Annotated in this window: 48 protein-coding genes and 1 riboswitch (2 of these 49 only partly in view); of the genes, 33 read left to right on the top strand and 15 right to left on the bottom strand. The window is 58.0% G+C overall.

Annotation, left to right across the window (positions count from 1 at the left end; all coding sequences use genetic code 11):
• The 4 genes from PZA18_RS02680 to PZA18_RS02665 all read right to left on the bottom strand — a co-directional run.
• Positions 1 to 442 carry the 5' end (the start) of a M12 family metallopeptidase gene (locus tag PZA18_RS02680; RefSeq protein ID WP_284099241.1) on the bottom strand. 1,514 nt of this gene lie to the left of the window's left edge, so the window shows 442 of its 1,956 coding nt (coding positions 1–442); it begins with the start codon at positions 440 to 442; its stop codon lies off the left edge, out of view.
• A gap of 31 nt (positions 443 to 473) precedes the next feature.
• On the bottom strand, positions 474 to 2,333 hold the full coding sequence (locus PZA18_RS02675) for a M4 family metallopeptidase (RefSeq protein ID WP_284099240.1): 1,860 nt from the start codon (positions 2,331 to 2,333) through the stop codon (positions 474 to 476).
• Positions 2,334 to 2,672: 339 nt separating this feature from the next.
• Positions 2,673 to 3,209: a TIGR00645 family protein gene (locus PZA18_RS02670; RefSeq protein WP_284099239.1), complete on the bottom strand. Its 537-nt coding sequence runs from the start codon at positions 3,207 to 3,209 to the stop codon at positions 2,673 to 2,675.
• A 478-nt stretch (positions 3,210 to 3,687) separates the two neighbouring features.
• Entirely contained in the window at positions 3,688 to 4,017 is a 330-nt protein-coding gene (locus PZA18_RS02665) for an FKBP-type peptidyl-prolyl cis-trans isomerase (protein ID WP_284099238.1), read from the bottom strand.
• Between the two features lie 261 nt (positions 4,018 to 4,278).
• Between PZA18_RS02665 and corA the strand changes: the two genes are divergently transcribed.
• The 3 genes from corA (at position 4,279) to PZA18_RS02650 (ending at position 6,596) form a co-directional block, all read left to right on the top strand.
• A complete protein-coding gene (gene corA, locus PZA18_RS02660) occupies positions 4,279 to 5,250 on the top strand; it encodes a magnesium/cobalt transporter CorA (protein ID WP_284099237.1) in 972 nt (323 codons plus the stop codon).
• 80 nt (positions 5,251 to 5,330) lie between these two features.
• Entirely contained in the window at positions 5,331 to 5,963 is a 633-nt protein-coding gene (locus PZA18_RS02655) for a lipase family protein (protein ID WP_284099236.1), read from the top strand.
• 33 nt (positions 5,964 to 5,996) lie between these two features.
• Entirely contained in the window at positions 5,997 to 6,596 is a 600-nt protein-coding gene (locus PZA18_RS02650; RefSeq protein ID WP_284099235.1) for an ankyrin repeat domain-containing protein, read from the top strand.
• Between the two features lie 76 nt (positions 6,597 to 6,672).
• Here the strand turns inward: PZA18_RS02650 and metF are convergent, their stop codons facing one another.
• The 4 genes from metF to metK form a co-directional block, all read right to left on the bottom strand.
• Positions 6,673 to 7,503 (bottom strand): methylenetetrahydrofolate reductase [NAD(P)H], encoded by an 831-nt coding sequence (gene metF, locus PZA18_RS02645; RefSeq protein ID WP_284099234.1) that lies wholly within the window; start codon positions 7,501 to 7,503, stop codon positions 6,673 to 6,675.
• 141 nt (positions 7,504 to 7,644) lie between these two features.
• Complete coding sequence (locus tag PZA18_RS02640) at positions 7,645 to 9,615, bottom strand: PhoX family protein (protein WP_284099233.1); 1,971 nt, start codon at positions 9,613 to 9,615, stop codon at positions 7,645 to 7,647.
• A gap of 178 nt (positions 9,616 to 9,793) precedes the next feature.
• Positions 9,794 to 11,203: an adenosylhomocysteinase gene (ahcY, locus tag PZA18_RS02635; RefSeq protein WP_284099232.1), complete on the bottom strand. Its 1,410-nt coding sequence runs from the start codon at positions 11,201 to 11,203 to the stop codon at positions 9,794 to 9,796.
• A gap of 101 nt (positions 11,204 to 11,304) precedes the next feature.
• Positions 11,305 to 11,371, bottom strand: a riboswitch (S-adenosyl-L-homocysteine riboswitch).
• A 151-nt stretch (positions 11,372 to 11,522) separates the two neighbouring features.
• On the bottom strand, positions 11,523 to 12,692 hold the full coding sequence (metK, locus tag PZA18_RS02630) for a methionine adenosyltransferase (RefSeq protein ID WP_284099231.1): 1,170 nt from the start codon (positions 12,690 to 12,692) through the stop codon (positions 11,523 to 11,525).
• A gap of 91 nt (positions 12,693 to 12,783) precedes the next feature.
• On the opposite strand from metK, the gene PZA18_RS02625 reads away from it, so the two are divergent.
• Both PZA18_RS02625 and PZA18_RS02620 read left to right on the top strand, forming a co-directional pair.
• Positions 12,784 to 13,671, top strand: a complete 888-nt coding sequence (locus PZA18_RS02625) for a lysophospholipid acyltransferase family protein (RefSeq protein ID WP_284099230.1) — start codon at positions 12,784 to 12,786, stop codon at positions 13,669 to 13,671.
• A gap of 11 nt (positions 13,672 to 13,682) precedes the next feature.
• On the top strand, positions 13,683 to 14,543 hold the full coding sequence (locus tag PZA18_RS02620; protein WP_284099229.1) for an LpxL/LpxP family acyltransferase: 861 nt from the start codon (positions 13,683 to 13,685) through the stop codon (positions 14,541 to 14,543).
• Between the two features lie 114 nt (positions 14,544 to 14,657).
• Here PZA18_RS02620 and PZA18_RS02615 read toward each other — a convergent pair whose 3' ends face one another.
• A complete protein-coding gene (locus PZA18_RS02615) occupies positions 14,658 to 15,011 on the bottom strand; it encodes a hypothetical protein (RefSeq protein WP_284099228.1) in 354 nt (117 codons plus the stop codon).
• Positions 15,012 to 15,061: 50 nt separating this feature from the next.
• Between PZA18_RS02615 and PZA18_RS02610 the strand changes: the two genes are divergently transcribed.
• The 3 genes from PZA18_RS02610 (at position 15,062) to PZA18_RS02600 (ending at position 18,727) form a co-directional block, all read left to right on the top strand.
• Entirely contained in the window at positions 15,062 to 16,183 is a 1,122-nt protein-coding gene (locus PZA18_RS02610; RefSeq protein WP_284099227.1) for an ABC transporter substrate-binding protein, read from the top strand.
• Between the two features lie 193 nt (positions 16,184 to 16,376).
• Positions 16,377 to 17,486: a patatin-like phospholipase family protein gene (locus PZA18_RS02605; protein ID WP_284099226.1), complete on the top strand. Its 1,110-nt coding sequence runs from the start codon at positions 16,377 to 16,379 to the stop codon at positions 17,484 to 17,486.
• Between the two features lie 38 nt (positions 17,487 to 17,524).
• Positions 17,525 to 18,727 carry a hypothetical protein gene (locus PZA18_RS02600; RefSeq protein ID WP_284099225.1) on the top strand — a complete coding sequence of 401 codons (1,203 nt, stop codon included), beginning with the start codon at positions 17,525 to 17,527 and terminating at the stop codon, positions 18,725 to 18,727.
• Between the two features lie 113 nt (positions 18,728 to 18,840).
• Here PZA18_RS02600 and PZA18_RS02595 read toward each other — a convergent pair whose 3' ends face one another.
• Positions 18,841 to 19,818 carry a GGDEF domain-containing protein gene (locus PZA18_RS02595; protein ID WP_284099224.1) on the bottom strand — a complete coding sequence of 326 codons (978 nt, stop codon included), beginning with the start codon at positions 19,816 to 19,818 and terminating at the stop codon, positions 18,841 to 18,843.
• 158 nt (positions 19,819 to 19,976) lie between these two features.
• Here PZA18_RS02595 and PZA18_RS02590 point away from each other — a divergent pair, with 158 nt between their 5' ends.
• The 17 genes from PZA18_RS02590 to PZA18_RS02510 all read left to right on the top strand — a co-directional run bounded on the left by PZA18_RS02590 (position 19,977) and on the right by PZA18_RS02510 (position 41,262).
• Positions 19,977 to 20,708 carry a substrate-binding periplasmic protein gene (locus tag PZA18_RS02590; RefSeq protein WP_284099223.1) on the top strand — a complete coding sequence of 244 codons (732 nt, stop codon included), beginning with the start codon at positions 19,977 to 19,979 and terminating at the stop codon, positions 20,706 to 20,708.
• Between the two features lie 96 nt (positions 20,709 to 20,804).
• The gene (locus tag PZA18_RS02585; RefSeq protein WP_284099222.1) at positions 20,805 to 21,536 is read left to right on the top strand and encodes a substrate-binding periplasmic protein; all 732 of its coding nucleotides are present in this window, start codon (positions 20,805 to 20,807) and stop codon (positions 21,534 to 21,536) included.
• 607 nt (positions 21,537 to 22,143) lie between these two features.
• On the top strand, positions 22,144 to 24,468 hold the full coding sequence (locus tag PZA18_RS02580) for a hypothetical protein (protein ID WP_284099221.1): 2,325 nt from the start codon (positions 22,144 to 22,146) through the stop codon (positions 24,466 to 24,468).
• Between the two features lie 23 nt (positions 24,469 to 24,491).
• The gene (locus PZA18_RS02575; RefSeq protein ID WP_284099220.1) at positions 24,492 to 25,646 is read left to right on the top strand and encodes a dihydrolipoamide acetyltransferase family protein; all 1,155 of its coding nucleotides are present in this window, start codon (positions 24,492 to 24,494) and stop codon (positions 25,644 to 25,646) included.
• 8 nt (positions 25,647 to 25,654) lie between these two features.
• Positions 25,655 to 27,037, top strand: a complete 1,383-nt coding sequence (lpdA, locus tag PZA18_RS02570) for a dihydrolipoyl dehydrogenase (RefSeq protein WP_284099219.1) — start codon at positions 25,655 to 25,657, stop codon at positions 27,035 to 27,037.
• A gap of 56 nt (positions 27,038 to 27,093) precedes the next feature.
• On the top strand, positions 27,094 to 28,287 hold the full coding sequence (locus tag PZA18_RS02565; protein ID WP_284099218.1) for a methionine gamma-lyase: 1,194 nt from the start codon (positions 27,094 to 27,096) through the stop codon (positions 28,285 to 28,287).
• Positions 28,288 to 28,800: 513 nt separating this feature from the next.
• Complete coding sequence (locus tag PZA18_RS02560) at positions 28,801 to 29,745, top strand: NAD-dependent epimerase/dehydratase family protein (protein WP_284099217.1); 945 nt, start codon at positions 28,801 to 28,803, stop codon at positions 29,743 to 29,745.
• 46 nt (positions 29,746 to 29,791) lie between these two features.
• On the top strand, positions 29,792 to 32,095 hold the full coding sequence (locus tag PZA18_RS02555; protein WP_284099216.1) for a hypothetical protein: 2,304 nt from the start codon (positions 29,792 to 29,794) through the stop codon (positions 32,093 to 32,095).
• 65 nt (positions 32,096 to 32,160) lie between these two features.
• On the top strand, positions 32,161 to 33,216 hold the full coding sequence (locus PZA18_RS02550; RefSeq protein WP_284099215.1) for a hypothetical protein: 1,056 nt from the start codon (positions 32,161 to 32,163) through the stop codon (positions 33,214 to 33,216).
• A 145-nt stretch (positions 33,217 to 33,361) separates the two neighbouring features.
• Entirely contained in the window at positions 33,362 to 34,660 is a 1,299-nt protein-coding gene (locus PZA18_RS02545; RefSeq protein WP_284099214.1) for an NAD(P)/FAD-dependent oxidoreductase, read from the top strand.
• A complete protein-coding gene (locus tag PZA18_RS02540) occupies positions 34,647 to 35,084 on the top strand; it encodes a GtrA family protein (RefSeq protein ID WP_284099213.1) in 438 nt (145 codons plus the stop codon). The genes PZA18_RS02545 and PZA18_RS02540 overlap by 14 nt, the downstream gene beginning before the upstream one ends.
• Positions 35,085 to 35,121: 37 nt before the next feature.
• Positions 35,122 to 36,006, top strand: a complete 885-nt coding sequence (locus PZA18_RS02535; RefSeq protein ID WP_284099212.1) for a decaprenyl-phosphate phosphoribosyltransferase — start codon at positions 35,122 to 35,124, stop codon at positions 36,004 to 36,006.
• A complete protein-coding gene (locus PZA18_RS02530) occupies positions 35,991 to 37,607 on the top strand; it encodes a hypothetical protein (RefSeq protein ID WP_284099211.1) in 1,617 nt (538 codons plus the stop codon). Before PZA18_RS02535 ends, PZA18_RS02530 begins: the two co-directional genes overlap by 16 nt.
• Positions 37,604 to 38,575 carry a lysylphosphatidylglycerol synthase transmembrane domain-containing protein gene (locus PZA18_RS02525; protein ID WP_284099210.1) on the top strand — a complete coding sequence of 324 codons (972 nt, stop codon included), beginning with the start codon at positions 37,604 to 37,606 and terminating at the stop codon, positions 38,573 to 38,575. Before PZA18_RS02530 ends, PZA18_RS02525 begins: the two co-directional genes overlap by 4 nt.
• Positions 38,572 to 39,870, top strand: coding sequence for an FAD-binding oxidoreductase (locus PZA18_RS02520; protein WP_284099209.1), 1,299 nt, complete (start codon positions 38,572 to 38,574; stop codon positions 39,868 to 39,870). The genes PZA18_RS02525 and PZA18_RS02520 overlap by 4 nt, the downstream gene beginning before the upstream one ends.
• Before the next feature lie 58 nt (positions 39,871 to 39,928).
• Positions 39,929 to 40,672 (top strand): SDR family oxidoreductase, encoded by a 744-nt coding sequence (locus PZA18_RS02515; RefSeq protein ID WP_284099208.1) that lies wholly within the window; start codon positions 39,929 to 39,931, stop codon positions 40,670 to 40,672.
• Positions 40,669 to 41,262 (top strand): HAD family hydrolase, encoded by a 594-nt coding sequence (locus PZA18_RS02510; RefSeq protein WP_284099207.1) that lies wholly within the window; start codon positions 40,669 to 40,671, stop codon positions 41,260 to 41,262. Before PZA18_RS02515 ends, PZA18_RS02510 begins: the two co-directional genes overlap by 4 nt.
• A gap of 48 nt (positions 41,263 to 41,310) precedes the next feature.
• On the opposite strand, the gene PZA18_RS02505 is transcribed toward PZA18_RS02510, so the two are convergent.
• A complete protein-coding gene (locus tag PZA18_RS02505) occupies positions 41,311 to 41,961 on the bottom strand; it encodes a TetR family transcriptional regulator (protein ID WP_284099206.1) in 651 nt (216 codons plus the stop codon).
• A 491-nt stretch (positions 41,962 to 42,452) separates the two neighbouring features.
• Between PZA18_RS02505 and PZA18_RS02500 the strand changes: the two genes are divergently transcribed.
• From PZA18_RS02500 to PZA18_RS02490, 3 genes are read left to right on the top strand one after another with little or no spacing between them, the layout of a single operon-like run.
• Entirely contained in the window at positions 42,453 to 43,691 is a 1,239-nt protein-coding gene (locus tag PZA18_RS02500) for an efflux RND transporter periplasmic adaptor subunit (RefSeq protein WP_284099205.1), read from the top strand.
• A gap of 12 nt (positions 43,692 to 43,703) precedes the next feature.
• Positions 43,704 to 46,877, top strand: coding sequence for an efflux RND transporter permease subunit (locus PZA18_RS02495; protein ID WP_284099204.1), 3,174 nt, complete (start codon positions 43,704 to 43,706; stop codon positions 46,875 to 46,877).
• On the top strand, positions 46,870 to 48,285 hold the full coding sequence (locus PZA18_RS02490; protein ID WP_284099203.1) for an efflux transporter outer membrane subunit: 1,416 nt from the start codon (positions 46,870 to 46,872) through the stop codon (positions 48,283 to 48,285). The genes PZA18_RS02495 and PZA18_RS02490 overlap by 8 nt, the downstream gene beginning before the upstream one ends.
• A 31-nt stretch (positions 48,286 to 48,316) precedes the next feature.
• Here the strand turns inward: PZA18_RS02490 and PZA18_RS02485 are convergent, their stop codons facing one another.
• On the bottom strand, positions 48,317 to 48,643 hold the full coding sequence (locus PZA18_RS02485) for an MGMT family protein (RefSeq protein WP_284099202.1): 327 nt from the start codon (positions 48,641 to 48,643) through the stop codon (positions 48,317 to 48,319).
• A gap of 153 nt (positions 48,644 to 48,796) precedes the next feature.
• Here PZA18_RS02485 and PZA18_RS02480 point away from each other — a divergent pair, with 153 nt between their 5' ends.
• Entirely contained in the window at positions 48,797 to 50,017 is a 1,221-nt protein-coding gene (locus tag PZA18_RS02480; RefSeq protein WP_284099201.1) for an MFS transporter, read from the top strand.
• 179 nt (positions 50,018 to 50,196) lie between these two features.
• Here the strand turns inward: PZA18_RS02480 and PZA18_RS02475 are convergent, their stop codons facing one another.
• The 3 genes from PZA18_RS02475 to ilvD all read right to left on the bottom strand — a co-directional run bounded on the left by PZA18_RS02475 (position 50,197) and on the right by ilvD (position 54,558).
• Positions 50,197 to 50,913, bottom strand: coding sequence for a substrate-binding periplasmic protein (locus tag PZA18_RS02475; RefSeq protein ID WP_284099200.1), 717 nt, complete (start codon positions 50,911 to 50,913; stop codon positions 50,197 to 50,199).
• 110 nt (positions 50,914 to 51,023) lie between these two features.
• Complete coding sequence (locus PZA18_RS02470) at positions 51,024 to 52,535, bottom strand: hypothetical protein (RefSeq protein WP_284099199.1); 1,512 nt, start codon at positions 52,533 to 52,535, stop codon at positions 51,024 to 51,026.
• A gap of 169 nt (positions 52,536 to 52,704) precedes the next feature.
• Entirely contained in the window at positions 52,705 to 54,558 is a 1,854-nt protein-coding gene (gene ilvD, locus PZA18_RS02465) for a dihydroxy-acid dehydratase (RefSeq protein ID WP_284099198.1), read from the bottom strand.
• A gap of 290 nt (positions 54,559 to 54,848) precedes the next feature.
• Here ilvD and PZA18_RS02460 point away from each other — a divergent pair, with 290 nt between their 5' ends.
• The 4 genes from PZA18_RS02460 to PZA18_RS02445 form a co-directional block, all read left to right on the top strand.
• Entirely contained in the window at positions 54,849 to 55,319 is a 471-nt protein-coding gene (locus PZA18_RS02460; protein ID WP_284099197.1) for a YybH family protein, read from the top strand.
• A 99-nt stretch (positions 55,320 to 55,418) separates the two neighbouring features.
• Positions 55,419 to 56,279, top strand: coding sequence for a prolipoprotein diacylglyceryl transferase (lgt, locus tag PZA18_RS02455; RefSeq protein ID WP_284099196.1), 861 nt, complete (start codon positions 55,419 to 55,421; stop codon positions 56,277 to 56,279).
• A gap of 103 nt (positions 56,280 to 56,382) precedes the next feature.
• The gene (locus tag PZA18_RS02450; protein WP_284099195.1) at positions 56,383 to 57,363 is read left to right on the top strand and encodes a D-2-hydroxyacid dehydrogenase family protein; all 981 of its coding nucleotides are present in this window, start codon (positions 56,383 to 56,385) and stop codon (positions 57,361 to 57,363) included.
• A 115-nt stretch (positions 57,364 to 57,478) separates the two neighbouring features.
• Positions 57,479 to 57,671, top strand: partial view of a 3',5'-cyclic-nucleotide phosphodiesterase gene (locus PZA18_RS02445; protein ID WP_284099194.1) — the beginning only. 572 nt of this gene lie beyond the right edge of the window; 193 of the gene's 765 nt are visible here — the first part of the coding sequence; it begins with the start codon at positions 57,479 to 57,481; its stop codon lies beyond the right edge, outside the window.

The following is a 57,671-nucleotide window of genomic DNA, read 5'->3' as shown; positions in this document are numbered from 1 at the left end:
CAAAGCGGATCGCGGTCTTGCTGCTGATCAGCTTCATGCCGGCCTGAATCGCATCGCGCTTGCGCTGGGTCAGGTTCGGATCGTAGGTGTAGTAAACCGTGTTGTTAGGCCAGCGGCTGGCAGACTTCATATGGTTATCGCTAGGCACTTTGATCGACTGACTGACTGTTGCCTCGGTCCAGTCACCAATCAGTGGCACCTTGACGGCACCCGCCTTCTGGATGTCCGCATGCTTGCCCAGTGCAATGTCACCCAGCATGGCGTAGCCATTCACAACGGTGTAAGTAATGCTGTCGTTGCTACCCAGCACCTTGATAGTTGCGGTTTCAACCTTGCGATCCTGCTTCAGTTCAGGATTGCCGATGGTGTCGGATGCAAAAGCGGTTGTACTCAGAAGTGCGGCGCTAACCGCAACGGCGAGGATTGCGTAATTTCTTTTCATGGTTGCAATTTCCACAAATCGGTTCGAAGGGTTAGCGTGCAACAGCAATCAGCGACAAGCCGCTTACCGCAGACTCGGACGCATGTACCAGTACGTAGTAACGACCAGCCCTTGGATTCTTGATCAAAGCGTATTCGGTGTTGTTCGGGCCGTGCGAGCGGGCATCGCCACCAGTGTTCGGAGTAGGTTGTGGCTCTGCACCGAACTTGATGTAAACGTCTGCGTCACCGGTACCTGCGCCAGTACGAACTGACAGGAAACTTGCGTTAGCCGGGACGTCGATGGTGTACATCTGCTTGCCATCGGCAGCGAGGCTCAGGTTGGTCAGGGCGACACCGCTCTTCAGTTCCTTCGCATTGCCACCTGGTTCTGGCTTCGGAGGAATCGGCTTGCCATCACAGCTCACACCCACCTTGCTGAAGGCGGCTGTAACGTCATCGGCTTTGTAGCCTTTGTCGGTTGCGGCTTGAACAACTCCACAGGCGCCCTGGTTGAAGGTGCTTTGTGGCTTCCAGTACATCTTGTTGGCGATCAGGAAAACTTCGAATGCCTTGCGGGCGCTCCAGCCTGAAGTGGTGGCGAGCAGGGCAAATGCCTTGTTGTAAACACCGCTGGAGTGGTGAACATCCAGTCGAGAGTTGTATTTGCTGGCGTGACCGATGGAGGCGCCGTCTTTTTCCGGGTCCATCATGTAACGCATGGCACGGTTACCCTTCATGATCTCGTTACCGATCAGGTAGGTGGCCTTGCCGAACATATATTCTTCCGCGGCCTGGGCGGCCATGTCTGAGAACGCTTCGTTCATACCACCAGACATGCCTTCATAAATCAGACCGGAATTCTGCTCAGTGAAGCCATGGCTGACTTCGTGTGCCATAACGCCGAGTGATACCAGCGGGTACATCATCGAACCACCGTCACCGAAGGTCATGCGTTGGCCGTCCCAGAAAGCATTCTGGTAGTTGTTGCCGTAGTGAACGCGAACGGTCAGCTTCTGCTGGATGGGGCGCGTGCCGTACCATTCCTTGTACATATTGAAAATCACGTTGCCGAAGTAATGGCCGTCGTTAACGGGCGAATAGGCTCCGTTGATTGGACGTTGCGTGTTTTCCGGAGTACCGGAAGAAGGGCAGTTGGCGATGCGGAAAGGGCGGGTGCTGCCTGATGTGGTGTTGCCCATATCAATCGTCGTGACATTTTCGGTGTCATACGAACAATCTTGAGCAATGTTCAGAGCCTTGAAGTCTTTACCGTAGTAGTACTTGCCTAGCTTCTCGTTACCGCCAGGGCCGGTTGCATCACGGTGGGCCAAGCCATCCCAGCTCTTGATTACGTTGCCGGTGTTGGCGTCGAACAGGAAGGTTGGGCTGGTTGGGTTGTTGCCTTGCAGGTGCATCGAAGCCAGGTAAACCAGCTCTGCCTTGCCCTGATCATTCAGGCGGACGAGCAATTCAATGTGCTCGTGTTCGGCATTGGCAACGGCGTGGCCCTGTTGCGAAGCATTGATACGCATCAGGCGATGGATGTCATCTTTGCTCATGCGGGGCTTGGCGTTAGGGATGTCGGCGGCAATGCCTTCAACCAGTGTGCCATGATCGAATGCCGGGGCATCAGACAATGCGCCATTTGTCCCGGTGCGACCTACGGGGGCGGACTCGTTCCAGACTTTAACGCCTTGGAAGTACTGTTGATATTTCACCTTGGTGCTGCCATCGGCGGTGACCACAGATGCTGAAGTCGGCCGCAGTTCGGCGCTGCTCATCACGGCATCGCGCTGAAATCCAGGCTGGCTCAGATCAATTCGTGTTGCGGCCATGCTATCAACCGCACCGGCTACTGCGAGGGTCAGGGCCGCTAGGCGCAAGACCCGGTTTTTCTGCTCGACGTTCATGCTGCTCCCTTTTTTGGAAAATGCCATTGGCGTTGGCAACAGTGTGTACTTAACCATTTTGCATATGACAATGCAATACCGTGATGATAAAAAAATTAAAATAATCTTCAGACAGGCTTCACGGTGAGCTTGTCAAGATCCGTTTCATGCTTCGGCAAGGCCGGGAAAGTTCTTTGAAAACAGAAGGCTGTAGACGCTGACTCGAATTAGAGTTCAGGCTCGAAGCAACGACAAGGGAATGGAGCGTATCACGCGGGCAAATGCTTTTGGCATTGACATGCGTAAATAATTTTGAATGTCTGACAGAGGGAGGCCCAACCCAGGTTGGGCCTGATGGGCTTAGTGCTTGGATTTATTCGAGACAATCCGATCAACCCAGGCCATGGCAATGGCGGAGATCAGAAAAACCACATGGATGATGACTTGCCACTGTAAATTATTATAGTCAACCGTTGACGATGCATTGCTGGTAGCCGATCCCATGCTGATAAAGCTTCTCAGTAGATGCACTGAAGAAATTCCGATCAATGCCATGCTGAGTTTGACCTTGAGCACACCCGCATCGACGTGTGACAGCCAGTCGGGGCGATCTGGGTGATTGCTGATCAACTCAAGGCGGGAGACAAAGGTCTCATAGCCGCCGATGATGACCATGATGAGTAGATTGGAAACCATGACTACATCCACCAAGCCCAATACCGTTAGCATTGTCTTGATTTCATTGGCTTGTGAGGCGTCGTGCACAAGGTGCCAAAGTTCAATGAAGAACTGGTAAACGTACACGCCCTGTGCGGCAATCAGGCCGATATATAGCGGTGCCTGCAGCCATCGGCTCCAGAAAATGAACGACTCCATGCTATCGACAAATCGTTTCATGCACTCTCCTGTGTCTGATATGTGGTTTGGACTTTTGATGGTTTGGCATGACTGGTCGTGATGTGCAGGCATGCGCAATGATGCCGATATAACCGGCATTTGGTTGGCAAGTTGCCGGCGTGGCAGAGGGTATCTGAATGCTGTGTCAATTTTCATCATCACCCGGCAGGCGGGCAAGCAGATGCCGAAAATTTTGAAGGAGTGGTTAATAAAGTGTGCAGAAAATCTGCGGATTAACCTAATTTACAATCGTGTTGTTGTGGCAGATTTGCTGGCTTCGGCCATATTGGCGAGCAGACCACCGGCATGTGTGCTGTCAGAGAGGGGGTGTCCGCTCTGCCGTTGCACGGGTGCGGCTAGAAGCAGGATCTCAGCCGGATGACAGAGGCGGTAGCTCTCGGGACTTGCCCGTGAGTACCGCCCCCGAAGCTGGTCGATGCCTGCAATGGCCGTTGACCGGGTAACGGTGAGCCGGCGCTTAGTAGACGCCTAGCAGTTCCACTTCAAAGACCAACACGGCATTCGGTGGAATGACGCCCCCTGCACCACGAGCACCGTAGCCCATTTGTGGCGGAATGGTCAGTTTGCGTGTGCCACCGATGCGCATTCCGGCCACGCCCTCATCCCAGCCTTTGATGACATGGCCGGCGCCGAGCGGAAACTCGAACGGAATGCCGCGATCCTTGCTCGAATCAAACTTCGTGCCATCAGTCAGCCAGCCAGTGTAGTGCACCTTCACTGTCTGGCCTTTGGTGGCCTCGGCCCCTTCACCAACAGTCAGATCTTCAATCAACAGGGTATCAGTCATTGCGAACTCCTAGAGTAAGGCCGCGATGATACGGCACCTCACGGTGACCTTGCTATGCCTGTCCAGGTTTTAGGCGGGCGCCTTGCCTGCAAGGTTTGGTTGTCGCCTGCCCATCACCTGCTCTGCATGAGGTTGCCAACTTTTGATCAGTTCCAGGGCTTGTACTGGCTATATCTAATTTAAGCAGCACCTGTACTTGGTGGTGGCATGTCGTTGAGCTCATGGATGGGCGCTGTTGGGAATACATGGAGGTCATGATTCATGCTGATTAATTGCGCGGCTTATCAAGATGGAAAAAAGCTTGCTGATATTCCGGTGGCGGACATCAGCGAGCATGTGTGTTTGCCTGACCGGTTTGTCTGGGTGGCGATAAAAGACCCGACGCCTGAAGAAATCGACGTTATGCAGGAAGAATTCAGTTTGCACGATCTGGCGATAGAGGATGCGCGGCATGGTCACCAACGACCGAAGCTGGAAGAGTACGGGCAGACCTTGTTTTGCGTAGTGCATGTCCTCGAAATGGATAGCCGGGGTGAAATCCAGGTCGGTGAGGTCGATATCTTCGTGGGTCGCAATTTTGTGCTGTCGATGCGCAGTCGCTCGGACATCGGCTTTTTGAATGTGCGGGAGCGGTGCGAGAACGAACCACACTTGTTGCGACATGGTGCCGGTTTTGTTCTGTACGCACTGATTGATGCGGTGGTTGATCGCTATTTCGACATCGTTCATCGCTTGGAAGGCGAGTTGGAAGCACTGGAGGAGCAGATTTTTGTCGATCGCAGTTCACAGCGCCGCAATATTGAGCAGTTGTACGCCCTCAAACGCAAATTGGTGGCCGTCCAGCATGCGGCGGTCCCGCTGCTTGAGGCGATTTCCCATATGTACGGCGGCAGGGTGCCCGGCGTGTGTGCCGGGATGCAGGAATATTTTCGCGATGTTTACGACCACCTGGAGCGCATCGTGAAGATCGTCGAAACGGTACGCGACATGCTGGCGACAGCGATTCAGGTCAATCTGGCACTCATCTCACTCGATGAATCAGCCGTCAGCAAAAAATTTGCCGGATATGGCGCGCTGTTTGCGGTGCCAACCATGATCGCCGGCATTTATGGCATGAATTTCGAACACATGCCCGAGTTGAAATCGCTCTACGGTTATCCGGTGGCGTTGGGGGCAATGGTGGTGCTGGATCTCTTCCTGCTATGGCGATTTACCAAGGCGGGCTGGCTATAACGCTATAACAGATTTCGGGCTGTGCAAATTTACCAAAGGTGGGTGGGATAGCTTTCTCATCACTCGTTACCAAGCAAGCAATGGCCATCAAAGTAGGCCAATCAGACAAAGGGCAGGTTCAATGGAATCGACACGCACCACACAAAGCTATGGTTCGCACCAACCGGATGACTTCTGCGCTGGAAGTCAGCGTCAGCAAAGGCCCTGACGGCAAGGTTTATGTTGCGTTCAAAGGCACTGATGGCAAGCGGCCTGGCACCTGTGCAGCGGACGCGTTGGGGGCGTTTGGTGTCGCAGATAGCTCATTCCGCATGGCGCGAGATCTGGTCAAAGAGATGGTAGCCATGCATGGCGCTGACAATGTGCATGTGGTGGGCCATTCATTGGGCGGTACGCTGGCCCAGTTTGCCGGGATCAAGGCCGGTGTGCCGGTGACTTGCTTCAACTCCATGGGTTTGCCAGGGCACCTGTGCGATAAGTTGATCGACTTGCGGGAGCTGGGGTCTGGCCAGAGCAAACTCAAGCAAGCGCATGTTGAGCATATCAACTCGGAAGGAGATGCTCTTAGCCAGAAACTCCAGACGCGCTATTTGCCGTTTGGCCTGACTCAGGTGGGAGAGCGCTACAAAGTGGAGGGCGCTAGTGGCCATAGCATCAACGCCAAGAACGGCTTGCTTTCCGAGCTGAATAAGCTAGCACCCGATCAAGCCTGAAACTAAACCGGAGTCACATGGGGAAACTGGTCTATGAACGAATTGCAGAGTCAACCTGTGCAGGAAGAGCATCCGCTCAGTCCGTTTTTCTCGGATGAGCCCAGTCGTCTTTTTGCCAGCCTGGTTTGGCAGCGACAGACGGAGCAGGCGCAAGATCTGGTTCAGCGAGGCATACCTTTGAACAAGGTGGACCCTTCAGGTTTTTGCTTTTTGACGTTCTTCATGCACCTGAGGGACATCGAATCGTTCCAGCGCCTGCTTGATTGGGGGGCTAGCCCGGATCTGACTTCGGTGGAGATGGCGGGGATGACGCCTTTGATGTTGTCGGTTGGTATCCCCGAGCCGGAGTTTCTGGAGGCTTGCATTGCTGCCAGGGGGGATGTGAATCGCCTGAATGAAGACGGTGACAGCGCATTGATTCTCGCGGCTGCTGGCGGTAATGAAACGGCTGTGCGGCTATTGCTGGCACATGGTGCGAACGTCAACCAGCAAGGTGCGATGAAAACGACGGCGCTGCATGAGGCTGCCAAGGAAGGTTATCGGTCTATCGTTGATCTGTTGCAAGCGGCGGGCGCAAACGCCGATCTGAAGGATGAGTACGACGAGACGGCGCGCCAGTTACTTGCAGCGTGATCTGCCTGCGACTCGCTGGATCATTCAACAAACAAAACGCCTGGAGCAATCCAGGCGTTTTGTTTTGGGGGAGTGCTTACAAGCCCAGTCTTTGCCAAATGGTGCTGACAGCTCCGGCGCCGTTGAGGGTGTAGAAATGCAAACCCGGTGCGCCGGATGTGAGCAGGCGGTCACACAGGTCGGTCACGACGTCCAGCCCGAGCGACTTGATTGAGGCGGTGTCATCGCCATAGCTCTGCATTTTCAGGCGCAGCCAGCGCGGCACTTCGGCACCACAGCTATCGGAAAACCGGCAGAGCTGAGTAAAGTTATTGATCGGCATGATCCCCGGCACGATAGGAAGGGTCAGGCCCATCGCCTGGCATTCATCAACAAAGGCGAAGTAGGCGTCTGCATTGAAGAAATACTGCGTGATGGCAGAGCTGGCGCCGGCATCCGCTTTGCGCTTGAAGTTCTGCAAATCGTCGTGCGCACTACGGGCTTGGGGGTGAAATTCCGGGTAGGCCGCGATTTCAATGTGAAACCAGTCGCCGTGTTCGGCGCGGATGAATTCAACCAGCTCGTTGGCGTAGCGGAACTCCCCGACCTCCACCATGCCGCTTGGAATATCTCCGCGTAGCGCCACGATGCGGCGAATGCCCAGCTCACGATAGGTACGTAGCAGGTGGGCGATATTGGCGCGGGTCGATCCGATGCAGGAAAGATGCGGCGCTGCCTCGAAACCTTCGCGCTGGATTTCGGCAACGGTGTCGAGGGTGCCTTGCTGGGTGGTTCCTCCCGCGCCAAACGTAACCGAGAAAAAACTGGGCTTCAGCTGGCCGAGTTGTTTGCGGGTATTGCGCAATTTCTCGATGCCGTCGGCAGTTTTGGGGGGGAAGAATTCGAAGCTGAACGTGCGCTGGCTCATGGCATTATCAAGGCAGATGGATGCCTTTGATCTTACCATCGGCGCGTTGGCGGGCTCATGAATTTGTTGAATGGCGTTATGTGTGGCGTTACTGCGGCACGGCCTCGTTGCCATCGCATCGAAGCCGTGCTGATGCCAGGTTTAGCTGCCAATAATGCCGCCATCCAGACGCCGGATGGCTACCGTGCCTGAGCGCGGGCGACCGCCTGCGGCGCCATCTGGCCAGCTTGAAATGGCCTTGGGCTTGGCTGGATCACTCAGCTCATTGGCGGGCTCGCCTGGGTGCTGGATGTTGATGAACATGGTCTTGTGATCTGGCGTAAAGCTGATGCCGGTAATTTCGCAGCCTGCTGGCCCGGTCAGGAAACGACGAATCTCGCCGGTTGCCGGGATTGTCGCCAGCATCATGTTGTGGCCCATGCCCGCATATTCCTTGGTGTTGAGCGTACTGGTGCTGATGTCGGTCTGAATCCACAGAACGCCGTTGTGATCGTGGTACAGGCCATCAGGGCTGCCAAAAGCATCGCCTTTGTAGCCAGCGTTGCGGTGCTCTTCCTTGTCTGTGTCAGGGCGTCCAGCCTTGGCGAAGAGATCCCATTTGAATGTTGTGGCGGCGGGGTCCGCGTCGGCCTCAAGCCAATGCAGGATTTGTCCGAACAGATTGTTTTTACGGGGGTTTGCTGCATCTGGGCCGGCTTTGCCATCTGCGCCACGTTGGCTGTTATTGGTCAAGGTGGCGTAGAGCTCACCCTGGTTGTGCGGGTTGACGGCAATCCACTCGCAACGATCCATTTTGGTTGCCCCAACGACGTCTGCAGCCAGGCGGGTTTTGACCAACAGCTCGCCTTGTGAAGCAAAGCCTTTGTCGGCCGTCAGACCGTTCTTGCCCTGGGTCAGCTCACGCCACTCGCCAGTGCCATCTTCGTTGAACCTGGCCACAAACAGCGTGCCACTGTCGAGCAGGTCTCGGTTGGCTTTGCGATCTTTCGGATTGAATTTACCGGCACTGACAAATTTGTAGATGTATTCAAAGCGTTGGTCATCGCCCATGTAGATCACCAGACGACCATCCTTGGCGACGGCGGGTGTGGCGCCTTCGTGCTTGAAGCGGCCCAGAGCGGTGCGTTTGACGGGCTTGGACTCCGGGTCGTAAGGGTCCACTTCTACAACCCAGCCAAATCGGTTGATTTCATTGCGATGGATCTGGCGGTCCCAGCGCAGATCAATTTCTGCCCACTTGTTCAGCTTCTCTTCGGCCGCGACGCCATAGCGTTTGACGTTGAAGTCGTGGTCGGATGCTTGCGAGTTATCGCAGAACACCAAGTCGAAGTTCTCTTCGCAGGTTAGATAGGTGCCCCAAGGCGTCCAGCCATTGGCGCAGTTCTGCAAGGTGCCCAGCACTTCACGACCTGTCGGGTCGGCAGCGGTTTTTACCAGGTCATGGCCGGCGGCCGGGCCGGATAGCGCAATCGGGGTGTCGGCGGTGATGCGCCGGGCGTAACGGGATGGGCGGACCACGCTCCAGCTGCCATTTTTCTGGCGCTCGATTTCGATGATGGACATCCCGACGGCTGCGATGGCTTTGCGATACTTTGCCTCGGTCATCTTGCCATTGCCGTCAGTGGTCAGCAGACCTGGGTCGGTGTATTCGTGATTCACGCACAGCAGGCCGCGTGTGCTGTCTTCTTTGCCAAACGGCAGGGGGAAGAAGCGCATACCGTCATGATGCATACCTGCCTGCACGGCTTGTTCCTCCGCGGTATTGCTGGCATCGGACTTGAACGCGGGCATATTACCGGCGATCCCGACAGGATCCCCCCAGGCATAAATCACTTCGGCGACATAACCTTGCGGCACGATCACGCGATCTTCTGTCGAGAATGGAACGGACGTAAAGCCCAGTGCCGTGAGCTTCATGGGCATAGGGGGCTTGGCCGTTTTGCTAGCCGCTTCCGCAAGCGAAGACATGCCGCCGAACAATCCGGTCAGGGTTGCGGCTGCCGAGCCGCCTAGTAGCTGCCGACGAGACAACCGGGCTTCAATCAATTGTGAGAATGTCGGATTGGCAGATTCGTTGCTGACGAGCTCGTCTTGCTTGCTGAAGTGCGACATGGGGTAGCCCTGGCGGAGAATTCGAAAGGCGGCCAGCCTAGCGCACGACCGTGAATGGGCCGTTACAGCAAGATTGCGAAAATGTTGCGATGGGGCAGTTTGACTTGATTGATGGACAAAAGGCCCCGCAGGGCCTTTTGTCTTGGATGTGCCAAGGCGGTGGGTTTATCTGACCTGCTTAGTAGCGATAGTGGGCAGGCTTGAACGGGCCGTTCTTATCAACGCCGATATATGCAGCCTGTTCTGGGGTCAGTTCTGTCAGATTGGCGCCGATCTTTTTCAGATGCAGGCGGGCGACCTTCTCATCAAGATGCTTGGGCAGCACATAAACCTTGTTCTGATATTCATTGCCACGCGTGAACAGCTCGATCTGGGCGATGGTCTGGTTGGTGAAGGAATTGGACATCACGAATGAAGGGTGACCCGTCGCGCAGCCCAGATTTACCAGACGGCCTTCGGCCAGCACGATCAGGCGGCGACCATCCGGCAGAATGACGTGGTCAACCTGTGGCTTGATATTCTCCCACTCGTACTGACGCAGGCTGGCAATGTCGATTTCGCTGTCGAAGTGGCCGATATTGCAGATGATCGCGTTGTTCTTCATGCGGATCATGTGCTGATGCGCAATCACATGGTAGTTACCGGTGGCGGTTACGAAGATGTCGGCTTCCGATGCAGCCTGGTCCATGGTCACGACACGGTAGCCTTCCATGGCTGCCTGCAGGGCACAGATCGGATCGATTTCTGTGATCCAGACGGTAGCGCCCAGGCCACGCAAGCTTTGCGCACAACCCTTGCCCACGTCCCCATAGCCAGCGACCACGGCAATCTTGCCTGCAATCATGACGTCGGTAGCACGCTTGATGCCGTCTACCAAGGACTCGCGACAGCCATACAGATTGTCGAACTTGGACTTGGTGACCGAATCATTGACGTTGATGGCAGGGAAAGGCAGACGGCCTTCCTTTTCCATTTGGTACAGGCGGTGTACGCCCGTGGTGGTTTCTTCGGTGACACCGCGGATGGCGGCCAGACGCTTGGAGTACCAGGTCGGATCGGTGTCGAGGTGACGGCTGATCGATGCGTACAGCGCGACTTCTTCCTCATTGGTCGGCTTGGCGATAACGCTACGGTCTTTCTCGGCCTTGCTGCCCAGAATCAATAGCAGGGTGGCATCGCCACCATCATCCAGAATCATGTTGGCGGGTTCGCCCGGCCATTCGAAGATGCGGTGGGTGAATTCCCAGTACTCATCCAGCGACTCACCCTTGAAGGCAAATACCGGGATGCCTGCAGCAGCAATGCCGGCTGCGGCGTGGTCCTGGGTCGAGAAAATATTGCACGAGGCCCAGCGTACTTCCGCGCCCAAGGCGGTCAGGGTTTCAATCAGGACAGCGGTCTGGATGGTCATGTGCAGCGAACCGGCAATGCGCGCGCCTTTTAGCGGCTTGACGACACCGTATTCCTCGCGGGTGGCCATCAGGCCGGGCATTTCGGTTTCTGCGATGCGGATTTCCTTACGGCCCCAGCTGGCGAGGCCGATGTCGGCGACGTGGAAATCACTAAAGTTGTTAGCCACAGCGTTCATGTGCAGTTTCCTATGACGTGCGGCCGGGGGGATGCAGGACTCGCCTCTGGATTCCGCCTGGATGGCGGATATCCGTTGCATCCCGTGTCCGGCACGGGTTGAAGAGGCGAGCGCCGTTATTCTGTGCCGAGCCTGGGGTGTTGCCACCTCGCAGCGCTCCTCGGACTTGCCCGCCAGCCACACAGCTGGCGGGATGATCAATGACTGCTCATTGGCCGTTACGGAACGGCTGGCATCTTTGGAACCCTCTGAGAGGTTCTGCAAGGGGTTCTCAGCGATACCGGATTACGTCAATACAACCATTTCAAAAGTGCGTGTCTTACAAGCCTGCGTCAGCGCGCAATGCTTCGGCCTTATCTGTGGCTTCCCAGCTGAACTCGGGCTCTTCGCGGCCGAAGTGGCCATACGCTGCCGTTTTCGAGTAGATGGGGCGCAGCAGATCGAGCGTTTGTACGATGCCCTTGGGGCGCAGATCGAAATGGCGCTGGATCAGCTCAACAATCTTGTCGTTCGGGATCTTGCCGGTATCCCAGGTGTCAACCATGATCGACACCGGCTTGGCGATACCGATGGCGTAAGCCACTTGCACCTGACATTGACGGGCGATACCAGCCGCGACAATGTTCTTGGCGATATAGCGACCCATATAGGCGGCCGAGCGATCAACCTTGGAAGGATCTTTGCCCGAGAAAGCTCCACCACCATGCGGGCAGGCGCCACCGTACGTATCGACAATGATCTTGCGGCCAGTCAGACCAGAATCACCCTGCGGGCCGCCGATGACAAATCGACCAGTCGGGTTAATGAAATATTTGATGTCGCCTTTGATCAGCTCTGGGGGCAGCACCGGCTTGACGATGTCTTCAATCACCGCTTCCTTCAACACTTCATAGGCGATGTCCGGATGATGCTGGGTGGACAAAACGATGGTGTCGATGGCTACGGGACGGCCCGTGTCGGCGTCGTAACGCAGCGTGACCTGTGACTTGGCATCAGGACGCAGCCAAGGCAGGCGGCCATCCTTGCGCAATTCGCTCTGGCGCTGCACCAGGCGGTGGGCATAGAACAAAGGCGCAGGCATCAGCGTTGGGGTTTCGTCACAGGCGTAACCGAACATCAAGCCCTGGTCGCCGGCACCTTGGTCCAGATCCAGACCTTTACCCTCATCCACGCCTTGGGCGATGTCGGGAGATTGCTTGTCATAGCCGACCAGCACGGCACAACCTTTATAGTCGAAGCCGAGATCCGAGCTGTCGTAGCCGATTTTACGGATCGTATCGCGGGCAACCTGAATGTAATCGACATTGGCGTGAGTGGTGATCTCACCCGCCAGCACACACAGGCCGGTATTGACCAGCGTTTCGGCAGCAACACGAGCATGCTTGTCCTGCGTCAGGATGGCATCAAGGATGGCATCGGAAATCTGATCGGCGACTTTGTCGGGATGGCCTTCAGAGACCGATTCGGAAGTAAACAGGAATTCGCGCATGAGAAATGAGAGTCCTCTTTGGTTTCGTCGGCAGAGCCCGGGTGGAAACGGATACAATCGCCGGTTTCGCCGGGTCTGACAGGATTATTGGATGCCGACCTTCATTTTGAAGCTGTTTGCCCATTTACCACTGCCCTTTATCCACGCGTTGGGTACCCTTTTGGGCTGGATTGCGTACTGGGTGGACGGGACGTACGCCCGTCGTCTTACGGAAAACCTGCGACAAAGCGGACTAGCAGTTGGCGCAGACGATTATAGCCGATTGCGCCGAGCCAGTATTGGCGAGGCTGGGCGCGGGGCTTTGGAAGTGCTGGCGGCTTGGGGCCGTGCGCCAGATCGGGTGGCAGCGTTAGTGAAGAACTGCGATGGTTGGCAGCACGTAGAGGCGGCGCTGGCGGCGCGACGACCCCTGCTGTTCATTACCCCGCATTTAGGTGGATTCGATGTGGCGGGGCGCTACGTGGCGAGTCGTCTGCCGTTTCCGCTGACTGCGATGTACCGGCCGCCCAAGCTATCCTGGCTTGAGCCGCTGATGAATGCCGGCCGGGTTCGCGGCAACGGGCGCACCGCGCCGGCGACTGCGGCGGGGGTGCGGCAATTGCTGAAGACGCTGAAACAGTCAGAAGCAGTGGTGATTCTGCCGGATCAAGTACCGGGTGCCGGGGAAGGCGTTTGGGCGCCTTTTTTTGGCAAGCCAGCATTTACCATGACTTTGCTGCCCAGACTCGCCAAATCGGCGGATGCCTGCGTGCTGTTTTTCTTTGCGGAACGTTTGCCCTGGGGCCGGGGTTATCGTGTCCGCATCTTGCCGATGGTTGGTGAATTCAATGGTGACAGAAGCCATGATGCGGCGTTGCTCAACCACAATCTGGAACACCTGATCCGGCTGGCGCCAGCCCAGTATCTGTGGAGCTACAACCGCTATAAACAGCCCGCCGGGGCTGATCCAGCTCCTGAACAGACCGCTAACCTCTCCTGATTGAATCTCGTATGAAACAATTTGTTGCAGCACTGATGTGGTGCCTGTCCTGGTTGCCCTTTTCCGTTATCAGCCTGATGGGCAAGGCGCTTGGCTGGTTGTTGTACCACCTGGCCGGCGAACGGCGGCGGGTGGGGATGATCAATCTGGGCTTATGCCTGCCGGAGCTGACGGAGTCTGAACGCCAGCAGCTGTTACGTCAGCACTTCCAGCATATGGCGACCATGCTGCTGGAGTATGGCTACTGCTGGTACGCAAGTCCCGAACGTCTGCGCCGCATGGTGCGGCTGGAAGGCGAGGAGCACCTGCGCGCCGTAGCGGGGCGACCAGTGATTCTGTTTGCCGCCCATTTTGTCGGGTTGGAGCTGGCAGGTATCCGCCTGTCGGCAGATTTGCCCATGGTGACCATCTACTCGAAGCAGAAGAACCGTGATCTGGACGCCATCATTGTGGAGAAGCGTGGACGTTTTCCGCAAAGCGAGCTGGCCTCTCGTCAGGATGGGGTACGGCCGTTGGTGAAAGCCATGAAGCGTGGCAAGGCGGCGTATTACCTGCCCGATCAGGATTTCGGCCCTGATGACTCGATTTTTGTGCCGTTTTTTGGGGTTGAGGCGGCGACGGTGCCGGCCTTGCCACGGCTGGCGCGTTTGGCGGGGGCGGCCGTGGTGCCGTGCATGGTACGACGCGAGAATGATGGTTATGTTTTGCGCTGTTATCCCGCTTGGGAGGATTACCCCGGCGAGACGGTGCAGGTCGACACTCGCAGGATGAATGCATTCATTGAAGACCGAATTCGCGAAGCGCCCGCCCAATATTTCTGGTTGCACAAGCGATTTAAAACTCGCCCGGAAGGACAGGCCCGCTATTACTAATATTTGACTAATCTCTCTAAAACTCGCGGTTTTCTCCCTGCTTAAATCAGCCATTAGGGCTATAAACATTGTCTGGCATGCAGACGGCGCTTGAATTGTTGATTGTCTGACAAGTTATTCAAAAAACTTGTAGAAACAGACTTTTCCTTGTCTTGCTGAATGGGCGCCGTTACATTTGCGGTCCGCTTGGGGGAGGGTGGCTTGCTTCTGTTGATATGGATTTACCGTTGCGTCAGCCTGGATAGGGTCCTCGCGAAAGGCAATCTGTAAATTCAAATGGCAACAGCGACAAGGTGGGCCATTACTGCCGGTCTGCTTTTGCAGGGTGCCTACCGGCAAGGTCGCATTGGCATGCGCAAAAAGGGGGGGTTTTAGGTGGGCAAATCTTTTAGGCGTATCAGAAAAGTCATTGCCTGCTTTAAGAAATCCGGGCTGGGCGAAATGCGCCGTATGACCTAAAACAATCATCGTCGGGGACCACCGGCGCAGACGACCGAGTGAAGTTAATAGGGGATGACATGAAATTTCGAAAGTTGATGATCGCTGCTGCGGTGGCTTTGACTGCCACGGCGCATGCTGACGATCTGGTAGTAGGAACAGTGAATCCGATGAGCGGTGTGCTGGCGGATTTGTCGAATGATCTGGTGTCGGGTGTCAAAGCCTGCTTTGAGGCGATCAATGCCAAAGGCGGGGTCAATGGCAACCGGATCCAGCTGGTGGCGCGAGATGGCGGGTATAAGCCTGGCGATGCCGCCAATGTTGTCAAACAGGTGATCGAGCAGGAAAAGCCGATCGCCATGATTGCGATTGCGGGTACTTCAATCAACGAAGCCATTCTTGAGCAGAAACTGCTGACCAGTCACCAGATCCCGTTGATTGGTCCTTTGTCGGGCGGCGCCGCCTTGCGCAAGCCGATCAATCCATACCTCTACAATCTGCGTGCCAGCTACAAGGTTGAGGCGCAGCGGCTGGTCAAGCAGGCGCTGTCTTCCGGCGCAACCAAGGTGGCGGTTTTCTACCAGAATGATGATTTCGGTCAGGATGGCCTGGCGGCAGCCGAAGCCGCAATGGTCAAGGCCGGTCACAAGCTGGCGGCGTCGGGTGGCTACGAGACGGGTAGTGACGACGTGAAAGCGGCTGTCGCGGCCATTCTCAAATCGCAGCCAGATGCGGTGGTGATGTTTTCCGCCAATAAATCGACGGCAGCCTTTATCAAGGCCATGCGCGCTGCTGGCTCGACGGCACAGTTCTACAACGTGTCCACCGTTAACCACAAAGCACTGATCCAGCTTGCCGGGTTGAACAATGTGCAGAATATGGTGATCTCGCAAGTGGTCCCGTCACCGAACAATACGGTGAAGTCGGTAGTACGTGAGTACCGTGAAAACCTGAAGAAGTATGTGCCCACTGCCCAGCCATCGCACAATGGCCTGGAAAGCTATATCGCCGCCAAGGTGCTGGTAGAAGGCCTCAAGCATGCCGGCAACTCTCCGACCCGTTCCAGCCTGCAAAGAGCGCTCGACGGATTGGGGCGTTACAACGCCGGTGGCTTCGAAGTGACATTTGGCCCGAGCGATCGCGAAGGGTCTGATCTGGTCGAGCTGGGGATTGTTGGACCGGATGGCGAGTTGCGGCAGTAAAGAATCAGTAAATTCTAATATTTTGATTGAAATTGAGGAGTGTTGGGCGGATTTGCATGGGCCGTGTGTCTGACGTATGCGACAAAAGGCTGATCAAATTGCTTATTGTGTGACATTCCTAGCGTTTCTTCGGTAATGATGACAAGGGCCTGCTACGATGGTGGGCCCTTTTATTTTTATACGAGGAATTTGAATGCCTGCTTTGCCTCCTGACGCACCTTCACGCCGCAAGGCGCTTCTGATTGGCGGTGGCGCCCCGAATGCCACCTTGATGGCAGGGGCCTTGGTGGCGTTCATACGCCAGGGTGTGGAGTTCGATGTGATCTCGACCTCGGGCGCCGGTGCGCTGATTGGCCTGCTGTATGCCACCCCGAATGGTGGCGACCCGATCAAGGCATTGGAGTCCACGCTGCACATGGGCGTATCCGACTCGATTTATCGGGCCTTTCCGATCAATTACAAGGTATTCCAGAAGCCAGGCATGTTTGCCGATTTGTTCCGGCAGATGCTCTATGGCAATCCGCTGGCTCGACAGATCGTTGATCAGTTTGGCGATAACGCCATGCAGCGGCTGGCTTCCGATTGGATTCAGCTGCTTTGGGCCTCCATGTCGCCTTCCGATCTGAACGCCGACAGCAAGGGCTTATGTGCCCATGTGCCGTTTGCTGAAGAGATCGTTGATTTTCGTCGTCTGCCGGGCATTGGTCCTGAGTTTTATATCAATGCCTACAATATTACTCGTGGCCATATGCAGGTCTGGAATAAGCACGAGATAACGCCAGACCACTTTCGTGCCGCGCTGTCTTTTCCGTTTATCTATCCGCCTTATCAGATTGGTGACGACCTGTTTATCGAGGGCGCTGCCATCGACACCATCAACTTCAAGGCGCTGGTCCGGGACGAGCCGGGTCAGGAAGGCATGCACCGTGACCTTGATACCCTGGTGGTGTTCGACATTCTGGGCACCTACAAGCTGATTTCCGAGCCGCGCAACCTCTACGATGCCTGGGTGCGTTCGATCATTACGCCCCTGGTTGAGATTGCCAAAGACGATGTGCGCATGTTTGAACTGAAGCACAATCTGGATCCGGCCACTGGCGAGGCCAAGCGACGCTTGCTGAAAGTGGACTTGATGGGGGGAATCCCCGAGGCGCACTGGCCCAAGGTGCTCGATTGGTCGGCTTCAAACCTGGAGCTACTCTACAAGGTGGGCTTCAACGCCGGTTTGGCCTTCTGCAAGGAACATGAAAAGGCGCTGGCCATTCGCTACAACGCCAAAGTGGAGCCGATGCCGCTGGCTTGAGCCTACACGCGAAATCTCATGAAGAAAGGTTGCTGTCGATGCTGCGATATCCCCTGACGCAATGCCTGCTGTCTACTGCGCTGCTGTGCGGTTTGGCTGTGCCGGCGCAAGCGGCGAGCTTCAGTTTCACATTCTCGGACCACAGTGGCGAATTTGAAAAACGGGGCTGGTTGAAAACCGACTCACTGTTTCAGCGCAATTTCCGGGCAGCGGGAGCGCGCTGGGGCGCGTTGATTGATAGCAATCAGACGATTCGCGTCAACGTGATGACGGACCAGACCACACCCCGCTTTTCGGCGGGCATTACGGTTGGGCGCAGTCGCCCTCTGGGCCTGCAGACGGTATTCGAGCCAGGTGCCTTGTCGCGCATCCTCAGTGGCAGCAATCCCGGCGGTGAATTTGACGTCACCATCACCATCAATGTGGCGTTCATGGATCAGTGGTACTGGATTGATACACAACCGGAAACACGCAGCCAGCCCGTGGGCCTGAACAAGACGGATCTGGTGTCGATTGTGATGCACGAGCTGGGGCATGGCCTGGGCATTGCTGCGCGTCGCGTGGGTAACACGGCCCCGGCAGGAGGCTATCCCGACAATGCGCGTTCAGTTTATGACCGCAAGACCTGGTTTCAGAGCGGAAGTGAGCTGTCGGAGGCGCCGGTGACAGGGGCGCAGCTGGTGTTTCTCGGTGAAGAGTCGATGATGGTTAATGGCAATGAACCGGTGAAGCTGACCAATCTGCCGCAGAGTGATCCGGGCTCTTCGCAGAACTATTCACACATCGGTGACTGCACGGATGGCACCAATTACCGCGAAACCTTGATGAATGGCTGTAGCGTGCCGACGGATGGCAGCCGTCTGAAAGTCACGCCACTGGACGCGGCGATGGTGGCGGACATGGGCTTCCCGATGCGATCCATCTATTTTGCTGACCGCCGGATGCTGCTGACGGCGGTTCCTCTGCAAAGCGGTAGCAAGCAGATGACAGCGGCCTGGCTCAAGCTGGTGGATGCGCAGAAACTGCTGTTCGAACTGGTGGCGGCAACCGGCACAGACCGACTGTCGGCCGATGCGGTCCCAGTTTCCGGCTCGGCAGACTGGGTGCTGGAGCGGGTTGCGCTCAATGACTCGCTGGAGCATGTCAAAGTTGTGCTATCACCCGTGCCCAATACGTCACCACTGCAGCTGAAAGTGACCTCTCTGACACCGGTAACGGTCGACGAAGGGGTGCAGCATTAGGCGCTATGGCCCCATAGTCTTGGCGGTTTTGGAGACATGCCGGCTTTGCCTCTTGGCTGCCCTCTACATCCGATTTGGTGCCACCGCACACCAAACCTCAATGCAGCCCAAACTTATTGGGGAAGGACAACCGGCGTCCGACCTGCTGCGCGCACCCGGTTGCGGCCTGCCTGCTTGGCTTGATAAAGCGCCCGGTCGGCCGCAGCCAGCAACTCGGCCAGAGTGGCATTGGCTCTGGCCTGGGCTGCGCCAATCGAGACGGTCAGAGGGAGTAACTGGCCATTCGGCAGGTGGAGGGGGGTCTCCTGAATACGCTCCCGCAGGCGCTCGGCAGTGTTGATGGCCTGTTCCAGATCGGTGGCTACCAGCAGGGCGGTGAATTCCTCACCGCCATAGCGTGCAGACAGGTCGGCACTGCGCAGATTGGCCCGAACCAGCCCGGCAACGTGGCGCAATGCGAGATCGCCAATCGGGTGGCCGTGCAGATCATTGACCCGCTTGAAGTGATCGACATCAATCATCAACAAGGTCAGCGGCTGGCCAATGCGGCTGGAAAGATCAACCTGACGCGGGAAAATGTCCTCCAGCCAGGCCCGGCTGTGCAAGCCGGTGAGCGCATCGGTTTCCGCCTGTGCCCGATAGCGCTCCTGTAATTCGAGCGATTGCAGAATCAGTTCATTATTGGCGCGCATCCTCTGGGCCAGCACCTGCAGCAGGTTGTAAGCCAGACGATGATCTTCTGCCATCAGCGCCCACATCTTGGCCCGATTGAGCGGCAACACCCGACAGTCGCTGGCGGCGACGACGTATGCGGTTGGAGGCTTGTCGTCGATCATCGAAATATCGCCGGTACACGAGCCGGGTGTCAGACGGGCGACGGGGGTTTCGCTGGTAGGGCGTAGCAGCACTTCCAGCTCGCCGGACAGCAAGACGTAGATATGCTCGTTGGCATGTAACGGATCAAGCAGAGCCTGGCCGCCTTGCAGGGTGACCACGCGCAAGTCGGTATGCCGTGACGCCCAGCCTCTGACCTCGACGCCCTCGAACAAAGGGGCAGACCCCAGGATCACCAGATCATCTTCCTCAAGCACGCTGACCTCCTGTCCGCATCCGGCAGCAGACTCATACTAGTACTTATAGGAAATGGCTGGGGGCTTGGCTACGTGGCGACTGTTTGCAAAACGGCATGGCAGTCACGGCACGGACATGGGGCCTCGCAGTTTTCTCCTGCACTTGCTAGAACTTAAAGATGCGAGCCCTTTGTTGTGTTGCAGCCCTCTGTCTGAATCTGGGCGGCGTGCTGTTGTCGGTGGCACAGGCCAGGGTGGTGCTCGCCCGCGCAGTACCCGTAGCACCGTGGAGTTTTCCCGACAAGCCGAGTCAAGGTGTGGTGCCCGAATATCTCAAGGCCATGTTTGATGCAGCAGGGGTACCTCTGGTCGTTGAAACCCTGCCCTATCTGCGTGTGATGCAGGGGCTGAAGGATGGCTCGACCGAGCTGACGGTGCTGATTCCGGATGCTGAACGCGATGCGGTTGCCCTGCGGTTGTGCCAGCCTACGCGCATTCAGTCTGGCGTCATCTACAAGCACAGTCGGTATCCCTATATTGGCAAACCCGGTGATCTGGCGGGCAAGCGGATCGGGGTGCCTCGCGGCACCAAGGCCCTTGATGAGCTGGATAAGGTGCCAGGCGTCGAGCGCTACCCGATTGAGACGGTCGATCAAGGCTTTCGCATGCTCAAGCTCGACCGGCTGGATGCCACCTTTGTCTCGACGCCAGGTAGCGACTTGTTGTTGCGTGAGTCCCGGCTTGATCCGGGTGAATACCGGTTTCTGGAGGTCACGACTTCACCGGTGGTGATTTATGTGTCGCGCCGCTCGACGCTGGCCAGCGAGCCAGCACTGCTTGAGCAGCTGCGTCAGCTTTGCGATGGCCCCTTGCGCAAGATCATGGACGGGCTGATGCAACGATATCGCTAAGTGCGATTTGATGCGTTGTTTGCGGATGGGCGCAGCAGGTGAGGCGGCTTTCGTGAGTTTTCGCAGATCCCGAACCCTGAAAGAATCGAGTCGCAAATGAGCATCCTTCGCACCATCGCCGCTTGGGGTCTTTGTCTGGCCTGGATGTCTGCGCCCGTGGCTCAGGCCAGGGTCGTGTCTGCGCATGCGATTCCCGTAGCGCCCTGGAGCTTTCCTGAAACCCCCGGCCAAGGCGTAGTACCCGAATACCTGAAGGCCATGGCCGAAGCGGCGGGCATGCCGATTGAGGTCCAGACCATTCCGTATCTGCGGGTGATGCAAGGGATGAAGGATGGCTCGACCGAGCTGACCATGCTGATTCCCGACGATAGCCGTGACGCCGTGGGGATGCGATTGTGTGTGCTGACCCACCTGCAGGCAGGGGTCGTCTATAAGTACAGTCGCTATCCGAAGCTTTTAGAGTCTGGTGATCTGGCCAGCAAGCGAGTCGGTGTACCGAGAGGTTCCAATGCGCTGGATCAGCTGCATGCCGCCACCCGATTCGAGCGATATCCGATTGAATCGGTGGAACAGGGCTTACGCATGCTGGCGCTGGACCGGCTGGATGCCACCTATGTTCCTTCCCCTGGCCGCGAAATGCTGCTGCAGCAGGCCCGGCTCAGTCCGGACGAGTATCGTTTTCTCGAAGTCACCACACATCCGTTGGTGCTCTATGTGTCACGTCGCTCGGCGCTGGCCAAGGAATCGGAGAAGCTGGCGCAACTACGCCAGCTTTGTGAAGGGGTATTGCGGAAAACCATGGAGCAGCTGATTCAGCGCTATCGTTGAGATGGGCTAGGCGCGGTTGTTGTTTTGAAATAACGGCTTGATCTTTAATGGGAATTTGGAAATTTCAAACGCGAATTTCCCATTTAAAATCAATCGCTTGCATGGAACGTCAACAGAGCTTGGTTGCCGGATCTTGCATGGATGGCATGGACAGATCAGGATGTAAATAATTCTTTACTTCTGTACTTTTTTGTTTACGGTCGGGTGCTTTCCTTGCTGATCAATACCCTGCCAAGTGGCTTGGCCGCAAGCTTGTGTGGCTTGTAACGTAATGTTTACAGTCGTTGCGAAATTCTGCGATGACGTCCTTTGGCTGATCCAGCCTGATGGGTCTTGCCTACCTCGGCGACTGGGCGCAAACCCCTGTCGCGTCTTTGTTTTGAACCTTTCTGACGAATCAAAAGCCTAGCGTTTGCTTGAATGACGCCATCTGTCGGTCGGGAAGGTTTTTCCGGCGTCGAACTCAGGATTTTTGATATTCACCTTGCGTGTTGGCATAGCCCCTGCTGTAGGCTCTGCAGACGCTTGTTTTGTGGGCCTCCAAGATGGACCGCAAAGTGATTGTCAACAGAGCGTAACGCTCAATCAACAATGATAAGGAGGGGCTATGGATATGCCCGAACTGGTCGCGCCGGTAAAGCCGGTTATCTCTGCGGCCGAGCTTGCCTGTCTGGCAGAGCTGGAAAAGAAAGTACTGTGGCTCGCCACCTGGATGATTCATAACGCCAACCATTTACGCGAAAGCCGCGATGGCTTGAAGGTCGGTGGCCATCAGGCTTCTTCGGCTTCGCTGGCGACGGTAATGAGCGCCTTATATTTCCATGCGCTGCGGCCACAAGACCGGGTGGCGGTCAAACCGCATGCCAGCCCCATCTTTCATGCCATCCAATATTTGTATGGCCGTCAAAACCTCGATGCTCTGCAGCGCTTCCGGGCGTTGGGTGGGGCGCAGTCTTATCCTTCACGCACCAAAGACCACGATGACGTCGATTTTTCGACCGGCTCGGTTGGCCTGGGGGCGGGCATTACGCCATTTGCCTCGCTGGTGCAGGACTACCTTGAAAGCCGTGGCTGGCTCAAGTCGCAGCCAGGGCGCATGGTTGCGCTGATCGGTGATGCCGAGCTGGACGAGGGCAATATCTACGAGGCCCTGCTCGAAGGCTGGAAGCACGATCTGCGCAATACCTGGTGGATTGTCGATTACAACCGGCAAAGCCTGGATGGCATCGTGCACGACCGGTTGTTTTATTTGATTCAGCGCATGTTTCGCGCCAATGACTGGCGTGTGGTGACCGTCAAGTATGGCAAGCGGCTGATGGCGGCCTTTGAGCAGCCGGGCGGCAAAGCACTCAAGCGCTGGATCAACCAGTGCGATAACGCGGTCTACTCGGCTCTGACCTTCGGTGGTGGCGCCGCTTGGCGCAAGCAGCTGCGCGAGGATCTGGCGGGCGAAGCGCAGACGCTGGCGTTGATCGACCGCTACACCGATGAAGAACTCGGCCAGCTGATGACCAATCTTGGCGGCCACGATCTCGAAACCCTGCTCGAAGCCTTTGCTGCTGCCAGCGCGGATGATGTGCCGACCTGCTTCATCGTGTACACCATCAAGGGGCATGGACTGCCCTTTGCGGGACACAAAGATAACCACGCCGGCTTGCTGACGCCAGCACAGGTGGCCGAGCTGCGTAGCCGGCATGGTGTGGCCGAGGGCGAGGAGTGGCACAAGTTTGCAGGTTGCCATCGTAGTGCCGACGAGCTGGAAGCGTTTCTGGCGCGGGCACCGTTCAATCAACGGCCGGCGGCGCGCCAACATGCGGCGTCAATGGCGCTGCCCAGCCCCTGGCCACGTCTGGGCATTGCGCATGGCTCGACGCAGGAGGCATTCGGAAAACTCATGAACGAGTTGGCACGAGGTGATAGTGATCTGGCCGCACGCATCGTTACCACCTCGCCGGATGTGACTGTTTCGACCAACCTCGGTGGCTGGGTCAACCAGCGTGGCTTGTTCCGGCGCGCCCGTCAGCGCGACGTGTTCCGCGACCGCAAGCTGGCATCCGCCCAAAAGTGGGAAATGCACCCATCGGGCCAGCATATCGAGCTGGGCATCGCTGAAAACAATCTCTTCCTCAATCTGGCGGCGCTGGGCTTGTCTGACCGCCTATTCGGCGAGCGGTTGATCCCGGTTGGCACCTTGTACGACCCCTTCGTGGCGCGCGGGCTCGATGCCCTGAATTACGCCTGCTATCAGGACGCCCGCTTTGTGCTGGTGGCCACGCCTTCCGGCGTGACGCTGGCAGCGGAAGGCGGCGCGCACCAGTCGATTTCCTCTCCTTTGATCGGCATCGGCCAACCCGGCCTGGTTTACTACGAACCCGCCTACGCTGACGAGCTGGCCATGATTCTGGAACGGGGTTTTGGCTGGATGCAGCAACCCGAAGGCGAGAGCTTGTATCTGCGCTTGTCTACGCGCTCTATTGAACAGCCGGGACGGGACATCACCCCGGAACTGGCCGAAGCCGTCTGGCGTGGGGCGTACTGGGTGAAAGCGCCGACTGCCGGCTGTCGGGCGGCGGTGGTGTATTGCGGTGTTGTCGCCCCGGAAGCGTTGGCTGTCGCCAGTCAGTATGGCGACGATGTGGCCTTGCTGGCCGTGACCTCGCCCGGCCGTCTCTATGCCGAATGGCACCACCAGGCTCACGCCTGCTGGTTGGCACAGCAACTTCGGCAGCTACCTGCCGGGGCTCCGTTGCTGACGGTGCATGATGGCCACCCCGCTGCACTCAACTGGCTGGGAGCGGTGGATGGTCGCCGCACCCGTAGCCAGGGGCCGACCCGCTTCGGCCAAAGCTCGGATGCAATTGATGCCTATCAGCTACATGGACTCGACGCCGCTGCCATCGCCAAGGCGCTCGACAGCCTGCTGACCCAATAAGAACCTGAGAAGAAGAGGACGACATGACAATCGAAATTCTGATGCCGGCGCTCTCGCCGACGATGACCGAAGGCACGCTGGCCAAGTGGCATGTGGCAGCGGGTGACCGTGTAGAACAAGGCGATGTGATTGCCGAGGTGGAAACCGACAAAGCCATCATGGAAATCGAGGCCGACGCCGATGGCGTGATGGGCGAAATATTGGTGGCGGCAGGGACTGCCGATGTTCAGGTTGGCACCTTGATTGCCCGCATGCAGGCGGGTGATGCGCCGGCCAGATCGGTGGCTGCACCGACGGCGGCGCAGGTTGCCAGCCAGCCGGTTGGGCTGGCGCCGGCGCCAACCCCGCTGGCACGGCGTGAGGCCGAGCGCAATGGGCTGGATCTGACCTCGATGGCGGGGAGCGGCGGCCATGGTCGGGTAACCCGTGAAGATGTGGTACGGGCTGCTCAGCCTGCCGTGGTGGCCGCACCTTTGGCAGTGGCCCCAGCAGGCGAGCAGCCGTTCAATACCGTGCCGGTCGGCAGCATGCGCGCTGCCATTGCGCGGCGCATGGTCGAAGCCAAGGCGGCACCGCACTTCTACCTCGAAGTGGATTGCCGTATGGACGCTTTACTGGCCGTTCGCAAACAGCTCAAGGAGCGTCATGCCGGTCTGGAAGTGTCGATCAATGACTTTCTGATCCGGGCGCTGGCGCTGTCACTCAAGCAGGTGCCAGAAGCCAATGTGCAATGGGCGGGCGACCGCATCCTGCACTTTGGCCGGGTGGATATCGCCGTTGCTGTTGCGCTCGACAGCGGCCTGATCACGCCGCTGATCCGCGATGCCGGTAGCAAGGGCGTGCGTGAAATTGCCAGCGAAATGCGCGAGCTGGCTGAACGAGCCCGCCAAGGTGGACTCAAACCGGAAGAGTACCAAGGCGGCAGTTTCTCGCTATCCAACCTGGGCATGTTTGGCATGAAAGCGATCCAGCCGATTCTGAACCCGCCCCAAGCCGGCATCATCGGCGTCGGTGCGGCCGAGCGCCGGCCCTGGGTCGAGGGGGATGAACTGGTCGTGGCAACAGTGATGACCGCAACGCTATCGGCTGACCATCGCGTACTGGATGGGGCAACCGGCGCCCGCCTGCTGGCCCGCTTCAAGGCCTTGCTCGAAAACCCGCTCGATATGCTGCTGTGAGGTCGATCATGCGCGAATTTGATGTCGTCGTTATTGGTGCGGGCCCCGGAGGTTACGTTGCTGCCATTTGTGCCGCTCAGCTGGGGATGCGTACTGCGCTGGTCGAAGCCGCTGATCTGGGGGGCGTCTGCCTGAATTGGGGCTGTATTCCGACCAAAACCCTGCTGCACTCCGCTGATGTATTGCGGCAGATGCGAGCCGCCGAGCGGATTGGTTTGGGCTGCGACAACCCACGTTTCGATCTGGACAAAATTGTCGCCCGTTCGCGGGCGGTGGCCGGCCAGTTGACGCAAGGGGTGGGTTATCTGCTGAAAAAGAATGGCGTTACCGTGGTCCATGGCTGGGGCCGTCTCGCGGGGCCTAACAAGGTACAGGTTGAGTCCGACCATGCCGCAGAACTGCTGACCACGCGCAACGTGGTGCTGGCAACGGGTGCCAAGCCCCGGCCACTGCCCTTTTTGCCGTTTGATGGTGAGCGCGTCTGGTCTTATCGCGATGCGCTGATGCCGAAAACATTGCCCTCACGCCTGCTGGTGATTGGTGCGGGGGCGATTGGCGTTGAGTTCGCCAGCTTCTATGCCACGCTGGGCTGCAAGGTCGAGCTGGTGGAACAGGCTGCGCAGGTGTTGCCGGCTGAAGATGCCGAGATTGCGGCCATTGCGGCCAAGGGCCTGGGCGCCGACGGCATTACCCTTCGTACCGGTTGCCGTGTCGAAGCTGCCAGCCTGACTGATGGCGGCGTCAAGGTTCGCCTGGCAGATGCCCAAGGTACTCACGATCTGGAGTACAGCCACGTACTGGTTGCCATTGGCGTAGTAGCCGACTGCTCCCGCTTGGGGCTGGAAACCGTCGGCCTCGATTCGGCGCGTCTGAGCGTGGAGCCGGATTGCTCGACAGCGGCGCCAGGGGTGTGGGCGATCGGCGATCTGGCTGGCGCACCACAGCTGGCCCACAAGGCCAGTCACGAAGCGCGTAGCTGTGCCGAAGCGATTGCTGGTCTGGAACCTCACCCGCTCAATCCTCTGCGCATCCCGGCCTGTACCTATTCCCATCCCCAAGTCGCCCGTGTTGGCATGACAGAAGCCCAGGCGATTGCTGCCGGCCGGCAGATTCGTGTTGGCCGTTTTCCGTTCCGGGGCAATGGCAAGGCGCTGGCAACCGATGCCGGAGACGGTCTGTGCAAGACCGTGTTCGATGCCCGTACCGGTGAGCTGCTGGGGGCGCATCTGGTGGGAGAGGGGGCCACGGAGCTGATTCATAGCATGGTGGTCGCCATGAACCTTGAGACGACCGAGTCCGAGCTGATGAGCACGATTTTCCCACACCCGACCCTCAGTGAAATGCTGCACGAGTCGGTTTTAAGTGCGTTTGACCGCGCACTGCACATTTGAACTGACCAAGCTGATTTGACCAAGGCGCCCACGAGGCGCCAACAGGAGACTGCATCATGAGCACCCATTCCAAGGGCTTTGCCACCCGCGCCATTCACCACGGCTATAAGCCTGCTGATGCCTTGGGCGCGTTGACCCCTCCGCTGCACCTGACTTCGACCTTTGCATTTGATACCGTCGAGCAAGGTGGCGCCCGTTTTGCCGGTGAGGAAAGCGGTTATATCTATACCCGCCTGGGTAATCCCACCCTCAACCTGCTGGAGCAGCGCGTTGCAGCGCTGGAGGGGGGCGAAGCGGCGCTGGCCTTTGCTTCGGGAATGGGTGCCATTACCGCTGCCATGTGGACCCTGTTGCAGCCCGGCGACGAAATCGTCGTCGATAAGACCCTCTATGGCTGTACATTTGCTTTTCTGACGCATGGTCTGGCCAAGTTTGGCATCACCATCCGCCACATTGACCTGACCGAGCCGGCTAATCTGCCGGATGCGATGAGTGACCGCACCCGTCTGGTCTATTTCGAGACACCCGCCAATCCTAATATGCGGCTGGTGGACATCGAGGCCATTGCCGCCGCTGCCCATAAGCGTGGTGCCAAGGTTATGGTCGATAACACCTACTGCAGCCCGGCCCTGCAGAACCCCATCCTGCTGGGCGCCGATCTGGTGGTGCATTCCGCGACCAAATACCTGGGCGGACATGGCGATCTGACCGCCGGTATTCTGATCGGCGACGCGGAAACCATCCAGCAGGTGCGTTTTTATGGTCTGAAGGACATGACTGGCGCCGTTCTGTCGCCGTTTGACGCCTTCCTGATATTGCGCGGGTTGAAGACCCTGGAGCTGCGTCTGGAGCGCCATAGCCAGAGCGCGATGCAGATTGCCGAGTTCCTGCAGGCGCGACCTGAAGTCGCGGTTGTGCACTACCCCGGACTCAAGACCTTCCCCCAGCACGAACTGGCCTGCCGGCAGATGCGTGGGTTTGGCGGTATGCTGGCATTCGAACTCAAGGATGGCATCGAAGCGGGGCGCCGCTTTATGAACTCGCTGCAAATGATTGTGCGTGCCGTGAGCCTGGGTGACGCAGAAACCTTGATCCAGCACCCGGCTACCATGACCCACTCGACCTACACGCCGGAAGAGCGCGCACAATATGGCATTTCCGATGGCCTGATCCGCCTGTCAGTCGGGCTGGAAACCGTGAGCGATATCGTGGCTGACCTTGGCACTGGCTTCGATGCCATCAAGCGTTGAAGAGACCCTGGCCGTTGATCGTTTGTTTCCGGTGGCGCCGGATTGGGGCCGGCTACCACGTTGGCGGCCAGGCTGTTGGCTGGCATCGCAGGTCTTACAGCCTGTGCGCTCAGACGGGAAACCGCATGGCTTGCTGCTAGGCGGCACACCTTTCGCCTTGCATCAGGCCCAAATCCGACGAATGCGATCCGGAGATAAAACGGCAGCAGCGTCTGGTCAAGACCGATATATGGGCTCGACCGGCCGGATGCCGGGGACTGCAATAGTGTTTTTGCTCGTTGTGAAAAGTAACCAATATCACCCGAAAGGCTGATGTAAGCATTCGTTGTGACGGGTTAAGTAGGTTAAAATTGCCGGTTTTGCCCGGCAGGGAAGCTGCAATGGGGGAGGTCATTCCCTTATGCGAGCAGCGCCTTGCCACAGGGCGACCGGCGACCCGGCGTAGCGGCATACCCCCTTTCCTCCCGCTGCAATGCATGTCTTGACATGGTCGCCGCCCAACAGGAGCGCACCATGAACCCCAATTCCAAAATCATCGTTACCGGCGCTGCCGGACTGGTTGGCCAGAATCTGGTCCTGCTGCTGCGCGAACGTGGCTACACCAATCTGGTGGCTATCGACAAGCACGGCCCAAATTTGAAAGTCCTGCGCGATCTGAACCCTGGCGTGCGAGTGGTGGAAGCCGATCTCCTTGATTCGGGTAGCTGGGAAGCCGAATTCGAGGGTGCCGAAGTAGTGGTGCAACTGCATGCCCAGATTACCGGCCTGGGTAATGCCATCTTTGCCCGCAACAATGTCGAGGCTACCGGCAAGGTGCTGGAGGTGATCCGTCGTCAGCCGGTGCAGCCATTTCTGGTGCATATCAGCTCGTCCGTGGTCAACTCGGTCGCCGATGATGACTACACCAACACCAAGAAAGATCAGGAAAAGCTGGTGGCTGCCTCGGGGTTGGCGCATTGCACATTGCGTCCTACCCTGATGTTTGGCTGGTTTGACCCCAAACACTTCGGCTGGCTATCCCGCTTCATGGAAAAAGCCCCGGTCTTCCCGATCCCTGGGCATGGCCGGTACATGCGCCAACCTCTTTATAACCGTGACTTCTGCCGCGTCATCATCCATTGCATCGAGAACCAGCCCAAAGGTGCGGTATACGATATTGTCGGCCAGGAGCGGGTGGACTACGTCGATATCATCCACGCCATCCGCAAGGCCAAACAGCTCAAAACCCCGATCGTTCATATTCCCTACGGTCTGTTTTATGCTTTGCTGAAAGTCTATGCCCTATTCAGCAAACAACCCCCATTCACCGCCTCGCAACTGAAAGCTCTGACCGCCGGCGACGATTTCAGCGGCGTTGATATCAAAGCCCTGTTCGACATCACCCCCACCCCATTCGACGTCGCCATCAAAGAGACCTTCACCGATCCGCGTTATTGCGCTATTGCGCTGGAGAGGTAGGCTCTCTATGTCTAGTAGCGGTACCCCTCGAGCACTGGCTACGAGTTTGGCGGTGCGGCACCATTTCATGCCTTTTTGTCGTTTGGTTTTACTTTTCCTGCTGTGCTTGCCTGCGTTGGTGGCGTTTATACCTTCAATGCCACAAACCGGGCTTGATGCTTCTTGGATTCAGGCCTTGACACATATGGATGGCAAGAAATTTGGCCTGGACATTGTGTTTACCTTTGGGCCGATTGGCTATGCCTATATGCCGGCTATGTCAGCGCATGGAGCCTCTATACCTGAACAAGTCGGATTGGCAGCATTGTGGGTTGTGGTCGCTTGGCGTTGGCAAGAGGGGACGCGCAGTCCTTGGCTGATGCTTGTGGGACTATTTCTGAGCGCATGGCTTGGTCACGGCATATTTGTTCGCGATACCTTTTTTATGCTCGCCTGCTGCCTTGCCGGCATGCTGGCGTTGCGCGAACCCAGGTTAGATAGGGTCCTTGGCGGCCTGCTGCTGGCATGGCTAGGACTGATGAAGGGCTCATTTCTAGTTATGGGTGTTGGGCTTGCGGCCTTGCTTTTGATTTACGACTTATGGGCTAAGCGATTCCCGACCACATTTCTAACTTTTGTGCTGTGTTGGGTTGCTGGTTGGCTTTTAACCGGACAAAGCTTGGGGCATGTGTATCAGTACTGGCGGGGCCTGTCTGAGATATCAAATGGCTATAACACCGACATGGCCATTAATGGTGCCATTGGGCACTTGCTTGTATATCTGCTGTTTGCCTCATGGTTCATTGCGCGAGAAGTGCATGCCTGCTGGCAAAATAGGCAAGCGTCGATTGCGGTGGAATCACTCATTCTTTGCTTTGTATTGTTTATCAGCTTCAAAGCGGCCTTTGTCAGGCAGGATGTCCATGAGTTGATTGCTTTTGGAGTCCTTACCGGTTTGGTGCTATTCCGAGCATCAATCCGGCCCAAGTATCGGTTGCAGCTGGTTATGACGATGTGCCTGGCCTTGATGGCAATACGCGGTCAGGTCGATAGTGCTGCTGCTGCCCGTTATGCAGCTTCTGAGGCTGTCGCGACATACTGCCAGCAATTCAAGTCCATGCTGGCGTGGCTACATTCGCCTTTGGCGCTTCAAGGAGATTTGGCGGCGGCATTTAAAGAGGGAAGTGCCAAGATACGGCAGCAACTTGGCGACTTTCAATCAGGTGGTACGTTGGATGTTTATCCAACTGAACAGTCGCTGGTTTTTGCAATAGGCGCACACTGGCAGCCTCGCCCAGTCTTTCAGAGCTATTCGGCTTACACGCCTTATTTGGCGGAACTCAACCGTGTTCATTTGCGCGAGCGGGGGGCGGATGAGTTGTTGTTTGGTCTGTCCAGCATCGACGGTCGTTATCCGAGCATCGACGATGGTCCATCGTGGCCGACCATGCTTGCCTTGTACCAGCCGGCTGAGATGGTAGCGGACCGTTGGTTGGCACTGCGGCGAGCAGCAGACCGGCCGCATGAGCAACTGCGGCCACTGGCCGGTATGCAAATGGCCCTTGGAGAGTGGGTGGCCTTACCACAAAGCCGAAATGTGCCAGTCTTTATCCGTTTGCATCTGGTCCCGACCACTTGGGGGCGCTTGGCTAATCTGGCTTACAAACGCCCTCCGGTTTATCTGCAGGTCGAATTGGCCGATGGCCGGAAGATCAGGCATCGGATACCGGAGGGGAGTGCGGCGGCGGGCTTTATCGTTTCGCCTTACCTTGAATCGGTATTCGACATTGGCAATCTCTGGCTTGAAAAATGGCCAGGGCGCTTGCAGTCCGCTCAAGTGCTAAGAATGAAAGTCGAGGTGGATGCACATGCCGGACCAGCATTTTTTGAGCCGATGATCGGGCTGGAGCAATTCGAGATACACGGTTATCGACGGCAGCAGAGCCTTCCTGCCTCGCTTGAGGCGCCAGCCTGGATGGCGCGAGAACTCCATATTGTGACCCAAGCCCCTGCCAGCCCGGTTGCCTCCAAACAGGGTGGATATATTGATAGCGTCCAGCAGTCCGGAGCATTACTGGAGGTCAATGGCTGGATACCCATGCCCGATGCGGACAAAGTGCAGCGCCTGTTTGTAGCGGTGCCAAGTCGTCCACAAAGCTATCAGGTGCGGGCAATTGAGCGGCGAGATGTTGGCAACTATTTGAATAATAAAAATGTGATTCATGCGGGTTTTGCTTTTACCCTGCAATTTGCTTCTGCGGCGGATGCGCAGTCGGCCAGCAAGGATTTATGCATTGCCTATCAGTCACAAAATACCGATCTGGCTTTGGTAAAAAGCGATCGCAAGAGCTGTAATCGTTTCCTGAAATGAAAGGTGGTGCTTGGCGATAAACAGGATTTTTTGGACTTTGGTATGTTTTTTTGTGGTTAATTAAAATGAAAAATATTGCAATATGGTGTTTTGTTTTGGTGGCTTCTGGTGTGGCAATTGCCTCGGTAGTCGACGTCAATGGCAACCCGACTTCTGCCGTGGTGTCGAACGGCAAAATATCGGTAGGCGTAGGCAGCATTCGCACGCCACAACTTTCCCGATTAGGCGAATTCGATTTTGGCGGAGCGATAGACTCATTTAAAATAGATGGCGTGGAAATGCTGAATCAAAGTGATGCGGGCCGGGTTTGGCAGCATTCTTTATTCTTTGCAAATCATGGCCTTGCTTATTCTTATGACCAAAATGCCTGCGAAGTTTCTGGAGAGCATAATTCCCAGGTGAACCCACAGGAAGCCGGCGATGATTTAAGCCGGCCAAAAGCGATTGTTTATTATAAAGATCAGCGTACTGCGCATATTGTGACCAAGCAAGTACCCAGTTGGGCCAGCACGGCACTTTATCCAGAAGGCTTGGAATTGCAATCGATTATCCGTGTTGGGCCGCTGCCTTATGCGCCATATCAGGAAATTGTGGAGCTGGAATATGCCACGGTAAACAGGAATCAAAGTAATCCTTTGTGCCCAGCCCGTTCCGCCATTCTGATTAAAAATGCCACCACGGAAAAGCGGATCAAAGCCCCTTTTGTGCCGGCAATTTATTTTGATTACAACCGGTTTTCCGAGTTGTGGGGGCTGAATGAGGCGGGGCAGTGGAGTGGGCCGTTGCCGGTATATACCGCAGCTATGGTGGAATTCGATCCAAGCCAATACCGTTATCGGGCAATGGCCTGGTGTCAATCTGGCGGAACAAGATGTGTCGGTATATACAGCAAGTCGGCCTGGGATAATTCGAGAAACGCCGGTGGCTATGCTGGGTTTAATTTTGCTGCAGAAAACTACCCGAATGTAATGCCGGGTACCCAGACAAGAAGTCTTAAGGTTCTTGATTACACACCAGTGTTGCTGCCGGGGCAGGAACATCGTCGCAAGGTCTTTGCGATGACAGGTGATCTGGCGAAGTTGAAAGAGATGGTGAGTACCCTGGTGGCGCAGGGGCTTTGATTAATCGTGCAGAACCAGGATTTGCACCAGGGTTTTGTGGTGTTGGCAAAACCTGTGGCAGAGCCTGGATTGCGTCTGGTTTTGTAAGGTGATTCTGCCTGCTCTGCTGTTGTGCAAGCAGCGGAGTGGGTGGGCAGGACATTAAATGAACAACAAACACCGCATCGCCGTGGTTGGCGCGGGTCCGATGGGCCTGATGTGTACGATGGAGCTGCAAAAGCGTGGCTACCATGTTGATATTTTCGAGCATGACGACCGGATCGGCGGGATGTCGGCGACGTTTGATTTTGATGGTCTGCCGCTGGAGCGTTACTACCATTTTGTCTGCAAGACCGACGATCCGCTGTTTGCCCTGCTGCAGGAAATGGGCTTGTCGGACAAGCTCAAGTGGGTCGAAACCAAGATGGGCTATTACTTCGACGGTAAGCTCTATCCGTGGGGAACGCCACAGTCCCTATTGAGTTTCCCGGGGCTGGATATGGTCAGCAAGCTGCGCTATGCGGCGATGGTGATGAAGACCAAGAATGTGTCTGACTGGCGCGAACTGGATCGGGTCAATGTCATTGATTGGCTCAAGGGCTGGATTGGTGAGCGGGGTTACAATGTGCTTTGGAAGAGCTTGTTCGAGCTGAAATTCCACGAGTACACCGACCAGATTTCTGCTGCCTGGCTTGGAACGCGGATCAAGCGGGTCGGTTTGTCGCGCAAGAGTCTGTTCAAGGAGCAACTGGGCTATCTGCAAGGTGGCTCGGAAGTGTTGCTGAACAAGATGGAGCAGGCGATCACGGCCAAGGGGGGGCGCATCTTCCTGAGGATGCCGGTGCAGAAGGTCGTGACCGAGGCAGGTCAGGTACGCGGAGTGCAGGCGGGGGGTGAGTTCCATCCTTACGATGCGGTGGTTTCCACCGTACCGATCCAGTATCTGCCACGCTTGGCGCCAGACCTCCCGTCCGCGTTCCGCGAGCGGATTGATGCGATCAAGAATATTGCGGTGGCTTGCGTGGTGCTGAAGCTCAAGCATGCGGTGACGCCCAATTTCTGGGTCAATATCAACGACCCCAGTATCGCGATTCCTGGTGTGATTGAGTATTCGAATCTCAATCCGGTTGGTCCGCACATTCTGTATGCGCCGTTTTATATGCCGACGACGCATCCGAAATATCAGCGCAGCAATGATGAGCTGATTGATGAGGTGCTTGGTTATCTGGCGAAGCTGAACCCCAATTTCAGGCCCGACTGGGTGATGGCGCGCCATTGTTCACGCTACGAGTACGCGCAGACGGTCTGTCCGCCAGGCTTTTTCGATATGTTGCCGCCGATGAAGACGCCGCTGCACGGGTTGTGGATGGCCGATACGGCGTATTACTACCCGGAAGATCGTTCGATTTGCGAGAGCGTGAAGCTGGGGCGGCAGTTGGCCGAGGCCGTGCATGCAGGTCATTAAGCGGGAGTATTTTTCCGCCACCTTCCTGCGGTTTCTGCTGGCGGGTGGCACGGCGGCGGCCGTGAACGTTGGCTCGCGTATTGGCTATAGTCATTGGCTGGACTACGCGCCGGCGATTGTGCTGGCCTATCTGACCGGTATGGTGACGGCTTTTGTGCTGAACCGGATATTTGTGTTTGAGGGCGGTGGGGGCAGCGCCCGCCGACAGTTTGTCAATTTTGCGCTGGTCAATCTGCTGGGGGTGGTGCAGACGGTGGCAATCAGTTTGTTATTGGCACGCTGGTTGTTGCCGGCGGCAGGTGTGCGCTGGCACGCCGAAGACATTGCGCACCTGGTTGGCGTGGTGGTGCCGGTTTTCACCAGTTTTCTGGGCCACAAATATTTTTCGTTTGCCGACAAGGCTTCTGTGGTCAACAGAGCCTAGAAATTCTATTCAAGAAAAGATAGGGCACCCATCACGGGTGTCACGAGGGACTATGCAGTCGATTATCAAGCTGATCCGCCCCCATCAGTGGATCAAGAACGGTTTTGTGCTGATCGGGGTGGCGTTTTCTCACCGGTGGGATGTGCTGACGCTGACGAGCGCCGCGCTGGCGTTTCTGGCGTTCTGTCTGGTGGCCAGCGGTGTGTATGTGATGAATGACCTGCTGGATGTCGAGGCGGATCGCAAGCATCCCACCAAATGCAAACGCCCGATTGCCAGTGGTGCCATCAGTGTGACCCAAGCACGCCTGCTGGCCGCCGGCTTGGCGCTGGTGGCCGTGACGCTGGCCTGGATCGGCGTCAGCCCGATGGCCGCGGCGCTGATCGCCGCTTATTGGACGATGAATCTGGGCTATTCCCTGCACTGGAAGCATGTCGCAATTCTGGATGTTTTCATCATCGCAGCCGGTTTCATGCTGCGGATTCTGGTCGGTACGCTGGGTCTGCATCTGGGCGTGTCACACTGGCTGATTCTGTGCGGCATGATGGTGACGCTGTTCCTTGGGTTTGCGAAGCGGCGGGCGGAGCTTTTGCTGATCGAGGGGGATGCCGACCGTACGCTGACCCGACGGGTGCTGGAGCATTATTCGCCAGCGCTGCTTGATCAGTGCATCTCGGTCTGTGCAGGGGGCACGATCGTCGCCTACAGTTTGTACACGATGAGTGCTGAGACGATTGCCCTACACCATACCGACAAGCTGGTTTATACCGTGCCGTTCATTGTTTACGGCATCTTCCGCTATCTGTATCTCTTGCATGGCCATGGCCGGGGCAACGATACGGCCAGCGATCTTCTGCAGGATCGCCATCTGATTGCCACCGTCTTTGCCTGGATTGGCACTACGCTATGGTTGATCGTCTGAGTGACGATTCCGAGCCTTCAACACGCATCGAGTGGCTGCTTGCGGCACTACCGCCGCTGATTTACGCGCTCTTGATCTTGCTGTGGGCCCGCAATGCACCATTCTGGGATGATTACGAAGCCATCCTGTCGCGTCTTCTGGTGATCGACGGCCCCGATGGCTGGCGTACCTTGGGCGAGAGCAATAACGAGCATCTGGTGGTGACCACCACGGTTGCCGCCTGGCTGGACCGCTACCTCTTCGGTGTCCTCGACTTTCGCCATCTGATCTGGCTGGGCAATCTGGCCCTCCTGGCATCGTTTACCATGCTATCCCGGGGTTTGCCGGCGGTAACAACCGCCTTGGCAGGGGTTACCCTGTTCAATTTTTCCTATTGGGAAGGCAATTTGTGGGCGATGACGGCGGTGTCGCACTATCTGGCGATACTGTTGCCGCTGACTGCATTTGTCTGCCTGCAGCATGGCTGGGGGTTGTGGCCAGCGGTGCTGGCGGCGCTGCTTTCCGCCTTGAGTCAGGCCAACGGCATGCTGGTATGGCCGATTGGGGCTCTCTGGCTGGCCTGGGAACGACGCTGGGCCGACCTGTCGGTGTGGATGATCGGCTTCGGGCTGACCTTGATAACGTATCGCCACCTGTCTGCCAGTGGCGCTGTACCGCAAGCCAGCTGGATGGATCTCGGGGCCTTTTTTGTGGCCTTCATGGGCGGGCTGGCTGGCGCCTCCTGGCCCGCGCTGGTGCTGGGGGCGCTGGTTCTGCTGGCCTTCCTGGTTTATGGGGTGGGCGGCGACTGGAAGTACCGTCCGGTGCCATTGCTGATCATGCTGTTTCTACTCGGTACTGCAATAGCCGCCACTTTGCGGCGTGCGCCTTTTGGCTTTGAAATTGCCCTGTCTTCGCGCTACGCCATCATCAGCTCCTTTATGCTGGCAGCGCTGGTGGCAGGTTTCCGCCCGGTCGGACGGGAGTTGTGGTGGGTCGTCGGTGCTGTGCTGGCGGCAAATATCGCCCTGGCGGCCAAGGTTTATCCACAGCTTGAGCATCGCAAGCAACGGTTGGCGATGTTTCCATCGGAAGCGCTGGTTGGCTGTGTCGATCGCTACAACCATCCCGACCCGGTGAATGCTGCCCGCAGTTACGAACACGCAGTGCGGGCAGGTTGGCTGGCGTTGCCTCTGCCCCAGACCCGCTGCCAGGACTGGGGCTTGCAGGTTCTGGTCAATCCGGCACCGCAGGCGCTGTTGGTGGGCGAGGCGGGGCATATCGATTACCGTCAGGTGTTTGGAAGCCGGTTGCGTCTGGATGGCTGGATGCCGCTACGGGCTGACGACAAGGATGTCGTGCTGTATCTGGCGAGTTCCGATACGCCCACCACCCGCCTGCTGCGTCGCCAGCCTCGGGCGGATATATCGGCCATGCTGGGTAGCGATCTTTATTACTACAGCGGGTTTTCTCTGATACTGGATTTTGCCGATGAAGCAAGCGCCTTGCGTGCGAGCCAGTCGATCTGTCTGGCAGTGGTCTCGCACAAGCATCCCCCCAGCCTGGTGGCAGGGTCGCCCGAGCATTGCCGTGCTTTTCTGAAAACGGGCAAGACAACATGACGTTTGTAAACACGGGCCAGACAACGGCCCGCCCGCCGACCCGCCAATGGGTCTGGCTGGGAGGCTCCATTCTACTGGCCGTGCTGGCCTATCTGGCTGTGGTGTTATGGGTTGGCTGGGCGGAGGTTTCGCGTGCCATTTTGCAGGTCGGAGCTGGCGGCTTGCTGCTGGCAGCCCTGATGAGCTGCTGCAATTTTGGCCTGCGCTATCTGCGTTGGCGACGCTATCTGGCGCACTTTCAGCATCGTCTGCCGTGGTTGGATGGCGGTTTGGCCTATATGGCGGGTTTCGCTCTGACGACTACCCCATTACGTGCAGGGGAAACATTGCGGGGGTTGCTGCTGGCCCGATTCGGGGTGCGCTTTGGCCAGACGGTGGCGATTTTTGTCAGCGAAAGGCTGGCGGACCTGATGGTAGTAATCGCCCTGGTCAGCCTGGGGCTGGCCCAGTTTCCCCAGGCGCGCCCGATTGTGGCCTTATGTGCATTGCTGGTCGCGGGTGTTTTGATCAGTCTGCTGTGGCCGTACTGGTTGCAACAGCTGGCCCGGCGCTGGGCGCAGGGCCGTATCGGCCGCTGGCTGGCACATGGCGTGCGGTTGCTGCAGGACGCCCGCCACTGCCACGGCCGAGGTCTGTTGGCCCTATCGCTACTGATCGGCCTGCTCGCCTGGAGTGTGGAAGGCATTGCGTTCCAATCCATTCTGGGTGGTATGGGGGTTAGCCTCAGCTTTACCACGGTACTGCTGGTGTACATGATCGGTAAATTGGCCGGCGTCCTGAGTTTTGCACCCGGTGGGCTTGGCGGGACCGAGGCGGCGATTGCCTTGCTTTTGATCTGGTCTGGTGTGCCGCCGGCACAGGCGGCAGCGGCGACCATTCTGGTCCGACTGGTCACGCTCTGGCTGGCCGTCGCCTTGGGGTGTACGGCACTGGCACTCAGTCTGTGGCGGGAAAAACAAACTTCATGAAACGTTATCAATCCTGGGGACGGATCGATGCCGAACCAAGCCGTGTCTATGCCCTGAGCGACCGGCAGATGGCATTGCCGACTGCCAGCTTCTCCATGCTGCCTTTCGGTAATGGTCGTAGCTACGGTGATGTCGGGCTGAATCGTGGCGGGGCCTTGCTGGATACTGCGGGCCTGGATCGCTTCATCGACTTCGACCCGGCGAGCGGCATTCTGCGCTGTGAAGCCGGTGTGCAGCTCGACCATATCCTCTCGCTCGCGGTGCCGCAGGGCTGGTTTCTGCCGGTCACCCCGGGTACCCGTTTTGTCACGGTGGGCGGGGCAATCGCCAACGATGTCCACGGTAAAAACCACCATGTTGCAGGAAGCTTCGGTTGCCATGTCCGCCAGTTCGAACTACTGCGGTCAGATGGTAGCCGTCGTCTGTGCAGTCCGCAGCATGATGCGGATTGGTTTGGTGCCACCATCGGTGGCCTGGGCCTGACCGGGCTGATCACTTGGGCTGAGCTGCAGCTGCGGCGGATCGCCAACCCCTTTCTGTGGACCGAGGCGATCCGCTTTCGCAACTTGCAGCAGTTCATCGAACTCGACGCAGAGGTGGCGCCGCGCCACGAATACACCGTGGCCTGGCTGGACTGCCTGGCGGGCGGGGCGGGGCGCGGGCGGGGCATCTATTTTGTGGGCGACCATGCGCCGTCGCTCACGCAGCTGCCGCTGTATCAGGCGCGGCGACGGCGTCTGCCGCTGACGCCGCCGTGGTCGCTGGTCAACGGTCTGTCACTGCGCGCGTTCAACCAACTCTACTATCATCGGCCGCTGGCGACCGGGCAGACGCTGACCCACTATGAGCCTTACTTCTACCCGCTCGATAGCCTGCTGGAGTGGAACCGCATGTATGGCCCACGTGGCTTTTACCAGTACCAATGCGTGGTCGCTCCTGAAGCCGGTGCCCAGGCACTGGACCGCTTGCTGCAGGCCATCGCCCGTAGCGGACAAGGTTCGTTTCTGGCGGTGCTGAAGCGATTTGGCGATCAGGCTTCACCTGGCTGGTTGTCGTTTCCGCGCCCTGGCTACACCCTGGCGCTGGACTTCCCGAATCGCGGCGACGCGACGCTCCAATTGTTCCGTGAGCTGGATGCGGTGGTGCTGGATCACGGTGGTGCCATCTACCCGGCGAAAGACGCAACGATGCCGGCCGAACATTTCCGCCATTACTACCCGGCCTGGCAGCGCTTTAGCGCGTTTGTCGATCCGGCATTTTCATCCAGCCTGTGGCGACGGGTGATGGCCGCTTAGAGGCTGTCAGCCGACACCGGCTCAAAACGCCATTGCATTGATTATTTGAGGGAATGAGTTGAAAAAGATTCTGATTGTTGGGGCCAATTCGGCCATTGCCGCCGCCGCTGCGAGGCAATGGGTAGGCCAGGGCGTATCGTTGGTTCTGGCGGGCCGCAACCCGGACAGACTGTCGGCCTTGGCGGCGGATCTGCACGTGCGGGGCGGGTCGGCCGTCAAAATTGTCGAGGCCATTTATGATGCCACCGACCGTACCGCTCACGCGGCGCTCGTCGAAGGGGCATGGAATGCACTGCAGGGCCTGGATGGTGTACTGATTGCCCACGGCAGTCTGCCCGATCAGAAAGCCTGCGAAGCGTCGGTGGCGCAGACCCTGATGGAGCTGGAAACCAATGCCCTGTCCGTGATTGCGGTGGCTTCTTTGCTGGCTAACCGGTTCGAAGCCCAAGGGCGGGGCGTCATCGCGGTGATTGGCTCGGTGGCGGGAGATCGGGGCCGGCAGTCCAACTATGTCTACGGTGCGGCCAAAGGCATGGTGGGTTTGTTCCTGCAGGGCTTGCGCAATCGCCTGAGCCGTAAAGGCGTACGGGTAGTGACCATCAAACCCGGATTCGTTGATACCCCGATGACGGCCAGTTTCAAGAAAGGCGCCCTCTGGGCCAGTGCCGATCAGGTTGCAAGCGGGATTGTGCGTGCAATGGAACGGGCCGACGGGGAAGTCTACCTGCCGGGCTTCTGGCGGCTTATCATGCTGATAATCCGCCACATCCCCGAGGCGGTCTTCAAAAGGATGAGCCTGTGAGCCAGGAACTGGCGCTATTCGATTTCGACGGCACGCTGACCGACCGGGATTCGCTGCTGCCGTTTCTACGATACGTGGCAGGCGACGTCACCTACTTTCGCGGGATGGCAATCCTGTCGCCGCTGTTGCTGGCCTACCTGGCTCGTATCGTTCCCAACGATATTGCCAAGCAGAAAGTCATTACCCGATTTCTGGGGGGGCGCGATCTGGCCGAAGTCAGCGCTTGGGGCGAGTTGTTTGCCGAAGAACGAATTCCGAATTGGTTGCGACCGGGCGTGGTGGACAAACTGAAGTGGCATCAGCAGGCGGGCCATGAGTGCGTGCTGGTTTCGGCATCGCCAGATATCTATCTGGCACCCTTTGCCAAGCGCATGGGGTTCTCGGCAGTGCTGTGTACCCGGCTTGAAACACAGGGTAGCCGGCTGACGGGGCGCCTGAATGGCCCCAACTGCTATGGCCCCGAAAAGGTACGGCGCATCAACGATTGGTTGAATGGTCGTCAGCCTGAGGTCGTTCATGCCTATGGCGATAGCCGGGGAGACCGGGAAATGCTGGCCATGGCGCACCATAAGCACTACAAACCGCGCTAGATTCTTCAGTTGACGTTTTTTCGGCCGGAGACAAACCTTCAGCTGAACTCAGGCAAGACTCGGCGGAGGGCGCTTGGTCTGTGTGAGCCCGGCGAAGCCCTGAAACAACATATCTACCAATACCGGAGCCTGGGCAGCCAAATCGAAGTCCCGGCGAGCCAGCCAGTTTTGCAACAGGCCGGCGACAAAAGCGTTGAGGGCTTCGGCGGCCAGACCGCTGTCGAGCGCAGCGGGTAGCTGGCCGGCGGCGATGGCGGCATCCAGCGAGTCTTTCAGCTCTTTGATGCACTGGCGCTTGTTGTCGGCTTCGGCGCTGAGCACGCTGGCGATCTCAGGGTTTCCGGCATCACATTTGAAGAACATGATTTCGAAGACATCCCGGGCACGGGGGTCTTCTGCGGCCAATTGCAGCACCATGATGGTTGTGCGCTTGAGGCGACCTAGCGGGTCGGGTCCGGTTTCCCGCATCAAGGGGTCGAGCATGGCCTGCATCGGCAGCGATACCCGGTCGCACATTGCCGCGAATAACTCCGCTTTATTCCTGAAGTGCCAGTAGATAGCCCCTCGGGTCACCTTGGCGGCGCGGGCAATATCGTCAAGCGTGGCGCGTGCCACACCTTTTTCCAGAAATACTTGCTGAGCAGTATCCAAAAGCAACTCGCGTGTTGCCAGCGCTTGCTCTTTGGTGCGGCGAACCATGACTGACTTCCTCTCGAACGGACGTATTCCGGCCATTGCTTTGGGCTGGTGGCCTGGTTTGTTGAGGGAGCCAGAACGCAAGCTGCCCTCGGTTTCCCCTAATTTTAAACCACCCTTAGACCGATTTACAAACATGCGTGTATGTATCTAAAATGCCCGACACCTGGAATGGAAAGGCAGGGCCTTTGCCTGATGCGGCCTGCGTGCTTGAATCGGCAGCGATGCACTTTGCCGGCCAACTGAGGGCGGTGGCTGACCGATTTCCAGAAAAACCCGGGACGCCGCGTATAAAGCGCTTGTTCGGCCTGCGTGGTGGCGGCTGAAGGTTGGCAAGTTTTGGTTGCGACCGGGGGAGTACCGTTCGAGCGGCAAATCGTCCTGTTTGGTGGCCGCACCTTTCATTCCGACACGCTATGCTGATTTGAATGTGTTGCCTGGCAACGTCGCCTGCCATGCAAACCAAACCAGCTGCCCTTCAGGGAGACAATCCAATGCATGTTCCGCACCACCCCGCATTTCCCAAGGCTCCTCGCCTGCCTGCTGCGTCCTTACCTCTGGCCCTGGCCATTCCCCTGCTGCTGACTGCCTGTGGTCAAAAGCCGGGCGAGGCCGGGCATGGCATGATGATGCCACCCACAGAGGTCAGCATTGTCACCGTGACACCCAAAGAGGTGCCGATCGAATTTGAATACGTTGGCCAGATTGCCGGTTCGCGTGAAGTGGAAGTCCGGTCGCGCGTCAGTGGTTTGATCGAGAAACGTCTGTTTACCGAAGGAAACCGGATCAAGGCCGGTCAGGCGCTGTATCAGATTGATCCCGCGCCTTTTGCCGCCCAGCTGGCCGCTGCCGAAGCCGATGAAGCGATGGCCAAGGCGCGTCTGGCTCAGGCCGAGCGGGATCTGACCCGCCTCAAACCCCTGATCGAAGCCAAGGCCACCAGCCAGAAAGAGGCTGACGATGCCACATCGGCCGTTGACATCGCCAAAGCCGCGCTCAAGGCGGCTGAAGCGCGTCGAACGGCAGCCAAATTGGATATGGATCATGCCGTTGTGACGGCCCCGATGGATGGCGTGATTGGCAAGACCCTGAAAGAGCAAGGCAGCCTGGTATCGGCGCAGGGGGATTCGTTGCTGGCCACCATGGCGCAGACGAATCCGGCGCACGTGCAGTTTGGCGTGGCCGAGGCCGAGCAGGGGCGCGTGCAGCAGGAGTTGGCCAGTGGTGAGCTGAAGCTCGCCGATAAAGGATTCAACGTGAAAGTGCTGCTATCCAATGGCAGTGTTTACCGTGAGACCGGTCATCTCGACTTCAGCGACTACAAGGCTGATCCGGCAACCGGTACTTATGCGGCACGAGCCAGCCTTGCCAACCCGGATGGCAAGCTGGCTCCCGGCCAGTTTGTCCGGGTACTGCTGATGGGGGCCAGCCGGCCAGCGGCGTTGGTGGTGCCGCAGCGCTCGGTGCTCGAAGGTCCGACCGGCAAGTATGTTTACGTAGTGGGCAAGGGCAAGGATGGTAATCCGGCGGCTGAGCCACGTCCGGTAGTGGTGGGCGATTGGGTCCGGCTGGATGGCGAGGTCAAGAATGGCTGGGTGATCAAGCAGGGCCTCAAGGCTGGCGACCAGGTCATCGTTGACGGCGTTGCCCGCATTTTCATGCCGGGAACCCCGGTCAAGCCAGTTGCTGCAGGGGCGCAGTCTGCACCGCCTGCACCAGCGGCCAAGTCATAAGCGGGGGGCTGCATGTTTTCTCGTTTCTTTATCGATCGACCGATCTTCGCCTTCGTCATTTCCATTTTCATGGTTTTGGCGGGTCTGGCGGCGATGCGTGTCTTGCCGATTGCCCAGTATCCCGATATTTCGCCGCCTGTGGTGCAGGTTCGCGCCTTCTACCCCGGTGCTTCGGCGGAAACGATTGCGGAGACGGTGGCGGCGCCCATCGAAAATGCTCTGACCGGCATTGAGGGCATGATGTATATGAACTCGACCTCGACCTCGAATGGTGCGGTCGAGATCGCCGTGACCTTTGAAATCGGCACGGATGTGGACAAGGCCGCAGTGGACGTGAACAACCGCGTCAAGCAGGCCGATGCGCGCTTGCCGGAAGAAGTGCGGCGGCAGGGCGTGACGGTCGAGAAGGGCTCGTCGGCTTTCCTGCAGGTGTTGGCGTTCTATTCGCCAGAAGGCAAGTACACCGACTTGTTCACTTCCAACTACGTCACCCTGAACGTGCTGGATGAGATCAAGAAGATCCCCGGTACCACCAATGTGCAGATCTTTGGTGCCAAGGATTACGCCATGCGTGTCTGGCTCAAGCCCGACCGCATGACTCAGCTGAAGGTCACGGTGCAGGATGTGGCGGGGGCCATTGCCGAGCAGAACGCGCAGTTTGCGGCCGGCAAGATCGGGCAATCGCCCAATGGTGGCAATCAGGAACTGGTCTACACCATTACCACCAAGGGACGTCTCAATTCGCCCGAAGAGTTCGAGAACATCATCGTCCGCAGCAATCCGGACGGCAGCAAGCTGCGTTTGAAGGACGTGGCACGGCTTGAACTCGGCTCGCGTGACAACGACTTCAACGGTACTTACAACGGCAAGCCGGCCGTGCTGATGGGGATTTTCCTGCAGCCCGGCGCCAATGCGCTGGATGTGGCAAACGATGTGAAGACGGCGCTGACTGGCCTGTCGGCACGCTTCCCGCAGGGCCTGAGCTATGCCGTGCCGTATGACACGACGCGCTTCGTTGAAGTGTCGATCCATGAAGTGGTGAAGACACTGGGCGAAGCCATGGTGCTGGTATTCCTGGTGGTGTTCCTGTTCCTGCAGAACTGGCGGGCGACGCTGATCCCGACGCTGGCGGTGCCGGTGTCACTGATTGGCACCTTTGCAGGGCTGCATCTGCTGGGCTATTCGATCAACACCCTGACCTTGTTCGGCATGGTGCTGGCGATCGGTATCGTGGTGGATGACGCCATCGTGGTGCTGGAAAACGTCGAGCGGATCATGCACGAACAACATCTGCCCGCTCGGGAAGCCGCCCTGCAGGCGATGAAGGAAGTGACCGGCCCGGTGATTGCCATTGTGCTGGTGTTGTGTGCGGTATTCGTGCCGATCGCCTTTTTGGGCGGCCTCACCGGTGAGTTGTATCGCCAGTTTGCAGTGACGATCTCGATTGCCGTGGTGCTGTCCGGTGTTTGTGCGCTGACCATGACCCCCGCGCTGTGCGTGCTGATTCTCAAGCGTGAGCACAAGCAGACCGCCCGCTTCTTCCTCTGGTTCAACGACTGGTTCCACCGCATGACCGGCCGCTATATCGGTGGCGTGACCTTCCTGATGAAGCGCTCTTTGCTCGGGATTATGTTGTTCCTCGGCATGGTGGCGCTGGCGGCAGCAATGTGGCGGGTGACGCCGGGTTCGCTGGTGCCGGATGAAGACCAGGGTTACTACATCGGTGCGGTGTTCCTGCCTGATGGCGCGTCGCTGCAACGGACCGACAAGGTGCTGGAGCAGGTTACCGCAGCGATCCGGTCCAACCCGGCTAACGAGCACGTGATTGCCTTTGCTGGTATGGACTTTATTGGCGGCGGCTTCAAAAACAACGCCGCAACCATCTTTGTCACCCAGAAGCATTGGGATGAGCGCAAGGTGACCGTGAACGAGCTGGTCGGCGAATTCTTCATGAAGACTGCCGGCATCAAGGATGCACTGGTGATTGGCTTTGCGCCGCCAGCCATCTTTGGCCTCGACAACACCGGCGGCTTTACCGTTTACCTGCAAAACCGGGGTGAGGGGGGGGCCAAGGCACTGGCGGCTGCAACCGGCGCCATGATCGGTGCGTCGATGAAGAATCCGGTGCTGAGCGGGGGTGACCGCCACGGTGTGCAAACACTGTGGAAGGCCAATGCGCCACAGCTCTATGTCGATGTTGACCGGGATCGGGCCAAGTCGTTGGGTATTCGCCTCGACGATGCCTTTACCACGCTGGCCGGCACTTTGGGGACGTTCTACGTCAACGACTTCAATAAATACGGTCGTGCCTGGCAGGTGCTGATGAGTGCCGATGCGCCTTATCGCAAACGGCCGGAAGACATTGGCCGCATCTACGTGCGCAGCCAGCGTGGCGAGATGGTGCCCTTGTCGGCCTTTGCCAAGGTGCAGTACAGCGCTGGTCCGGATGTGATGGAGCGTTACAACAACCTGCCGGCTGTGAAGCTGCTGGGCGGCCCAGCCCCGGGCCATTCTTCGGGCCAGGCCATTGCCGAGTTCGAAAAGCTGGCCAAACAGGTGCTGCCGCCGGACATCAGCTTCGAGTGGACGGGTGCTGCTTTCCAGGAAAAGAAAATCAGCAACGCTTCCGCCATTGCCTTGGGTGCGGCGGTGGTGATGGTGTTCCTGATCCTGGCGGCGCAGTACGAGAAGTGGTCGCTACCGCTGTCGATTCTGCTGGCCATGCCGTTTGGGGTGTTTGGCTCGCTGCTGGCGGTGAAACTGCGCGGCTTCAGTAACGATGTGTACTTTCAGATCGGTCTGGTGACGTTGCTGGGCCTGGCGGCCAAAAACGCGATTCTGATCGTCGAATATGCGGTGATGAAGCACCACGAAGGCTATCCGCCGGCTGCCGCCGCGATTGAAGCCGCTCGTCTGCGCTTCCGCCCCATCATCATGACTTCGATGGCCTTCATTCTGGGGGTATTGCCTCTGGCGATCAGCCACGGGGCGGGCGCCGGGGCGCGGACTTCGGTGGGCACAGGGGTTATGGGCGGCATGCTGGCTGCGACCTTCCTGGCGGTGTTTTTCATTCCGCTGTTTTACAAGTTGATCGTCTACCGCCGTCTGTCAACGCCACCCGATGAGCTGGTGCCGCCACCGACCGATGGCATCGTGGATACGCAGGAGGCACATCGTCATGGCTAAACCGAATCTGATTCCTGTGGTGTTGGCGGTTGTGGTGGCGCTTGGCCTGTCGGCCTGTGCCAGCCAGCCGGCCAAACCGCCAGCGCTTGAGTTACCCAGCCAGCCGGCCAAGCCGGCACCTGCCGAGCTTGACCGGTGGTGGCTGAGCTTTGCCGACCCGCAACTCGATAAGCTGATCGACGAAGCGCTGGCACATAACAGTGACGTTTTGCTGGCCAGTGAGCGGGTTCAGGCCGCGCGTGCCAGTCTGGCACTGGCCACCAGTGCGCTCTACCCCGAAGTCAATGCCACGGGCAGTGCCAGCCGTAACTCATCGAGCCAGGCCACCGACCAGCCACGCCAGCCTGGCGCGCCAGTCGCAACCAATACCTATCGCCTGGGTCTGGCAATGTCCTATGAACTGGACCTGTGGGGACGGGTGGCGGCTGGCCGCATGATGGCCGAGCAGACCGTCAACGCCAGTCGCTACAACCAGGAAGCTGGCCGAGCCATGGTGGCGGCGGCCGTAGTGCGCAGCTATTTCACGCTACTGAGCCTGGACCGGCAGCTGCAGATGGCTGAGCGGCATCTGGCGATTCGTCAGGAGCTGCGGACACTTCGCCAGAAGCGGCGCGCCGCCGGATTGGATGGTCCGGACAGCCTCGAAGCCGCCGAACAGGCCTTGGCGCAAGCCAGCGGCAATCGGGCGCAACTGGCGTCCGGGCGGGATAAGGCCGAGCTGGCGCTGGCCGGACTGCTGGGGCGCTCCCCCCGCCAGATCGTTGAAGCCAAGCCAGACCGGGCTACCGGCTTCGAGCGCTACGCGGGAACGGCAGAGATCCCCGCCGGCCTGCCTTCCGACCTGCTGCAACGGCGGCCCGATGTGCGAGCTGCCGAGGCAGACTATGCGGCGGCTGATGCAGGGGTGGCAGAGGCCCGCCGCCGCTACTTCCCTAGTCTGAGCCTCACAGGCTTTCTGGGTGGCGAGAGCGCCTCGCTGTCTGATGTGCTGAAGTCGGCGGCCCGCACCTGGAATGTGGCGGCCGCTGTCAGCCAGCCACTGACTGGCTTTGTGCGGATCGGCGCCCAGGTGGATGCGGCTGAAGCCAACAAGCGTCAAGCCGAGTTGCGCTATCAGCAAGTGGCGCGTTCTGCCTATACCGATGCCCTGTCGGCACTGACCCAGCATCGCAGCAGTCGCGACAGCTGGCGCGAGGCCGAGAAGCGTCTGCAGAGCCAGCAGAGGCTGGATCAGCTGGCGCAGCTGCGATTCAAGCAAGGGGTGATTGACCGGCTGGCCTTGCTCGAAGCCGAGAGCGGCCGGCTTGGCGCAGAGTACGAGCGTGACAATGCCTTGCGTGACCGGCTGACAGCACTGGTGGATGTCTACCAGGCGCTGGGCGGGGGCTGGAGCGGCAAGCTGGAGTAAATATGAAGTAGTGAAGGAATGGCTGGGGAGATTAGCCACCCCAGCCAAACCTCGCCAGATCCACCCGGCCGGAGGCATCAAAGATGATGCCTTCGGCTTCCAGCAGAATTCGTTGCAGATCATCACTCCCATCCAGCCCACGTGGGCTGATGCGTCCTTCGCTGTTCACCACTCGCCACCAAGGGATCTCCCGTTCTGTGGGGGCGGCTTTCAAAGCCACTGCAACATGGCGGGCATGCCGGGGCAAGCCAGCGGCGCGGGCCACACTGCCATAACTCATTACCCAACCAGAGGGAATGCCGGCCACGATGGCGAGCAAGCGCGTATGCAGAGGGCTGAGCTTGGGTGTCGGTTTCATGGCGGGTGATTAAATCTTGCGAACTTGGAAAGTTGGATAATCCTAAAAACTCGGGAACTTGACGAAATTAGCGTGGTCGGCCTTATAAGACCCTGTATTTTCAGCCAACTCAAACAGAGGTCGAACACTTTTCCCACTCGACAAGGACCCTGATTGAACCTCACTTCCCTGCGCCAGTCACCCCTGTTGTCCGCTATCGGACGTTACGTCGAATCTCTTCCTCCCGCCATTCATGGCCTGGCCCTCTCCGTATTCATCAACCGCGTGGGCGGTGCGGCCAAAGCTTTCTTTGCCCTGTATCTGCACGAAGCACGCGGCATTCCACTGACGACAGTCGGCTTCCTGCTAGCCTTGTATGGTGCCGGTGTGTTCGCCGGTGGGTATCTGATGGGGATTCTCAGCGATCGGCTGCCAACCCGTCGCCTGATCATTGCGGTGCTGGCCGGCAGTGGCCTCAGTCTGCTGGCTCTCGGGGCCGCAGAACCGATCTGGTTGATCGGGACGCTGTTACTGACAGGGGGGCTGCTCGATGGCGGCTTTCGGCCGCTCAATCAGCGGTTGATCATGGAAGTCTCTGCCGAGCACCAACGGCGACGCGCACAGGCAACCGTCAGGGCTGCTCTGAACCTGGGCGTTGGCGTGGCCGGTCTGGTTAGCGGCTGGCTGGCCTCGGTGGGTTATGGCTGGATCTTTCTCGCTGACGGCTGTAGCTCTTTGCTGGCGGCAACGCTGCTCTACCGGCTGCTGCGCCATTTGCCGGCGCCTGCCGTCAGTCAGGCGGGCAGCCAGCAGCAGGCCGGCCGTCTGCCCTATCAAGATGGCCCTTTCCTGCTATTGCTGGCGTCGGCGCTTATCCTTGCCATTATCTACGACCAGTTTTACAGCACCTATGGTGCCTATCTGCGCATGGCTTACCAGCTAAGCCCGATCTGGGTCGGCTATATGTACAGCCTGAATGGCTTGATGGTTGGCTTGCTGCAGATTCCGCTGACCGTCTGGACTGATCGCTTTGGCTATCGCCTCAACGCCATGCTGGGTGCGGCCATGCTAACGGGTGGCTTCTTCCTGCTGCCATTTGGGCGAGGTGCGCTCTACTTGACGCTAACCACCCTCATCTGGACGACCGGCGAGCTTCTGCTGATGCCGCAACAGCAGGCACTGGTGATGCGACGGGCTGAAACTGGCCGCAGCGGTCATTACTTCGGTTTATACGCAGCGGTCTGGGGTGGGCGCGGCTTTCTGGCACCGGCTATTGGCACCCAGATTTATGCGCATTTCGGCGGCAACGCGGTCTGGTATGCCTGTGGCGTGGCCGGCATCCTCGCCATTGGCTTGCAGCAGCGAGCCTTTAGCGGTTTATTGGGCAGACGGTAGAGAAACTGTGCTGAGACGGGAGGGCGCCTGGTCTGGCGCGTTCCCAAGCGGAGCAATGGGTATTTTTCAGAAGTCTATTCTTAAAAAGCGGACATGGATATTGCTACCAAATATCTCGCTATGGCAGGTTTGTTTTATAGCGTAAATTAAAAACAGAAATGGCGAGGGGAATAGACGAATTAACGCAGGGGGGATTGTTCAAGCAGTTTTGCATAACTGCCATCATTCAGGATTTCATTAATGACATGATTGATTTCCTGGAGGGTGATATTGCCCTGGCGTGAAATGGCACATTGCGACTTGATATTGTTGATATAAAGCGGTGGATTGAGTGGTAAGGGTGGGTCGCTGGTCAGTTTGTGAAATTCCAGTGATGAGGCACTCATGATGGCATAGTCATAACGCCCTGCCCGTAGTTTCTGTATATTCGATGCCGCGTTGAAACTATCATCCCGAATGAATTTCTTGCCCAGCTTCTTTTCAACTTCGGGATATGCATAACCCAGAATCGTACCGACCCGCTTGTCGGCCAAATCCTCAATAGCTTTGGGGGCCGGGGTGCGAGGCTCGCTGATGATGACATCCGCGACATCAATAAAGCCGATACTCCAATCAAAATGTCCTGGCAGCCATTCCGGAATATAGCCACACAAAATATCTGCATCGCCATTTTCCAGCGCCAGTGGCAGGCGTTTGCGCGGCAGGGTGATAAACCGGGCTTCACGGTGGCTGCGGGCGGCCAGTAATCTTCCGAGCTCGCGCTGGAAATTGTCGATAGACAGTGCAGCCACATCTTTTAATTGCTTTTCTTTAAGCAATACCCGTAACTCCGCCGCCTGCAATACAGGATGGGCCAGCAGGGTGCAGGCTACGGTGAGCAAGGCGAATCGCTTCATTTACCCGATATAGCCCAAAGCAGATGGCACTACCAGCCTGAGGAGAAAGAAATATTCAGAATCGGCATGGCGAATAGGTCGCTGCGCCATGCCGGCGGCAAGTATGTAGATTAGGCGTCGTTGAAACCCAGGATATTGTCCCAGTGGAATTCGTTATTCTGGAAGCTGTAAATTCCCCGATAAATATGCGCGAAAATATCGGCGTTAAATTCGTCGGATAACGAGCTTCCCAACAAAACGGGTGCATGAATGCGAAAGCCGCTTTGCCGGTTGGCCGCTCGGTAAGGCACGCTTAAGGTCAGTTTTGCCGGTTTGGGGTGGTAGGCGACCAGTTCCAGTATCGCGGAGTCGGTGCGGCCGGTGGGCAAATAACCGTAGGCGTCATAGATCAGCACCTGAAACGGCAACTGGTGCGGGTTGCTGGCAAGCTGCTGGTGATAGTTCTCCATCAGCTCATCCGGGTTCGAGAAGGGGTCGCTAACGAGGACATTCTCATCATTGGCGCCGGGCCGCAGCAAGGTAGGCGAAATGGCTTGCCCGCCAGCTGCCATGAAAATGCCGAATGCCGCCATCCAGCCAAGTTGCTCGAAGGCTTTGATCAGCCCATCCGGAAACGGCGAGCCAGCTGGCGCGGACTGTCCGCCGGGCTGCGGGACGATGACCAATCGATCGGTGTTTTCGTGCAGGATGGCTGCGGCCTGCCTGGCGAGGCCATTGTCCGGGTCGTCATCAAACAGTGCGCTGGTTATGGTGGCTAACGGGGTATACAAGGCATGCCCAAGCAGGCAGACATGGGTGGTTTCAAACGCGGCGGGTAATGATGCCCCCATCTGGACTGCCTGCTGGTAGGCCAGCCATTTTTGCGGATAGGGGCCGTGTCGCGCGACGGTGGCCGCGAAGTAGTAGGCCAACAGATGCACAAAGTTGGCGCTTTCCGGCTTGTTCACAAACTCGACATAGTCCGGCTGCAATTCGGCGCGTATCCGCTTGAGTAGGGCATCCAGCCGTTCCAGGCTTTGCAGCGAGTAGTCGAGATGGAGGCGCCCCAACGCCTGCCTGAACGAGAGATTGCCCTCGATATAGTCATTCTCGGCAAACAATCTGAGCATGACGGCGGGCCAGGCATTGGGGTCTCGGCGCTGTTGCGATTGCACCACGTCCAGCATTGAAACCACAAAGTCACGGGCGGGTTGCATCTGGTCTGGCAAGAATAGCCGTCGAGCCAGATAAGAAAGCGGCATGCACAGCGCACCGTGCGTGTAGCCGATCACATACGAGAAAAAGCCGGGGTCCATCTTGAAGCTGGCTGGCTGTCTGGCCATGGTCTGCTCATAGTCAGCCCAATCCAGTGGTTGGCCAATGCGTCGTGCCAGATACTCACCAATGTAGAACGTAATCAGCAGGGCAAAGTTGCGTTGGGGAATCTTGCTGAAAAAGTCATCGGAAGAGAGCGGCGCTTTTTCTCGGATCTGGTCCAGCAAGGCGTCCAGCCTGTCCAGGCTTTCTGGGGTGTAATCTAGTCGAGCTTGCTGCAATGCCTTGAAAAACAAGACACCCCCCTCGACTTCGCGCTGGTTGGCATAGGCATCAAGAAACTGGTTGGCGGTCTGGTTCCAGTCCATGGAAGGATGATCCTGTTTGATTGTTGGGCGCAGTAGGCTGCCGGAGTGACCATTGCCAAGCAAGCGTCGAGGCCACAAATCGGTATTGTTGCCAGAATAGTTGACTTGATGGGGATTTGCGACGCGGCGAATGCCGGCCGCAAATCCCATTAACAACGGTCAGCGGGGCTCAGCGCTCAATCTGGCTGACATCCCGCACGGCGCCGGTATCGGCACTGGTGGTCATCGCGGCATAGGCCCGCAGTGCGGCACTGACCGGACGCTGGCGATCAACCGGTTTCCAGGCTTGATTGCCCCGCGCCTGCATGGTTGCGCGACGGTGGGCCAGATCGTCGTCGCCGACGGCAAGATGAATGCGCCGGTTCGGGATGTCGATGTCAATGCGGTCGCCTTCTTCCACCAGTCCGATGGTGCCGCCTTCGGCCGCTTCAGGCGAAACGTGGCCGATGCTGAGGCCCGATGTGCCGCCCGAGAACCGCCCATCCGTCAGCAACGCACAGGCTTTCCCCAGACCTTTGGATTTCAGGTAGCTGGTGGGGTAGAGCATCTCTTGCATACCGGGCCCGCCCTTGGGGCCTTCGTAACGAATCAGAACGATGTCACCGGCGATGATCTGGTCGGCAAGAATGGCTTCTACTGCGGCGTCCTGGCTTTCAAAAATGCGGGCGCGGCCGCTGAAGACGAGGATGCTGTCATCGACACCCGCAGTTTTCACGATGCAGCCCCGTTCGGCGATATTGCCGTAGAGCACGGCCAGCCCCCCATCCTGCGAGTAGGCGTGTGGCTTGGAGCGGATGCAACCTTCGGCGCGGTCGAGATCCAGCTCGGGCCAACGCATGCTCTGGCTGAAGGCGATGGTGGTCGGCACGCCACCGGGGGCCGCCCGGAAAAACCGATGCGCCTCGGAATCGGCCGCTTGGCGCACGACATCCCACTGTTCCAGCGCAGCAGCCAGTGTCGGCGCATGCACGGTGGCGACGTCACGGTGGATGAGTCCCGCCCGGTCCAGCTCGCCCAGAATGCCGATCACACCGCCGGCGCGGTGTACATCTTCCATATGGTATTTCTGGGTGGCTGGCGCGACTTTGGCCAAGCAGGGCACGCGGCGCGATACCCGGTCGATGTCGGCCATTTTGAATGGCACACCGGCTTCAGCGGCTGCGGCCAGCAGGTGCAATACCGTGTTGGTGGAGCCGCCCATGGCGACATCCAGGCTCATGGCATTTTCGAAGGCTTCAAAGGTGGCGATATTGCGGGGTAGCACGCTGGCGTCATCGCCTTCGTAGTAGCGTTTGGCCAGTTCGACGATCAGGCGGCCGGCCTTCAGGAACAGTTCCTTGCGGTCGGCATGGGTGGCCAGCGTCGAGCCGTTTCCGGGCAATGACAGGCCCAGCGCTTCGGTCAGACAGTTCATCGAGTTGGCGGTGAACATGCCGGAACAGGAGCCACAGGTTGGGCAGGCGCTGCGTTCAACCGCTGCAACCTCTTCGTCGCTGACCTTGTCGTTGGCGGCTTCGACCATGGCATCCACCAGATCGAGCTTGCGTGTTTCGCCCTGCCAGTTGACCTTGCCGGCCTCCATCGGGCCTCCCGAGACAAATACTACCGGGATATTCAGCCGTAGCGCCGCCATCAGCATGCCGGGGGTGATCTTGTCGCAGTTGGAGATGCAAACCAGCGCATCGGCACAGTGGGCGTTGACCATATACTCGACCGAATCGGCGATCAGGTCGCGGCTGGGCAGGCTGTACAGCATGCCGCCGTGCCCCATGGCAATACCGTCATCGACGGCGATAGTGTTGAATTCCTTGGCGACGCCGCCGGCTTTTTCGATTTCCCTGGCAACCAGCTGACCAAGGTTGTGCAGGTGGACGTGGCCCGGCACAAATTGGGTAAAGCTGTTGGCAATGGCGATGATGGGTTTCTGGAAGTCCTCATCCTTCATGCCGGTAGCGCGCCAGAGTGCGCGGGCACCAGCCATGTTGCGGCCGTGGGTGGTAGTGCGGGAACGGTAAGTAGGCATGGTTCAATTCCTTGCTGTGGCAATCGGCTGCCGACAATCATCGGGCTTGGTTAATTTCGGTGAGGCCGCCGGGTAGTGCGGTGCGATGCGCAGTCATGAATGGCCAAGGGTGCGGCGCCGACTGTCTGGATCTCGCGGTAATTGGGTGGGGGCCGGTCAGGCGCCACAATCGTTCTGATTGTAGCCCGAAACCTTGCCGGATGGCCCGACCGGCCACAATGGCAGGGCCGGGGTATCATGCTTTGCTGCGTTGTATCAACAGACCCGAAAAAATCAGAAGGAGAAGAGAGATGAAGTGGATATCTGCCCGCCGTGCGGCATGCTTGTTGCCATTATTGTCCTTGCCCGTTGCAGCCACCGATCTGCAAGAGCTGGAAAAACAAGTGATGGAAGCGGAACGCGCGTTTGCCAAAACCATGGCGGATCGTGATCTGGAAGGCTTCAAGCGCTTTGTTGCGGAAGATGCCGTGTTCTCATCCGGCAAGTCGTTGCGCGGCAAACAACAGGTGGTTGAGGCCTGGAAGGCGTTCTATGCCAAGCCCACGCCACCGTTTTCCTGGAAACCGGAGTCGGTAGAAGTGCTGGAGTCGGGCAAACTCGCCTTGAGTCGGGGACCGGTCTATGACCCCAAAGGCAAGCAGGTGGCGCGTTTTCACTCCATCTGGCGGCTCGAAGCGCCCAATACCTGGCGTGTCGTGTTCGATTTCGGTGTGGATGTCTGTGACTGCAAGGCCGCTGAAGAGGCCGGCAAACCGTCTTAAATCGTCCGTGCGGTCTGGATTGGCCGGGCTTGTCCAACAGCCCCCGTCTTGCTTGCCGGTTATAATCGCCGGCTTCCCTTCTTTACCCTGAGCTGCACGATGATCATTCATCCCAATTTCGACCCGGTCGCCGTACACCTGGGTCCGCTTTCGATTCGTTGGTACGGCTTGATGTACCTGGTCGGGTTCATTCTGTTCCTGATCCTGGGCCGGCAGCGCATCCGCCGCGATGCCACCGCCAACTGGGACGTCAAGCAACTGGATGACCTGCTGTTTTATGGTGTGCTGGGGGTGATTCTTGGTGGCCGGATCGGCTATGTGCTGTTCTACAAGTTTGGCGACTACCTGAGCAACCCACTGGCCATCTTCAAAGTGTGGGAAGGCGGCATGTCTTTCCATGGGGGGTTTCTTGGTGTGCTGGTAGCGATGACCTTGTTTGCACGCAAATACCGCAAGCACTACTTCGATGTGGCCGATTTTGTGGCGCCCCTGGTGCCGCTAGGGTTGGCCGCCGGACGGATCGGCAACTTCATCAATGGCGAGCTTTATGGCCGTGTGACCCATTCCGATGCGCCATGGGCCATGCTGTTTCCCTCTGCACGCGCTGACGACATCGCCTATGCGGCAAGTCACCCCGAGTGGCAGTCGGTGCTGGCCCAGTTTGGCGGATTGCCGCGCCATGCCTCGCAGCTCTACCAGTTTGCGCTCGAAGGCATGCTGCTGTTTTTTGTGCTGTGGTTCTATTCAAAGCAGCGCCGCCGCACTGGTCGGGTATCGGCCGTGTTCCTGCTGGGTTATGGCCTGTGCCGGTTCGTGGCAGAGTTCGCCCGTGAGCCCGACAGTTTCTTGGGCTATCTGGCGCTGAACCTGTCGATGGGCCAGTGGCTGAGCCTGCCCATGATCGTGCTGGGTGGTTGGCTGTTCTACGCAACCCGGCCGCACGGCAATTACTATCGCTGAAGACAGGTTCTGCTGACCTGATTGCACAAAACCCCGGTAGCGCCCGGCCCGAAGGGCGCTGCTGGCGGCGGACACCGAACGGGCCTTTCACAGGAAGAATTCCATGCATATCGCTATCCTCGATGATTACCAGAACGCCGTTCCCAGTCTGGAATGCTTTCGTTTGTTGAATGGGCATCAGGTCAGCGTCTTTACCGACACAGTGACCGATACCGATGCCCTGGCGGCAAGACTGGCCGATGTCGAGGTGCTGGTGCTGATTCGTGAACGTACCGTTATCAGCCCCGAACTGTTACGCCAATTGCCCAAGCTCAAACTGATCAGCCAGACCGGCAAGGTCAGCAATCATCTGAAGCTGGAAGACTGCACTGCGGCTGGCGTGGCGGTGGCAGAAGGCATTGGTTCGCCGGTGGCGCCGGCCGAGTTGTGCTGGGCCTTGATCATGGCGGCGCGCCGTCATCTGCCAGCCTATGCGGCCAATCTGCAGCGGGGGCATTGGCAGTCATCCGGTGCTTTGGGGCTGGGGCGGGTGCTCAAAGGTCAGACACTGGGTATTTGGGGCTATGGCAAGATTGGCCAGATGGTCGCCGGTTATGGCAAGGCATTTGGCATGCAGGTGCAAGTGTGGGGGCGCGAACCCTCACTCGCAGCGGCCGTTGCAGAGGGTTATCTGGCCGCCAGCAGCCGTGAAGCGTTTTTCGAGCAGGCGGATGTGTTGTCCCTGCATCTGCGCCTGAACGACGCAACACGCGGCATAGTTACCCAAGCCGACTTGCAGCGGATGAAAACCGACGCCCTGCTGGTCAACGTCAGCCGGGCAGAGCTGATCGAAGCGGGGGCCCTGGAAGCGGCCGTGGCGGCAGGCCGCCCCGGCTATGCCGCCGTGGACGTCTACGAGAGCGAGCCGATCCTGGGCACAGACCATCCCTTACTGAAGCTGCCGCAAGTACTGTGCACGCCGCATATCGGTTATGTCGAGCATTCCAGCTACGAACTCTATCTGCGTACTGCTTTTGACAACGTGATTGCCTATGCCGAGGGGCGTCCCCAGAACATTGCCAATCCCGCCGTTTTGGCAAACTGAGTCTGTCTACACCGTTTCCGCGATAAAATGATCGAAGCCCACGAGGCGAGATAACAGGGCGCAACCTTGCCGGAACCCCGGTAGCGGGTTAGCGCCCCATAACGGAGACAACACCATGCACGTCAAAGTGCTGGGATGCAGCGCAGGAATATCCGAGGGTCTGCGCACAACCTCATTCAAGCTGGGTGATCATGCCTTGCTCGATTGCGGTACCGGTGTCGGCGATCTATCGCTGCCCGAACTGCTGGCCATTGATACGGTTTTCCTCACGCATTCCCATCTTGATCACAGCGGCTTTTTGCCGTTTC

The sequence above is a fragment of the Parachitinimonas caeni genome, assembly GCF_030129945.1.
Taxonomy (GTDB): domain Bacteria; phylum Pseudomonadota; class Gammaproteobacteria; order Burkholderiales; family Chitinimonadaceae; genus Parachitinimonas; species Parachitinimonas caeni.
The sequence above is the reverse complement of the archived record's forward strand: the minus strand, read 5'-3'. Positions and strand labels throughout refer to the sequence as shown.

Bases quoted from the DNA above. Each gene is read 5' to 3' on its own strand.
- PZA18_RS02675 (WP_284099240.1), bottom strand. From the start codon at position 2,333: ATGAACGTCGAGCAGAAAAACCGGGTCTTGCGCCTAGCGGCCCTGACC.
- PZA18_RS02670 (WP_284099239.1), bottom strand. From the start codon at position 3,209: ATGAAACGATTTGTCGATAGCATGGAGTCGTTCATTTTCTGGAGCCGA.
- PZA18_RS02665 (WP_284099238.1), bottom strand. From the start codon at position 4,017: ATGACTGATACCCTGTTGATTGAAGATCTGACTGTTGGTGAAGGGGCC.
- corA (WP_284099237.1), top strand. From the start codon at position 4,279: ATGCTGATTAATTGCGCGGCTTATCAAGATGGAAAAAAGCTTGCTGAT.
- PZA18_RS02655 (WP_284099236.1), top strand. From the start codon at position 5,331: ATGGCCATCAAAGTAGGCCAATCAGACAAAGGGCAGGTTCAATGGAAT.
- PZA18_RS02650 (WP_284099235.1), top strand. From the start codon at position 5,997: ATGAACGAATTGCAGAGTCAACCTGTGCAGGAAGAGCATCCGCTCAGT.
- metF (WP_284099234.1), bottom strand. From the start codon at position 7,503: ATGAGCCAGCGCACGTTCAGCTTCGAATTCTTCCCCCCCAAAACTGCC.
- PZA18_RS02640 (WP_284099233.1), bottom strand. From the start codon at position 9,615: ATGTCGCACTTCAGCAAGCAAGACGAGCTCGTCAGCAACGAATCTGCC.
- ahcY (WP_284099232.1), bottom strand. From the start codon at position 11,203: ATGAACGCTGTGGCTAACAACTTTAGTGATTTCCACGTCGCCGACATC.
- metK (WP_284099231.1), bottom strand. From the start codon at position 12,692: ATGCGCGAATTCCTGTTTACTTCCGAATCGGTCTCTGAAGGCCATCCC.
- PZA18_RS02625 (WP_284099230.1), top strand. From the start codon at position 12,784: ATGCCGACCTTCATTTTGAAGCTGTTTGCCCATTTACCACTGCCCTTT.
- PZA18_RS02620 (WP_284099229.1), top strand. From the start codon at position 13,683: ATGAAACAATTTGTTGCAGCACTGATGTGGTGCCTGTCCTGGTTGCCC.
- PZA18_RS02615 (WP_284099228.1), bottom strand. From the start codon at position 15,011: ATGATTGTTTTAGGTCATACGGCGCATTTCGCCCAGCCCGGATTTCTT.
- PZA18_RS02610 (WP_284099227.1), top strand. From the start codon at position 15,062: ATGAAATTTCGAAAGTTGATGATCGCTGCTGCGGTGGCTTTGACTGCC.
- PZA18_RS02605 (WP_284099226.1), top strand. From the start codon at position 16,377: ATGCCTGCTTTGCCTCCTGACGCACCTTCACGCCGCAAGGCGCTTCTG.
- PZA18_RS02600 (WP_284099225.1), top strand. From the start codon at position 17,525: ATGCTGCGATATCCCCTGACGCAATGCCTGCTGTCTACTGCGCTGCTG.
- PZA18_RS02590 (WP_284099223.1), top strand. From the start codon at position 19,977: ATGCGAGCCCTTTGTTGTGTTGCAGCCCTCTGTCTGAATCTGGGCGGC.
- PZA18_RS02585 (WP_284099222.1), top strand. From the start codon at position 20,805: ATGAGCATCCTTCGCACCATCGCCGCTTGGGGTCTTTGTCTGGCCTGG.
- PZA18_RS02580 (WP_284099221.1), top strand. From the start codon at position 22,144: ATGGATATGCCCGAACTGGTCGCGCCGGTAAAGCCGGTTATCTCTGCG.
- PZA18_RS02575 (WP_284099220.1), top strand. From the start codon at position 24,492: ATGACAATCGAAATTCTGATGCCGGCGCTCTCGCCGACGATGACCGAA.
- lpdA (WP_284099219.1), top strand. From the start codon at position 25,655: ATGCGCGAATTTGATGTCGTCGTTATTGGTGCGGGCCCCGGAGGTTAC.
- PZA18_RS02565 (WP_284099218.1), top strand. From the start codon at position 27,094: ATGAGCACCCATTCCAAGGGCTTTGCCACCCGCGCCATTCACCACGGC.
- PZA18_RS02560 (WP_284099217.1), top strand. From the start codon at position 28,801: ATGAACCCCAATTCCAAAATCATCGTTACCGGCGCTGCCGGACTGGTT.
- PZA18_RS02550 (WP_284099215.1), top strand. From the start codon at position 32,161: ATGAAAAATATTGCAATATGGTGTTTTGTTTTGGTGGCTTCTGGTGTG.
- PZA18_RS02545 (WP_284099214.1), top strand. From the start codon at position 33,362: ATGAACAACAAACACCGCATCGCCGTGGTTGGCGCGGGTCCGATGGGC.
- PZA18_RS02540 (WP_284099213.1), top strand. From the start codon at position 34,647: ATGCAGGTCATTAAGCGGGAGTATTTTTCCGCCACCTTCCTGCGGTTT.
- PZA18_RS02530 (WP_284099211.1), top strand. From the start codon at position 35,991: ATGGTTGATCGTCTGAGTGACGATTCCGAGCCTTCAACACGCATCGAG.
- PZA18_RS02525 (WP_284099210.1), top strand. From the start codon at position 37,604: ATGACGTTTGTAAACACGGGCCAGACAACGGCCCGCCCGCCGACCCGC.
- PZA18_RS02520 (WP_284099209.1), top strand. From the start codon at position 38,572: ATGAAACGTTATCAATCCTGGGGACGGATCGATGCCGAACCAAGCCGT.
- PZA18_RS02505 (WP_284099206.1), bottom strand. From the start codon at position 41,961: ATGGTTCGCCGCACCAAAGAGCAAGCGCTGGCAACACGCGAGTTGCTT.
- PZA18_RS02500 (WP_284099205.1), top strand. From the start codon at position 42,453: ATGCATGTTCCGCACCACCCCGCATTTCCCAAGGCTCCTCGCCTGCCT.
- PZA18_RS02495 (WP_284099204.1), top strand. From the start codon at position 43,704: ATGTTTTCTCGTTTCTTTATCGATCGACCGATCTTCGCCTTCGTCATT.
- PZA18_RS02490 (WP_284099203.1), top strand. From the start codon at position 46,870: ATGGCTAAACCGAATCTGATTCCTGTGGTGTTGGCGGTTGTGGTGGCG.
- PZA18_RS02485 (WP_284099202.1), bottom strand. From the start codon at position 48,643: ATGAAACCGACACCCAAGCTCAGCCCTCTGCATACGCGCTTGCTCGCC.
- PZA18_RS02475 (WP_284099200.1), bottom strand. From the start codon at position 50,913: ATGAAGCGATTCGCCTTGCTCACCGTAGCCTGCACCCTGCTGGCCCAT.
- PZA18_RS02470 (WP_284099199.1), bottom strand. From the start codon at position 52,535: ATGGACTGGAACCAGACCGCCAACCAGTTTCTTGATGCCTATGCCAAC.
- ilvD (WP_284099198.1), bottom strand. From the start codon at position 54,558: ATGCCTACTTACCGTTCCCGCACTACCACCCACGGCCGCAACATGGCT.
- PZA18_RS02460 (WP_284099197.1), top strand. From the start codon at position 54,849: ATGAAGTGGATATCTGCCCGCCGTGCGGCATGCTTGTTGCCATTATTG.
- lgt (WP_284099196.1), top strand. From the start codon at position 55,419: ATGATCATTCATCCCAATTTCGACCCGGTCGCCGTACACCTGGGTCCG.
- PZA18_RS02450 (WP_284099195.1), top strand. From the start codon at position 56,383: ATGCATATCGCTATCCTCGATGATTACCAGAACGCCGTTCCCAGTCTG.